This is a genomic window from Trichococcus sp. (assembly GCF_055118575.1).
The window spans coordinates 1-57,671 of sequence record NZ_JBSQPW010000023.1 but is presented as its reverse complement, the minus strand read 5'-3'; the positions used below and the strand labels follow the sequence as shown (position 1 = coordinate 57,671).

Genomic DNA, 57,671 nt, shown 5'->3' with positions numbered 1-57,671 from the left:
GGAAGAAATGAGTAACGGGGCAAAAGTATTGGGGTTAGCCACCGGCAGCACGCCAGTGAGACTGTACCGGATCATGCGGGAAAGCGAGCTTGATTTCTCGGGGATGACATCGATCAATCTGGATGAATACATGGGATTGTCCGAGGACAGTCCGCACAGCTACCATCATTTTATGCATGAACAATTATTCGATGCAAAACCATTCAAGAAAAACTATCTGCTGGATGGAATGGCGGATGAAGTGGAAGAGTGCGCGCAATTCGAAGCAATCATCGCAGCGAATCCGATCGATGTGCAGATTCTTGGCATCGGCACGAACGGGCACATCGGTTTCAATGAGCCCGGCACATCCTTTGATTCCCGCACGCAGAAAGTGGCGCTGTGGCAATCCACTATCGATTCCAACAAACGTTACTTTGCGGATGAAAAAGATGTCCCGCGCTTTGCCTATTCGATGGGGATCCAATCAATCCTCTCGTCAAGACAGATCATCCTGATGGCATTCGGAAAAGAAAAAGCTGCTGCCGTCAAAGCTGCACTGGAAGGTCCTGTTACGGAAGATCTGCCGGCAAGTGTCCTGCAGACACACAAACATGTGACCGTGATACTGGATGAAGACGCTGCACAAATGCTCACGAAAAAACAGTGAGCCGGACCAACTGCATGATAGTCACTTTTCTGCTCATTAGTAGTCCGTGCAAGGTAAAAAACAGTTGACAGTTTAGTATATGCGTAGTACTTTAAAAGTAACTGAATATTTCCGGTAGGTAAGGCTACTACAGGGATACGGATTGCTGCCGCGAAATGGTGGAGACACCATGAGAAGGTTTGAACAGGCGATATCGAAACCAAGGTATCATCTAATGCAATTTCATCGCCCTGCAGAGTTAAAGCTCAAACGGTGGCGTCAGTGCAATGAAAAATTTGTGCTGTGTATTTTTATGGATATATCATCCCATACCATTGTTTGCGCTTTGGTATGGGATTTTTTATTGTGGAAATATTAAGTGTAATCGAAATAGCGAGGTGAGAAGAATGGATGCGGGAAGTAGTACGGACATAGGACCGAAAGGGCGAAGTAGAAAAGAAGACATTCGCAGACAAACTGCATCTGTTCTTCTGACTAAAAAACTGAATAGTTAACTGGCTTTGCTCTTTCAACCATGTCTTATCATCCCTAATTGTCTAATCGACAAACAAATATAGGAGGTAAAGACCGTGTTGAAAATGAGAGAACGTGTATCAAACAAAATGTCGGCCAACAAAACGGCAGAAGTAGATAAGAAGTACCTTTTCAAAAGAATTACAGAACCATCCTATTCTTTTGTGCAGACATAAATCAATAATAAGCTAGATCTTATGTTATTGAAAATACTGCTAAGAAGGTGCTACACTATGATAAAAATTATTGGAATTACGGATGAAAATAAAGTAGATACAGATATTGCTATAAATAATGCGAATTTTGCACAATACAAATGGTTTTGGGTTGACTTTAATGAACCAACGGCTGAAGAAGTGAAACATTTGACCGATACTTTTCACTTTCATCCTCTGGCTGTTGAAGACTGTGTTCAGACACTTCAGCGGCCGAAACTTGATTATTACGATGATTATACATTTTATGTTACTCACAAAATAAGTGAAACAGCAGATGAGGTCATTAAAGAAGAATTGGATTCTTTTGTTGGGGATAATTTTATCGTAACTTTCCATCTTTCCGCCTCAAAGGAAGTGGATCAAATCCGGAATAGGTTATTGTACTGTAAGAACATTGAAGAATGGGATAGTTATTATATACTCTATGAAATTTTAGACAAAATCGTAGATAATTACTTCCCGCTCATCAATAAAATTGAGGATGAGCTATTGGAAATTGAAGATGTTATACAGAACGATTCAACGGATGATGTCATCGATCATTTATTTGATATAAGACATCGGTTGTTGCTCTTCAGGCAAACAGTTAATCCGATGCGGGATTTGCTTTATCGGATGTTGAATTCCCGACATTTGGGTGGCATAAAAAGCAGAAGAGAATATTTTTCCGATATTCATGACAACTTATTGAAGGTAACGGAGTTGATCACGTCTAATCGAGAAGTTACCACCGATATGCGGGACAGTTATCTTTCGATGGTTTCGCATCAATCAAACAATTTGATGAAAACTCTCACGATCATGACTTCTATTTTTTCTCCCTTAACATTGATTTCCGGGATATATGGAATGAATTTTAAGCATATGGCGATATTGCAATGGGAATATGGGTATTATGCTGTGATGGGATTGATGCTGATTATTGGCGTATTGATGTTTCTTTGGATAAAGAGGAAAGATTAAGGTAATAATAAACGCCTATATGAAAGATATATAACCTATTTGCAGTGCAAAATAAAAAACTTTCAAATTGATGCATAGTATCAGCATCAATTTGAAAGTTTTTTTGTGGTCGATTTTTCCGAATAAGTGGGTGCAACAAGTTTTATACGCTACTTGATTTATTGATACTCGAAAGTCTCCGGATTGTCGTTTCATGTTAAAACGTTTACAATGGAGGCAAAGGTAGCATGGAAAACATGTGATCCAGGAATCCAAGGCGGTGATGGAAATGTTGACTGTCGAGACGGCCAGAACATGGTTGAGTCTGTTCATCGAAAAGTTGGAAACAAACGAGAAGTATCTGAATACTCTGGATGAATCCATCGGTGACGGTGATCACGGGGCCAATATGCTTCGTGGCGCCAACGACCTGAAGGCAAAATTAGCGGAAGGGCTTCAGGCAGGATTATCAGATCTGTTCAAAATGGCGGGGATGTCTTTCATCCAGAAAACGGGAGGGGCAGCCGGACTCCTGTATGGCCAAGCCTTCCTGCAAATGTCGCAGGCTATGCAAGTGGGTAACGATTTGCTGGACAGTCTGACAAGCGGAATTGAAGGGATTCAAAAAGTCGGTCAAACGGAACTGAAGGACAAGACATTGGTGGACGTTTGGATTCCGGTCATGGAAGACATCCGGAATAAGCGCTTAACGTTGGAAAAAATCAATGAATATGTCATAAGCACGAAGGATTTTCAGGCGAAAAAGGGACGCGCGGCCTATGTGTCAGAACAACTGAATGGCCATATCGATCCGGGAGCTGCCTCCTGCGGGTATTTCTTCGAGGCTATGCTGGAAGCGGGGGTGTACGATGAGTGAACAGTACGGCATCTTATTGGTTTCGCATGTTGCGGAGCTCGCTGACGGGCTGGCCCGTTTGCTGAAACAGGTAGCGAAGGACGTTACCGTGAAAGCAGTCGGCGGAGTGGAAGACGGCATCGGCACGAGTTTTGATAAAGTCATGGCGGCGCTCAATGAAATGGGTGAACCAGAAATATTGGCCTTTTATGATTTGGGCAGCGCCAAAATGAATCTTGAGTTGGTAAGTGAAATGACCGAAAAAAAGCTGATTATTTGCGATGCGGCGTTTGTGGAGGGAGCCTATCTGACTGCAGCTTTGCTGCAGGCGGATACTCCCTATGAAAAAATCCGTGAACAGTTGCAGGAATTGTATGTAAAATAAAACACTGAGCAAAATTGGGATGACAAAATGCTCTTCAGAAAAAGACTGCCAAGATGCGGTTTTTTTTTTCGCTTTTTCATCAATATTGAAGGTAGATTGTTTCTATATTCTTTCTCTTATTTTTTATCTACAGATTGAATTATTGGTCAATTTAGTGTAAGCTAATATTATGGAAAACGCTTACAAAGTCGTATCTTTCAACAGAGTTTTTGCAGCAACAGGAGCGAAGTATATAATTAATAAAATCACAAAAAGATTTTTTCAAAGCTAGTTCCAAAGAAAAGAATGGATGTGATCGGATTGGAAAAAGGAAAGAAAGTGCTTTTTACTGAGACCGTTCTGCGCGATGCGCATCAAAGCTTGATGGCGACACGCATGTCTACGGCCGACATGCTCCCTATCGTGGAGAAAATGGATGAAGCCGGGTATTACGCGCTCGAGTGCTGGGGCGGCGCCACCTATGATGCTGCGATTCGCTTTTTGCATGAAGATCCGTGGGAAAGACTGCGGCAAATCCGCAAGCGTGCTCCGCATGCAAAGCTGCAGATGCTGCTTAGGGGACAGAACTTGATTGGGTACCGCCACTATGCGGATGATATCGTGGATCGTTTTGTCGGAAAAGCTGTCGAGAACGGTATCGATATTTTTCGAATTTTTGATGCCTTGAATGACACGAGAAACTTGAAGGCATCACTTGAAGCCGTCAAAAAATACGGCGCCCATGCGCAACTGACGATTTGTTACACCATCAGCGATGTCCACACGATCCCATTTTACACCGACTTGGCAAAGGAATTGACTGAAATGGGTGCGGACTCGATCTGCATCAAGGATATGGCTGGTATATTGACGCCGAAAGTAGCCAAAGAGTTGATTCCGGCCATCAAAGCCGTTATCGATGTGCCGCTGAATATCCACACGCATGCCACCAGCGGCGTTTCACAGATGACCTACATGGCTGCCATCGAAGCGGGTGCGGACATCATTGACTGTGCCATTTCGCCTTTTGCGGAAGGAACAAGTCAACCGCCTACCGAATCGATGGCGCTTGTGTTGGAGGAACTGGGTTACAGTACAGGATTGGACATCGCCAAATTGGAAGAAATTGCTGATTATTTCAAACCGATCCGCGATAAGTACATCGCTTCGGGCGTGCTCGATCCGAAAATGCTGTCGGTCGATCCCAAAGCCCTCATCTATCAGGTGCCGGGTGGGATGCTGTCGAACTTGAACTCGCAACTCAAACAGGCCAAGGCCAGTGATAAGTACGAGGCAGTGCTGCGGGAAGTGCCCCGTGTCAGATCGGACTTAGGCTTTCCGCCGTTGGTCACTCCAATGAGCCAAATGGTCGGGACGCAGGCCGTTTTCAATGTCTTGACGGGAGAACGCTACAAGATGGTCCCGAATGAAGTGAAGGATTACCTGCACGGAAAATACGGGAAAACGCCGGTACCGGTGGATGACGCGTTCAGACGCAGCATTATCGGGGATGATGCCGTCATCACGGATCGCCCGGCAGACCATCTGGAGTCGGAGTTCGAAAGATTGAAGGCGGAGCTGGGTGACCTGGCGCGCACGGACGAGGACGTATTGACTTATGCATTGTTCCCTCAGGTCGGTAAAGCTTATTTGCAAGAAGTCTACTATCCAACCATTCCGAAAGAACAAGAAGAAATAAAAACGCCATCTCCAGGTGAGACGACGGAAACAGTGATTCGGATCCAAGCCCGCTATCGCAGTTAAGAGGAAGAGGTGAAGGAAATGGAAACATTCAATTTAAGTGATGGTCTGATTGTCACGGTAGTTGCGATGATCGTCGTGTTTTCCGTATTGGCAAGTCTTTGGTTCTTGGTTGAGCTGGTCCATAAGCTGGTCGGGGAACCTGCCGTGGCGGTTTCGGAACCGATTCGCCAGAAGGATGATTCACAGTCCGGTCTGCTGGATCCGGGCGTGGATGAACAACGAGCCAAAGCAGCGGCGATAATGGCTTTGGTAGCCGCCTATGAGGCACATCCGGCCAAAAAATTTGAAATCATCGATGTAACGCGTATTAAATAAATTCCATCTGCTGATTGTAAAGGGAGGATTTTTTATGAAGAAGTACGAAATCGAAATTGACGGACAAGTTTATCATGTCAAGGTGAGGGAGTTGCCGGATGATGCAGTCATGACGGAGCAACCCAAGGCCGACAGCGGCAAAAGCACTGCTGATGTCGCCCCCCAAACGGAAGGGAAAGCAATGTTGGCGCCGATGGCCGGAACCGTATTGCGCATCCTCGTCAAAGAGGGGCAACGAGTCAAAAAAGGGGAAAATCTCATCGTCCTCGAAGCCATGAAGATGGAAAATGAAATCGTTGCGGATGAAGATGGCGTCGTCAGACGTATTTTGGTGAAAGAGAATGACAGTGTCGAATCCGATCAAGCATTGCTGATTCTCTAGAAGGGGAGGGATTCCTATGGTACAAGCTTTGACTGATCTGATCCGGATGTCCGGATTGGTTCATCTTACGTATAAAGAAATCATTATGATCATCATCGCCTGCATTTTCCTTTATCTGGCCATCAAGAAGGGCTATGAACCATACTTGCTGATTCCGATTGCGTTCGGCATCCTGTTGGTGAATCTTCCGTTGGCCGGATTGATGACGCCGCCCGCCGACAGCGAATCCGGAGGGTTGCTTTATTATCTCTATCAGGGAACCAATCTGGGCATCTATCCACCATTGATTTTTCTTTGCCTAGGTGCATCCACCGATTTTGGGCCACTCATCGCCAATCCGAAGACGCTGTTGTTGGGCGGGGCTGCACAGTTCGGTATCTTCGCGGCATTTTTTGGAGCTTTGGCATTGGGGATGACGCCTGAAGAAGCGGCCTCCATCGGCATCATCGGTGGCGCTGATGGTCCGACTGCCATCTATTTAACGACGAAATTAGCCAGTCATCTTTTGTCGGTCATCGCCTTGGCGGCCTATTCCTATATGGCATTGGTTCCGATCATCCAGCCGCCGATCATGCGCTTGTTGACTACCCAGAAAGAACGGCAGACCGTCATGAAGCAGATGCGCGTAGTATCCAAAAATGAGCGCATTCTGTTTCCGATCGTGACCACGATCTTTGTCAGTCTGGTTGTCCCATCGGCGACTGCGCTTGTGGGTATGCTGATGTTGGGCAATCTGATCCGCGAGAGCGGGCAGGTTCCGAAGCTGACGGAAACTTTGCAGAATGCCATGATGTACACCATCACCATCATTCTGGGTGTAACCGTCGGAGCAAAGGCGAACGGAGAGTTGTTCTTATCGATGACAACCATAAAAATCATCGTTCTTGGCCTTTTTGCTTTCTCGATTGGGACCGCTGCCGGCGTCCTGATGGGAAAATTGATGTACAAACTGACGAACGGAAAAGTGAATCCTTTGATCGGTGCCGCCGGTGTATCGGCCGTTCCGATGGCTGCACGGGTCGTTCAGAAGGAAGGCATCAAGTACAATCCTTCCAATTACTTGCTGATGCATGCGATGGGTCCGAATGTGGCAGGGGTCATCGGATCGGCTGTAGCGGCCGGTGTCCTGCTGGCTTTCTTCGGCTGAGTGCGGACTATTAATCTCATCTCCTTCTGATTTCATGTCAGAGGGGGATTTTTTTATTGAATCAAGGCCGTCCGATTGCTAAATCCATCTGTTCTACACATGGAGGATGTATAATGAAGGCAACAAAAGAGTCAGAAATGGAGGGTGAATTATAATGAGTAGAAGAACATCACTGATTGTCGCTTTGGTTGCTTCGCTCGCACTGTTGCTGTTTGTTTCAGCCAATCTTTTTTCGACGTTCTTCAATAGCGGGAACAGCCGGACATCTGTTACAACTATTGATACAGATTCGAGAAACACAGGGGATTTCAGCGGGATGGGGAATATGATGGGTACGGACCGGGCTACCGTCCTGGATGAAAGCGGGCAGGAAATGACAGCACTGCGGTTGCCGGAACTGGCGGAGCCGGATTCCGAATCCGCTAGTGAAATCACCTATACGGTCACAGCACAGGCGGGAGAGACCGCCTTTTTGGAAGGGGAAGCGACGCAAACGCTCGGCTACAACGGGTCCTATCTTGGCCCGGTTTTGGTCGTGCGCGAAGGCCAAGAGGTGCACATCAAGACCGAAAACCAGCTGTCAGAAGCCACCTCTTTCCATTGGCACGGATTGAAGCTGCCTTCTGACATGGATGGCGGGCCGCACCATCCGGTAGGAGCGAACGAAAAGATGCAAGTGGATTTCACGGTCAACCAGGAGGCGGCGACATTGTGGTTCCACCCGCATGCCTTGGGGACGACTGCTGAACAAGTCTATGCCGGTCTGGCCGGATTGATCTTTGTCGAGGACGACAATTCCGACCAGCTTGACTTGCCGAAGGACTATGGAGTGAATGACTTCCCTTTGATTATCCAGGACCGGAGCTTCGATGCGGACAACCAATTCGATTACGCAGGCGCTTATGATCCCGATGGCACTTATGGTGACACGTTATTGGTGAATGGGACCATCAATCCCTTTGTGGAAGTCAAAAATGAACAGATCCGTCTGCGTTTGGTGAATGGTTCGAATGCCCGCAATTACACGTTCGGATTGGAAAATGGCGCGGAGTTCCACCAGATTGCCAGCGACGGCGGGTTCCTTGAGCAGCCCGTTGCGTTGACATCCGTGACCTTGACACCGGGAGAACGGGCGGAAATCATCGTGGACCTGAGCGGATACGCTGAAGGAGACACCGTGAAACTGATGGACGGGGACGTAACCGTCCTTTCCCTGAATGTCACGGAGGAGACGGAAGTACAGACCACGCTTCCGGAAACTTTGAATGAAATTCCTGAATTGACGACAGAGGGAGCGGCTGTCCAACAGTTCACGCTAAGCGGCATGTCCTTCATGGTCAACATCAACGGCAATCAGTTCGACATGGATCGGATCGACGTCGAACAGAGCCTGAATGAAACAGTCATCTGGGAAGTCCGCAATGCGCAGGATATGATGGGCAGCATGGTTCATCCTTTCCATATCCATGGCGTCCAATTCCAGGTTCTCTCGCGTGATGGGGCGGAGCCGCCGCAGAACGAGCAAGGCTGGAAGGACACTATCGCCGTTTATCCCGGCGAAACGGTCCGGCTGGCGGTGACTTTTTCTGAGAAGGGAGTCTTCATGTATCATTGCCACATTTTGGAGCATGAGGATAATGGCATGATGGGTCAGGTCAGTGTACAATAAAATCTGGGAAATATGATGGAGGTGGATGCCGATGAAGGTTTTGATCGTCGATGATGAACCAAATATTTTGGATATCGTGGAGGCCTATCTGGCCGCCAAAAAATATCAGGTATACCGTGCCGAGTCCGGAGCGGAGGCGTTGGAGAAATTTCATGCTTTCCATCCGGATCTGATCGTGTTGGATCTGATGCTGCCGGATATGACAGGCGGAGATGTCTGCGCCAAAATCCGCGAAGAATCCAACGTGCCCATCATCATGCTGACGGCAAGGTCATCCGAAAAGGATATCCTGAGCGGTTTGCGGATCGGTGCGGATGATTACATGGTCAAACCATTCAGCCCCAAGGAACTGGTGGCGCGGGTCGAGACAGTTCTGAGGCGCGCTGCACCAGCCGATGCCGAGGAGAAATGGAGCTTCGATGGCAGCGAATTGGTCATTCTCCCAAAAACGAAGCAGGTTTTCGCGCGGCAGCAGGAAGTCGCATTGACGGCTACCGAATATGAACTGTTGACTTTGTTGGCCAAGAACCCGAGCCGGCTCTTCACGAGGGAAGAATTGCTGGAGAGCGTAAAAGGGCTGGACTTCGAAGGATTGGACAGAGTCATCGATACGCATATCAAGAACATCCGGCAAAAGATAGAGCCGGAACCGAAACAGCCTATCTATATATTGACTGTCCGGGGTAGCGGCTACCGGTTTGGTGGAAAACGATGAGGAGGACGATCAGTTGGCAGCTGATTTTTTCCTTCCTGCTCTTTTCGATCGTCATCATCGGGCTATTCGGATGGTTCAGCGTACGTTTATTGGACAGCCACTTCTCGGAATATGTCAGCGAACGGCGCACGGAAGAAATAACCGGTTTTACTGATGAAATCGAGGCGGTCTATGCACAAGAAGGCGGTTGGGACGAGGATGCCATAGCGGTCATCGGCAGGCAGGCATTGCAGGCCGACATCATCCTGAAAGTTTATGATAACCAAGGAGCGCTGATCTGGACCCCCACTGCGATGGAGGAACAGGACAACCGCCAGATGATGTCCAACCATATGTCGCAGATGAACGAGATGATGGGCGGGACAGAGAGCGAATATACAGTGACCACTGTTGAGCTCAGTGATGGTACCCGGACAATCGGCAGCTTGGCAATCGGAACGATGGGGACGTACTTCTATACGGAACATGATGTCTCATTCATGAGCGACATCCGCAACAACCTGCTGATCGTGGCGCTGCTGGCTTTCGCCTTATCGCTTTTCTTCGCGGTCTGGATCGCCAGAAAGTTGAGCGTGCCGGTCTTTGCGGTGAGCCGTTTCACAGGAGAAATCGCTAAAGGGAACTACACGGAGCAGGCACCGAAGGAAACCAACATCGTCGAAATCGATGCGCTGATCCGTTCGGTGGACAGCCTTTCCCGTCAACTGGACAGCCAACAAGAAATCCGGAACCGCCTTTCTTCCGACATCGCCCATGAAATCCGGACCCCGCTTACGACATTGAAGGGCAATCTGGAAGCGATGCTGGACGGCATCTGGGAGCCGAGCAACGAGCGGTTGAAGATCTGTTATGATGAGGTGAACCGGATTTCACGCCTGATCGGGAACATCGACAAAATCAACGAAATGGAAAGCCATCACGAAAAATTGGAATTCAGCCGTTTTGACCTGCAGGCTTTGAGCAAAAAAGTCGCGACGAACTTTACGGCTGCAGCCGCCAAAAAGAACATCATCTTGGCGGTAACCGGGGAGCCGCTGATGATAACGGCGGATCAGGACAAAATCAGTCAAGTGCTGACGAACCTTTTGGCCAATGCGATCAAGTTCACTCCGAAGCAAGGGAATATCCATATCGAAACTCATCTGGAGGGTAACCGGGCGGTACTGAAAGTGTCCGATAACGGCATCGGCATCGATCCGGAAGATCAGGAGAAAATTTTTGAGCGTTTCTATATGACGGAGCCGTCGCGCAACAGCAAATCCGGTGGGCAAGGACTCGGTTTGGCCATCGTCAAAAGCATCATCAAGAAGCACAACGGGACCGTGCGGGTTGTCAGCGAAATCGGCAAGGGAGCCGCGTTCACGGTTACACTTCCATTGGAACACATCAGAACATGAACGAAAAAGACCCGGATACCAATCATTTGCGATTGGTATCCAGGCCTTTTTTGTTTTTTTTTCAGGATCACAGAAGTTTCTTCTTGCGATCGAACTCTTCCTCGGTAATGTTCCCTTTAGCCAGTTCTTTTTTCAGGATATCCAAAGCGGACTCGTCCGTTGAAGAAACTTTGCCTGATCTATCGTTCAAAAGCCTGGTTGCCAAGTAAATGACGAGTATGATCAAAGCAATCCAGAAAATCCCCATAAACATCATGCCGCCCATGCCAAAACCTCCAAAATATTGTAAGCATCTGCCAAACATGCAAAGGCCTCCTTTTTTTCTCTTATGCAATCATTGTACAGTCATAGTGTGTAGATTGGATGTAGTTTTTTTGTCGGTTGAGGTGATTAATTGAAGTAGATGCTCAGTCTATCTTCAACAGTCGGGCATTGACCGCGCAGATGATGGTGCTGATCGACATGACGGCTGCCCCGATGGCAGGTGTGATAAGCAATCCCTGATTAGCCAACACGCCTGCAGCCAGCGGGATGGCGATCACGTTATAGCCGACAGCCCAAATCAGATTCTCGACCATCTTGCGGTAAGTGGCTTTCGAAAGGGCAATAATCGTCAACACGTCTTTCGGATTGCTGTCCACCAGAATGACGTCGGCTGTTTCGATGGCGACATCCGTTCCGGCGCCGATGGCAATACCAAGATCAGCTTCCGCCAGAGCGGGCGCATCATTGACGCCATCCCCGACCATCGCGACTTTTTTGTTTCCGGATTTCAGTGCGGCGATGTGTTTCGATTTCTCGGCAGGCAGCACCTCCGCAAATACTTGATCCAGCCCTAACTGATCGCCCACGTATTGCGCTGCGCGGCTATTGTCGCCAGTCAGCATGATAGCTTCGATGCCTTGCTCTTTCAAGGCAGCCACGACTTCTTGCGATGACGAACGGATGATATCAGCGTTGGCGATCATCCCCTGCAGGCTCCCTTCCTTCAGGACGAAGACAACGGTTTTTCCTTGCTGGGCCAAACTGGCGAATGTCTCCTTGTCGTATGCAATGCCGCGCTCGTCCATGGTGCCGGGGCTGACGACAGCGACCTGCATGCCGTCCACAGTGACCTGCAGACCTTGGCCGGTAAGGTTTTGATAATCGGTTGCCGGCAAAAGGGTGACGACTTCTGCTTCTCCTTTGCGGACGATTCCTTTTGCGATCGGGTGTTCAGATTGGCTTTCGGCAGAATAGGCCAGCGTCAGTAATTCCTTCTCGGAGACCCCGGCAGCGGGAAGGATGTCGGTTACTCCGAAGTTGCCTTCCGTCAGGGTCCCGGTCTTGTCGAAGACGATCCGATCCACTTTGCGCGCCTCTTCGAATTGCGTCCGGTTGCGGATCAGCAAGCCGTTTCGAGCTGCGATTGAAGTGGACACCGCATTCACCAAAGGGACAGCCAGTCCGAGTGCATGGGGACAAGCGATGACGAGTACCGTCACCATCCGCTCCAAAGCGAAGGCCAAGTTCGCTGCAAAAATCCAATAAAGGAAAGTCAGGAGTCCGGCTGTGACGGCGATATAGAAAAGCCAACCGGCCGCTTTGTCGGCCAATCCCTGCGACTTGGATTTTTGTTGCTGGGCCGCCTGGACCATATTGATCACTTGGGCCAAGTAGGTTTCATTCCCGACTTTTTCCACGGTCAGCTTGAGGACGCCTGACCCGTTGATGGAGCCGCCGATGGCCTGCATGCCCGGATTTTTTTCGACAGGCACAGATTCGCCCGTCAGCATCGATTCATCAACCGTTGAGAGGCCTTCGTAGATTTTTCCGTCCAAAGGGATCTTTTCACCGGGCTTGACGAGAATGCGCTCACCCGGAACAAGGGCTTCGATCGACACTTCTTCAATATTGCCGGCCGCATCCAAACGATGGGCAACTTTAGGCATCAGTTTGATGAGTTCTTCCAGCGCTTTGGATGCCCCCATCTGGGATTTCATCTCGATCCAGTGACCCAGCAACATGATCAGGATCAAGGTTGCCAGTTCGAAATAAAAGTCCGATCCTTCTATGAAGAAGGCCGTGAAGCTGCTGTAGATATAGGCCGAAACGATCGCCAAGGAAATCAGCATCATCATACCGAGCGACCGGTTCTTCCATTCCTCCCAAGCGCCCTCCAGAAACGGTTTGCCGCCGTAGAAGAAAATGACGGTGGATAACCCAAAGACGACAAAATTTGCTCCCGGAAATTCGAAATGGTAACCGAAGAGCATCATGATCATGGGGGATAGCACGGTGACGGGAATGGTCAGCAGCAAGACGATCCAAAAACGTTTCCGGTAATCGGCCACCATCTGCTCGTGGTGGTCGGCATGCCCAGTCGAACCGTGTGCCATGTGCTTTTCATGTTGTTCGTGACCATCGGAAGCAGTCTGTTTCGGTTCGGGTGGGGGCATATGATGACCGGAATGGTCGTGCCCGGCGTGCGGATCGCTGGTCTTTGGGGCTTCCAGAGTGTGGTCTGTGTGCGCGTGCTGCGTATGTTTGTGTTCATCCATCTGAGTATTCCTCCTTGCTTCAAAACGTCCAAACAATAAGGTTTATAAAAATGACTGCAGCTTCTCATGCTTATCATAGCAGAATTCAGCGCTGTAGTGGTAACGGTTTCGCCTCCCCGCTTGGGTCTGCACCGATTTAGTCATCGCAACCAACGGCGGAAGCTTGCAGGCGTAACCGGGAACCAAAGATTGACTTGCCAGACTTCTTATCAATTGCAGGACCAGGGCGCACCGAAAAGCGCAACTGGTCTTGTATTTTTTTCTGCTTTAGGTAAAATGGAAGGGATAGGAAAACCATTCAAAGACACTTGGAATTTGGAAGTTTGGTGAAAATCCAACGCGGTCCCGCCACTGTGATGACGTCCCGGAACGTCTAAGTCAGGTCTTCATTCCAAGCTGCTATTTATTGCAAACGCGCTGTTTCGAGGTAAAACGGTCCCGTTACTTGTCTATGCGATGGCGCATGGACTTTTTTTGCATTATCCCGGCCGTTGGCGAGGGAGCTTCTATCAAATACAGATTAGAGGTGGAAAGAAAGATGAAAAAATTATTGTTGGCCTTATCATTGAGTTTGGTATTATTCGGGTGCGCTCCGACGGAAGAGGCGGAAACAAGTTCCGTTTTACAGGAGTCGACTGTTACGGTCAGTTCAGAAGCAGCGGATACAGTCAGCGTAACGATCTCTTTGACGGATGGCGGCACGGTCATCGCGGGTTCTGAAAAAACGGTTGATGTCGAAGCGGGCGCCAACTTGTTGGATGTCATGAAGGAAAACTATACAATCGAAGAAACAGACGGCTTCATCACAGCTATTGACGGACAATCACAAGTCGAAGAGACTGCCGAAACGAAAGCGAAATATTGGTTATTTGATGTGAACGGCGAGCCTTCGATGGTCGGAGCCGCTGATGTGGCGCTCCAAGAAGGAGACGTAATCGTGTGGAACCTGACAGAAATGTAAAGAAGGCTGTCGGCTTCGGGGTGAGGCGACTGGCAATGCTGTCGATCTTGACGGCATTGTGCTATGTCGGGAGAATGATGTTCCAGTTCATCCCGAATGTCCAACCGGTGACAGCCGTGCTGATCATCCTGACGCTGACGTTGGGTATGGCGGACGGCTTCATCGTTGCCATCCTGTCGATAGTTCTGACCAACTTCCTGCTGGGAATGGGACCGTGGACGATCGCGCAGATCGCCAGTTTCGGCGTTCTGATTGTGGTCACTGGATTGATCATAAAGCCGTTCTACAGCACGAGCAAAAAAAGGAACCGCAGAATCCTGTTTGCGCTCTTCGCCTTTTTCGGGGGGCTGCTTTACGGGTTCGTCATTTCCCTGCTCACCGTGAAAATGATGGGCATCACCAGTTTTTGGGCCTATTACATTGCCGGGATCCCTTTCGATTTCATGCATGGCATGGGGAATGCTGGGTTCTATCTGATTCTGGAACCGATCCTAGCGCCCTTATTGCTGGCACAACAGAAGAAAGCATAGAAAATAAGAAGACTGTAACGGACTCCCGGCATGGGTATCCGCTATAGTTTTTTTCTGTTTTGACGCCATTTGTGATATAGTAGGACACGATAATCGAGAGATAAGGGAGCAAATATAAATTATGGGTAAGAGTGTAGTTTTAGCAGAAAAACCATCGGTGGCGCGCGATATCGCCCGCGTGCTGCAGTGTGAGAAAAAGGGCCAGGGATACCTGGAAGGGAAAGATTATATCGTCACTTGGGCATTGGGCCATCTGGTGACGCTGGCCGATCCGGAAGCCTACGATGTGAAATACAAAAACTGGAACTTGGCGGATCTGCCGATGCTGCCGGAAAATCTGAAGCTGACGGTCATCAAGCAGTCCGGCAAACAGTTCAACGCCGTCAAATCGCAGCTGGTGCGCAATGACGTTTCCGATATCATCATCGCGACCGATGCCGGCCGCGAAGGCGAACTGGTCGCCCGTTGGATCATCGAAAAGGCGAAAGTCACCAAACCGATCAAACGCCTCTGGATCTCCTCCGTGACGGACAAAGCCATCAAAGAAGGCTTCCGGAACCTGAAGCCGGGTAAGGACTACGAAAATTTATACCAGTCGGCTGTGGCCCGTTCGGAAGCGGATTGGTACATCGGCCTGAATGCGACCCGCGCGCTGACGACGAAATTCAACGCCCAGTTGAACTGCGGACGCGTCCAGACGCCGGTCGTTGCCATCATCGCGAGACGCGAAGAGGAAATCAAAAAGTTCCAGCCGAAGACGTATTACGGCGTCGAAGCCCAGACCGACACGAAGCTGAAACTGATTTGGCAGGACGAGAAAACGAACGACACGAAGAGTTTCGAGCGCGACAAGGTTACAGTCCTCGTCAAAAAGTTGGATAAACAGCAGGCAACGGTTGTGGCTGTTGAACGCAAACCGAAAAAAGCCTATGCACCCGGCTTGTACGACCTGACGGAACTGCAACGCGATGCCAATAAGCTCTTTGGCTATTCAGCCAAAGAGACATTGAATATCATGCAGAAACTCTATGAACAGCATAAATTATTGACTTATCCGCGTACGGATTCCCGCTACCTGTCGAACGACATCATAGCCACGCTGCCGGACAGACTGAAAGCCTGCGCCATCAAGGAATACCGGCCGCTCGTGAACAAGGTATTGGCGAAACCGATCAAGGTGAATAAGTCATTCGTCGACGACAGCAAAGTCTCCGATCACCACGCCATCATCCCGACAGAACAGGTTGTCCAGATCGGCAAACTGTCGGCTCAAGAAGTCAAAATCTATGACTTGGTCGTGAAACGCTTCTTGGCTGTGCTATTCCCGGCTTACGAATACGAGCAGCTGACTCTGCGTGCAGAAATCGGAGGCGAGCGCTTCGTGGCCCGCGGCAAGACCGTCATTGCTGCCGGCTGGAAAGAAGTCTACAGCAACCGCACCGCGGAGGATGAGGAGACGGAGGACGGTCTCCAGGAGCAACTATTGCCGAAAATCGAAGCAGGCGATGTGCTGGCTGTCCGTTACGTGAGTGAGACATCCGGCCAGACGAAACCGCCTGCCTACTTCAACGAAGCGACCTTGTTGACGGCGATGGAAAATCCGGCAAAATACATGGAGACGACCGACAAGGCTTTGGCGCAGACGCTGAAGGAAACGGGCGGATTGGGAACCGTGGCTACACGTGCCGACATCATCGAGAAGCTGTTCAATTCCTTCCTGATCGAAAGACGCGGACAGGAAATCCATATCACTTCAAAAGGTAAACAACTGCTTGAGTTGGTTCCGGAAGAACTTAAATCTCCGGCCTTGACAGCCGATTGGGAGCGGAAGCTCGAACAGATCGCTGCCGGCAAGCTGAAGAAGGACGTATTCATTAACGAAATGAAGGCCTACACGAAAGAAATCGTTTCGGAAATCAAGACGAGCGAAGGCAAGTTCAAGCACGAGAACATCTCCACCAAGACCTGCCCTGACTGCGGCAAACCGATGTTGGAAGTGAACGGAAAAAAAGGCAAAATGCTTGTGTGCCAGGACCGCGATTGCGGGTACCGCAAGAATGTGGCGCGTGTCACCAACGCTCGCTGTCCGCAATGCATGAAGAAAATGGAACTGCATGGTGAGGGCGACGTACAGATTTTTACCTGCAAATGCGGTTACCGCGAAAAGCTCTCGGCCTTCAACGAACGACGCAAAAAAGGCTCCGGCGGAAAAGCCGCGAAGCAGGACGTCCAAAAGTATCTGAAGAAACAAAATAAAGATGAAGAGCCAGTAAACAATGCCTTGTTCGAGGCGCTTAAGAAACTCAAGCTGGACGATTAAGAACAACACTGTCGGAAAGGACTGCGCGGGCGCATGAAGTTGCCCACTGCAGTCCTTTTATTCGAGCACTTTCGGGATCTGTGCGTATGTTATAATCGTAAGGTATCGATTGCCTTAAAGTCTCAGCCGGCAATCCTGTCAGGGAGGGAATTTCAGAATGAAAACAGTCATTTTAGCCGAAAAATCATCGCAGGCGGCCGCCTACGCGAGCTCTTTCCAAAAAAAGGCGACGGTTGCCGGGAATTACGTGATCCAGGACAGCCTGTTCGATGGCGAAACGGTCATCGTGCATGCATCCGGGCACCTTTTGGGGCTGCTGCAGCCGGAGGAATATGATCCGAAATGGAAAAAATGGAGCCTGGATCACTTGCCGATTTTCCCGGAAAGCTACAAATACAAGATCCAATACGGAAAAGGGAAGCAGATGGCGAACATCAAACAGCAGCTCAAGGAGGCCGACCGCATCATCATCGCCACCGATTCGGACCGTGAAGGGGAAAATATCGCCCGTTCGATCATCCGTCACGCCGGTGCCGAAAAAAAGGAAATGAAGCGCCTTTGGATCAACAGCTTGGAATCCAATGAAATCCGCCGCGGGTTCAGTGAATTGCTGGACGGGAAGGACACGTATCCGTCCTACATCGAGGCCCAAAGCCGGGAAATCGCCGACTGGCTGGTGGGGATGAACCTGAGCCGGCTGTACACAATCGCGCTGCAGAAAGCCGGCATCAAGGAAGGCGCCTTTTCGGTCGGCCGCGTGCAGACGCCGACGCTCTTCATGATTTACAAGCGCATGAAGGAAATCACGGCCTTCAAGGAAGAGACGCATTACGAGTGTCTGGCCCGGATCACCGTCACGAACGGGACCTTCGAAGCCAAATATCAGCATGAATTCGAATCGAAACAGGCGATGAAGGAATTCATTACGGGTAATCAACTGGCGGCGGAGATGCCCGCCACCATCAAGCGCTATGAAGCCAACGAAAACAAGAGGGAACTGGCACCGCGCCTGTATTCCTTGAGCGATCTTCAACGGGCGGCCAATGCCAGATTCAAGATGGGCGCAAAGGACACGTTGGCTACCGTCCAGTCGCTGTATGAGGCAAAGCTGCTCTCCTATCCGCGGACGGATTCGACTTTCATCACCAAAAATGAATTCGCCTATCTGAAGGATAATCTTTCCGGTTATTTGGATATATTGGGCCACAGCATCGACAAGCCGAATCTGACCCCGCGCAAAAAATACGTCGATGATGCCAAAGTGCAGGAGCATTACGCCATCATCCCGACGAAAAAGGTGCCGGATCAGGCCCGGATCGCGAAATTGAATGCGAACCAGCAGAAAATCTATGATCTTGTCCTGCGCCGGACCTTGGCGATGTTTGAAGAAGACTTCATTTACGATGAACCGACCATCACAACGGATATAGGCGGCCTGGACTTCGTCGCATCCGGCAAGATCATCAAGAATCTGGGCTGGAAGAAGCTGGAAGGCAATGTCAAGAAAAAAGGCGAGCCGGAGGACAAAATCCTGCCGATGGTCACGGTAGGGGAAACCGGAACAGCCGTCTTGGCCACGAAAGAGAAGAAGACCACTCCGCCGAAACCTTACACAGAAGGTACGCTGATTGCAGCCATGAAAAACGCCGGAAAGGAAGTGGATGACGCCGAAGATAAGGCGATCCTGAAGGAAACGCACGGGATCGGAACGGAAGCGACCCGCGCCGGTGTCATCGAAAACCTGAAGGATAGAGGCTACATAACGGCTTCGAAGAATCAGTTGGTGATCACCGAAAAGGGCACGTTGCTTTGTGAGGCCGTGGCCGGTAACAAGATGAGCGATGTCGCTTTCACGGCCGAGTGGGAAAAGTATTTGGCAAAAATCCACAAAGGCGAGGGTGACCAAGACTATTTCCTGGAGAATATCAAGCACTTCGTTATGGAAATCCTCGGCACGAAGAACGAGATGCTGCAGTCGAAAGGAATAGTAGAGCGCATCGATGCGGCCGGCGACGGGGCGGTGGTCGGTGTTTGCCCGGTCTGCGGCAAAGAAGCGATCATCAAAGGGAGTTATCTCCAATGTCAGGACTACGGCGAGCCGTGCTCGTTCCGGATTTCCCGCTATATCGCCCGACGCTACCTGTCTCCCGAGGAAGCCAAAGAACTGTTAGCCCGAAAGGAAACGAAGCGCTTGTCCGGTTTTAAGAAAAAGGACGGCAAGAGCTTTTCGACGGCTTTGCTGTTGGGAAAAAATGAAGCGGGTGATTATGCCGTCTCCTTCAAACCGTTCGCTCCGAGCAAAAAAAAGCCGGTACGCAAAAAAACACAATGAACAGAAAAAGCTGTCTCGTTTTCCGAGGCAGCTTTTTCTGTTCATCGTGGTTCGCGTGCCCAGATTTGGAGGAGCACGCCGGAAAAAAGTGCGCTCCTCCGATGAAAGAGCTGGTTGCCGGAGAAGGGCGTTTAAAATCGCGCTCAACTTCTGGGGAGGCCCGCTCATCGGAGTTGAACAAGCAGAATGAAGGGCGAACTCCTGCGAACCCTCCGTTCACCGGAGATGAACATCGCCTAACCCCTAGCAAAGAAATGTGGTTTCATAGGACATTACCGGAGAACGGAGAACGGGGTTGCCTCGCAATGAGACAGCCCCGTTTTTTCTTATACAGCTTTAGCCTAGATATTCTGATTCATCCGTCAGCTTAACGGCGGTACCGCTGCATGTGACCATCAACATGCCGTTATCGGCTCCAAGTACTTCGTAGTCCATTTTCATGCCGATGATGGCAGTTGCGCCGATTGCAATTGCGCGGCTTTCCATTTCTGCCAAGGCATTTTCGCGCGCTATAGTCAATTCATCCTCATAGCTCTTTGAGCGTCCGCCAACGATGTTGCGGATGCCGGCTCCTAGATCCTTGAATACGTTGATGCCTGTGATGACTTCTCCGAAAACGATTCCTTCATAGGAAGTGACTTTTTTGTCTTCGACATGGCTAGTTGTTGTGATAATCATGTGACTTACCATCCTTTCTCCTAACGGTGAAACAATCAGTGCAACAAATCGATTATAATTTTCTGTTGATGGTTTCATTATATCAAAAATTCAGCTGGAAAAGATACAGAAAGCTACCATCCAGTTGGCCGTTTGGCAGAAAAATGTTTCGGGCAAAAGTGTAAAGATTATCTCTTAGTGGTAAAATTAGAGAAGACTCGAAACAGAAGGGACTGTTATCATGAAATTTGAAAAAATTCACCATGTGGCGATCATCGCCTCCGACTACGAGGCTTCCAAAGCTTTTTACACAGAAGTGCTGGAATTGCCGATCATACGCGAAAATTACCGGGCGGACAGAGATTCTTATAAATTAGATCTCAAACTCGGGGAGAGCGAAATCGAACTGTTCTCGTTTCCGAATCCTCCTGAGCGCCAGAGCGGTCCAGAATCAGTCGGTCTTCGCCATCTCTGTTTTTATGTGGAGGATGTCGAAGCAACTGTGGCTGAATTGAACCGTAAAGGCGTGGAAACCGAGCCGATCCGGCTGGATGACTACACAAACAAGAAATTCACTTTTTTCAAAGATCCGGACGGCTTGCCGCTCGAATTGCATGAATGAAGCTTAGCTGAAACGGGGAGCGTCTCTTTTGAGATGCTCCCCGTTTTTCGGCCGTCCCAAAAAACATCTCTGGCTGGGGATTTCAGGTAATCTTCATCCAGTTCCGGTGAGGAGTCATTCGCCGGAGTGCAACGTCGACGAGCGACATCAACTTCGGCGAAGCCGATCTCATCGGAGAACGCATAGAAATTGACAGTCCGAACTCCGGGGAAGCATGCGTTCACCGGAGTACAGAACCGAATCAGCAGGTCCATAAGAGGTATTCATCCACCCAAATCAATAATTTGTAAACACAAATATAAAATAGGTATTTACAACGAAGGGGAAAGGGATTACAATATGGAAAAGAGAGTTGGAGGAGGCAACTCTCTTAACAGTCAGAATAAACAAGAACAAACAGTCTAGGAGGAAAAAGAATGGAGAACGCGAAGTGGATTGAACGTTTGAACATGGTCGCCTATAAGATCAATGAGTTGAAGTACATCATCGCAATCAAAAATGCCTTTTCAATGTTGTTGCCCGTCATCATCACCGGAGCTTTTGCCACTTTATTTTCGAACATGGTTTTCGATGCCACGAATGGGTTGGCCCAGTTTGAGGCTTTACGATTCTTGGAACAAATGAAACCGATTACACAGGCGATCAACTACGCTACCATGAACCTGATGACGATCAGTGCGGTCTTTCTGATCGGGATCGAAGTCGCCAAACTGAACAAAATATCCGATCATTTCGCCGGGCTGTTGGCAGTCATCAGTTACATCGCTACCATCCCGACGGCCATCGAAGTCCTCTTTGAAGAGACGCCGGTTCCGGTGACGAATGTCCTTTCCAGCAATTATACGGGATCTCGCGGCTTGTTCCTGGGCATGTTCATCGCCATCGTGTCCGTTGAACTCTATACCTGGTTGAGCAAACAGGAAAGATTGAAGATCACCATGCCGGATACGGTACCTACGAATGTGTCCCGCGGTTTTTCTGCGTTGATTCCGACCATTCTGACGGTTTCGCTGATTGGGGCAGGTGCGCACCTCATCTTCCTGATTTCGGGATTGACATTGTATGATATCATCTATACCACCATCCAAGCGCCGCTTGCGAAAGTCGTACAAGGTTTGCCGGGCATCCTGTTGCTGATGTTCGTCTCACAGATCTTTTGGGTGATCGGGATCCACGGCAACCAAATGATCAAACCGATCCGTGAGCCGATTTTGTTGGCCGCCATCGCTGAAAACACAGCCGCCTTCGAAGCCGGCAAGGAAGCGCCGAACATCATCAATATGCCGTTCTGGGACATGTACATGAGCATGGGCGGTTCCGGTGTCACGATCGGACTGTTGATCGCTGTCTTCATGGTCTCGAAACGCGCCGACTTCAAGGAAATCGGCAAGCTGTCCGTAGGTCCTGGCCTCTTCAACATCAATGAACCGCTCATTTTCGGTCTGCCGATCATGCTGAACCCAATCATGGCGATTCCATTCATCTTGACGCCGCTGGTCACGGGCACAATCGGCTACTTCGCGACAGCGATCGGATTCGCCGGCAAAGCGGTCGTGATGGTTCCGTGGACGACACCGCCGTTGATCAGCGGTTACTTGGCGACAGCCGGAAGTCTCGGTGCAGTCGCAACGCAATTGATCTGCATCGTCGTTTCCGCACTGATATATCTGCCGTTCGTGAAGGCCAGCAATCGTGCTCTTGCAGTTGAACCAGAAACTGAAAGCAAATCAGAAGTGGCGGCAGCCATCGAATAATGAAAGATAGGAACAGAAAGGGGAATGAGGATGATCAAGAATATACCTGAAGGCTTCATCTTGGGGGCATCTTCTTCTGCATGGCAGACGGAAGGTTGGAAGGGGAAAAAAGAAGGGCAGGATTCCTACCTGGATATGTGGTACAAAGAGGAGCCTTTCGTATGGCATGAAGGCTATGGACCGGCTGGAGCGACCTCATTCTATGACCGCTACCACGAGGATGTCGCTTTAATGAAAGAAATCGGGCTGACACATTACCGGACGTCGATCAACTGGGCGCGATTCTTCACGGATTATGAAAATGCGGTGGTCGATGAAGACTATGCTCAACACATCGACGATGTCGTGGACGCCCTACTCGAGGCCGGAGTTGAACCGATGCTTTGCCTCGAGCATTACGAAGTCCCTGCCTATTTGATGGAGAAATACGAGGGGTGGAGCTCGAAGCATGTCGTCGATCTCTATGCGAAATATGCCGAAATAGTCTTCGAACGCTATGCCGACCGCGTCCAGCATTGGTTCTCCTTCAACGAGCCGGTCGTGATTCAGACACGCATTTACCTCGACGCCATCCGATATCCGCACGAGCAGAACACTTCAAAATGGATGCAATGGAACTTCAACAAGGTGATCGCTACGGCTCGGGCAGTCCAAATTTTCCATGAAAAAGGCTACAGCGGCCAGATCGGAGCCATCCTGAATCCTGAGGTGACCTATGCGCGTTCCTCGTCTCCTGCTGACCAGAATGCTGCTCGGATGTACGATCTGCTCTATAACCGGATTTTCCTGGATCCATTGGTGAAGGGGGAGTATCCCGCGGAGTTGTTCGATGTGCTGGCTGAGCATGCCATCCCATTTGAATATTCCGAAGAGGAACTGCTCATCATCAAAGAAAATACGGTGGACTACCTCGGGATCAATCTGTATTTCCCGAAACGGGTCCGGGCCCCGCGTTACGAGTGGAACAAGGAGACACCGTTCCATCCGGAATACTATTACGAAGAGTTTTCCTTGCCCGGCAGAAGGATGAACACTTCGCGCGGCTGGGAAATCTATCCGCAGATCATGTACGATATGGCCATGCGCTTGAAATCCGAATACGGTAATATCCCGTGGTTCGTTGCGGAGAGCGGCATGGGCATCGAGCAGGAGGAGCGCTTTGCGGACAGCGAGGGAACCATCCAGGATGACTACCGCATCGCTTACATCTCGGAACACCTGAGTTCCTTGTTGGATGCCGTCAAAGATGGAGCGAATTGCCACGGATACATGCTGTGGGCTTTCACCGATTGCGTATCGCCGATGAATGCCTTCAAGAACCGTTACGGACTCGTGCGCATCGATCTGGAGGATGACAAGCAGCGCTCACTGAAGCAATCGGCTTATTGGTACCGGGACCTGATCCAAAGCAACCGACTCGAAGTGGGTGAACACGAATACAAGTGACCATTGTTTTTCCTGTTGCATAAGGGCCAGTTGTCTATGTTATAATCAACAATGAGAGATTTGTAAATACAAATTTTCATATCACATAGATAAGTGGTGAAGGGCATGGCAAAATACAAGGAAGTCGCAAATGAAATCAGAAAACGGATCAAAAGCGGGATCTATCATTCTGAAGAAAAAATTCCCGATCAGGAATCGTTGGCGAAGGAGTTCGGTACCAGCCGGGTCACGGTAAAAAAAGCGCTCGATATGCTGAGTGTCGCCGGGTTGGTGTACACGATCCAAGGTTCGGGGACCTATGTGAAAAAAAACGCGGTCAATCTGGCTGAACGCAACATCCAAATCGGTCAGAACGTCGGCCTGACTGCTGCGGCCGGCGAACGGCTGGAGCTGAAGACAAAAGTGCTGGACTTCAACGTCCGCTTCCCGGATGAGGAAGAATGCAATCAACTAAGCATCATGAAGGAAGAGCCTGTCTATGATATCCGACGATTACGGATCCTGGATGAGAAACCGTATTCCTTGGAGCATACGATCATCCCGATTTCGCTGGCACCGAACATCACGAAAGAGATCCTGAACCGCTCCCTCTATGATTATTTGCAAGGAGACTTGGGCATCGTCTTCGGGGATAACCGGCAGACAGTCAGGGCGGTCAAACCGGATGCAAACGACAAGCAATATCTGCATTGCTCCAATGAGGACCCGGTTCTTGAAGTCAGCAAAGTCATGTTCCTGGAAAGAGGGACGCCCTTGGAATATTCAATCGTGCACCACCGCTATGACATGGTGGAGATGTCCTTCATCAACGTCAGCAGGGACGGGCTGTTTGGCTGATCCACCCTGTGATTTTATGTGGCAATTGAATATATGTGCAGAGATACCTCGCCAAAACTACTTTGGCAGGGAAGTTTGCTGTGAATTCGACCCAGGACCTAACGTGGAGACGGCTAAACCACAAAAGAACCGGTTCGTTGAATTATGAGTCGATCCGTTCAGTTTTCTCGTAAATGCTTTGCGTTGTAAGAATGAAAACGCTATACTATATATATTAACTTGTTGAGGTGATGACATGTATCAACCGGCACAAAACAGATATGACAAGATGATTTATAACCGCGTAGGCAACAGCGGTCTGAAACTGCCTGCCATTTCCCTGGGGCTTTGGCATAACTTCGGCGAGGTGGATCTATTCGACAATTCGCGCAAAATGGTCCAACGCGCTTTCGATTTGGGGATCACTCATTTCGATTTGGCTAACAACTACGGTCCGCCTCCAGGCAGTGCGGAAGAAACATTCGGTAAGATTTTGAAAAAGGACTTCCTGCCTTACCGGGATGAACTGATCATTTCTAGCAAGGCCGGCTATGATATGTGGCCCGGCCCGTATGGGGAGTGGGGCTCCAAAAAGTATTTGACGGCGAGTGTTGATCAAAGTCTGAAGCGGATGGGACTTGATTATGTGGATATTTTTTATTCGCACCGTCCGGATCCTGAAACACCGTTTGAAGAAACAGCGCAAGCCTTGGATCTGATGGTCCGTCAAGGGAAAGCCCTCTATATCGGCATTTCGAACTACTCGGCGGAGCAGACAGCTGAAATAGCAGCCATCTTCAAGGACTTGAAGACGCCATTCATCATCCACCAACCGGCCTACAACATGTACAACCGTTGGATCGAGGATGGGTTGCAGGATGTGCTGACAGACAATAAATTGGGCACAATCGCCTTCAGTCCGTTGGCGCAAGGCATGCTGACCGATCGTTATCTGCATGGCATTCCTGAAGATTCGCGTGCGGGGAGACCCTCTTCGCCATTCCTGAACGCTGAGCGGGTGCAGGAAACCATCGAAAAATCGCGTGCCCTGAACGAAATCGCGCAAAGACGCGGCCAGACATTGGCAGAAATGGCCGTGGCATGGATTCTCCGCGATGGAAAAGTCACAAGCGTGCTGATCGGCGCCAGCCGAGTGAGCCAAATCGATGACAACGTGAAAGCGTTGGAAAACCTGGACTTCAGCAATGAAGAATTGGACGAAATCGAAGCGGTATTGGCTAAATAACAAAACAGGAAAAGCTTCCCGAATGATGCATGGCATCTCTTCGGGAAGCTTTTTTGGTATACTAAGAAACTCAACTTTCGCAGCTCAAAATAGGTAAGTAAGCCTTGATATAATTGGGCAAACTTGCAAACCATTGCTGTAGTTGACATTTGATGAATTTTTTGAATATTTTTGATGATTTTTCTAAAGCTTCCTCCAAAATTTCGACTAACTGCTGTAATGCTACAGCCCAATCAAGTTCTTTCAATTCATCACACAGTTCGTAAAACATGCCACCCAATGTTCGCTCGTCCGTATTACATCGGTTCTGCCATGACAATACAATATACCTTGCAAAGACAATCGTAGTGTGGCTGATGAGAGAATCATAGGAACGACCTTGCATTTCTTTTTGCAGTTTCAAAAGCGACTTTGTCGCCTTGAAGAACACCTCAATATCCCAACGCATGCCATAAATACGGACAATTTCCTGTTCCGTGAGAGAACAGTCCGTGCTTAATATAGCCAGCCAACGGCTGTGGTTGTTTCGGTTTCTGATGAAGACAACCTTTACGGGAACCCCGTTTGCCATTGTTGTCTGAATGGAGCGCAAGATATCTTTACGACGGTTTGTCGGTGTAGCCAGTTTGTAAAGCTGCTTCAAATCCACCCGCTGGTTGTTAACTAAATAGCGCTGATTAGTAGCTTTAACCATTCCAATCACATCAATCCCTTGCTCTGTAATGGATTTGATCAATGGTTGCTGTGTGAACCATGTGTCCATAAGGACGTAGGAAGCCTCAACACCGGAATTTAGGGCGCGTTGAATCATACTAGGGATAGCGGATGGCGCAGTCTCAAGCGCTTCTTTCCGTCTTTTATACCCGCAGGTGCGCTTGTCAATTCTTTCATCTATCCCGTTAATATTGGATTTGGTTGAGCTTAACAGGGAAAAATCGATGGGCATAAAGGTGGCGCCATCGGACCAACCAAGTGTAAGCATCCGGAAGCCTTTGTAAAAGCGCATTTTCTGTGAAGAATGATCAAAACAGCGCGCAAGCAGTTCTACTTTTTTGCTGCGATTTCTCTCATAGGCAGAATCATCAATAATCAAGACCTTTGGTCGATTGTGATTGGTCAATACACTGACTTTAGAGGTTGTGGCTGCACTCAAGGACAGTAAAAAACGGCGCCAATTATAGGTTGGACTGTTCAAAAAACGATAGACAGCGTCCTTACAGGGCAATCCATCGGATTTCTTGCTTTCAAGCATTCTGAACCAATTCTTGCCTTCAAAGATTAGGCAGAAAATTAACTGGAATAAATACCCACAGGAAAATCCGGAACCTTTCTTGATCCCAGCATTTCTCAAATGTTTTAGGATTTCAAGTTCTTCGAATACAGCTTGTAATGAATTTGGTAGTTGATTATTTAGGCCATTATTGGTTATCATAGTGATAAGCACCTCGCTATTGGTAGTTTTTTTGTGGTAATTAAACTATACCAAATAGCGAGGTGTTTTTCTTATACTTTCAAATGTCAAGGCACCTAATCAATATCTGACTAAAGCAACACACGTAAAGGTTAACTCAACTTTTTCTACTGCGAATTCGGAAATTAGATAAATCTGTCCTATTGCGCTCTTCGATGCTCAGTCGGACAGATTTCCTAAATTTCTTTCAGGGCTGAACGAACCCGTTCAGCTTTTTTGCTGATCTGGGTGATAACGCGACTCAGCGCACAGAATTATCGAAAAGAAAATAGTATTATTATTTTGCACAAATCTGCTTGCAGACAATCAGAATATTGGGTAAAGTGGATAAGTACGCCCGTATTGTTCATCGGTAATGATGCAATCGGGCAAGTGTTTTTATCAACAGAAAGGGGAAGTGATATGACGGACAGAAGAAAGGGGCAAATTGGACTTATTTTTGTGACGATGATATGGGGTTCAGGATTTGTTGTGAGTGCCATAGCGCTGGATTATTTTTCCCCATATCAAATATTGACCATGCGTTTTTTATTGGCATTTATTCTAATGGGGGCAATCTTTTTCGGCCAGCTGAAGCATGCGACCAAAAAGACCTATCTGAAAGGTATCGGTCTAGGGACCATCCTTTACTTGGCATTCCTGTTTCAGACGGTGGGTTTGGTCTACACGACGCCCTCGAAGAACGCCTTCCTTACCGCCTTCAACGTCGTGCTGGTGCCGTTCATAGGCGCACTCTTTTTCAGAAGGAAAGTGACGGCTCCTGCCATTATTGGTGCGCTGTTGTCGATCAGCGGCATCGCCGTCATTTCTCTGACCGACTTCCACAACATAAACTACGGGGATATGCTGACGCTGGTCTGCGCCCTATTGTTCGCCTTGCAGATCATCTTCACCAACCGGTTCGTGCTGGGTGAAAATATCTACGCCTTGACCACCATCCAGATGGGCACCGCCACTGTCTTGGGATTGATCGTTTCGTTCGTAAGTGGAGAATTTGTGTTGCCGGCTGCCGGGGAAGGCTACTTTTCCATCTTTTATTTGGGAACGGTCAGCACGATGCTGGGCTTTCTGATTCAAACGGCCTCGCAGCAATACACAAAAGAGACGGAAACTGCCATCATCCTGTCACTGGAGGCCGTCTTCGGGATGGTCGCTTCCGCGCTTTTCCTGAAGGAAGCGATCACGCTGCGAATGCTTATCGGAGCGGCGCTGATTCTGGCAGGGGTGTTGGTGGTGGAACTAAAGCCGAAGCCAGGTAAAGTGAATACGCCATTCGGAGATTTGGATCTGTGAGAATGAAGGGATAGCATGTTGACTGAATAGGAAAACACAGGAACGTAAATCCAGCTAGGGTTTACGTTCCTGTGTTTCTATTTGTGTTTGACGAGCCCAAATATTACGGGTATGATGAAGGTGAAAGTTTTTACTGAAAAAGAGGTGGATACATGGCAACGTTAAGGGATATCGCTAAAAGGACAGGTTTTTCCATCACAACTGTTTCGCGTGTGTTGAATAATGATCCGACTTTGTCTGTTCCAGAGGAGACACGTGATCGAATATATGAAGTAGCTTCAGATTTGGAATACCGTAAAAAAGTTTCTCGGCCACTTGTCAAAAATGTTGCGCTGTTGTACTGGGTTTCCGATATGGAAGAATTGCAGGATGTCTATTTTAAGACCATGCGCACAGAACTGATCAGGCAAGCTGATAAACAAAATGTATCGTTGACGGTGTACAAAAAAGCCCAAGGTATGGATACGATTCCGCAAGACATTAATGGTTTTATAGCTGTAGGCTCATTCAGCAGCGAGGAGATCGCTTATCTTGAAACCCTGACGCAAAACGGAGTATTTTTGGATAGTTCGCCGTATTCGGACATTTATGATGCCGTTCGTCCGGACTTAGATTATATTACCCGGAAAGCAGTCCGTTTTTTCAAGGAGAAAGGCCATAAGGAAATCGGATTTGTGGGCGGTACCTATGTGAATCCAGATACTCATTTAGATGAAATGGATATACGGGAACGGTCTTTCCGTGATGAGATGCAACAAATCGACAAGCTAGAAGAAGCACATATCTATATCCGGCGGGGGTTTTCGCTGGAAACTGGTTATCAGCTGATGGATGCAGCTTTGAAGGCTGGCGAAAAACTGCCCAGTGCCATTTTTGCAGCTTCGGATCCCATTGCCGTGGGTGTACTGCAAGCTCTAAACGAGCATCATGTCCGTATTCCGCAGGATGTCAGTGTCCTGAGCATCAATAATATCTCAGTTGCAAATTATGTTTCTCCGCCGTTGAGCACGTATGCCATCGATATGAAGGAGCTTTGCCATACTGCAGTTTCCTTGCTGTTGGAGCAGCTGATAGACAAAAGAGGCATCACAAAAAAAGTCCTGTTGAATGCTTTTCTCATCGAAAGGAAAAGTACATAGTTTAGAAAGCTAGAGGCATTTCTGATCATCTGAACAGATGGGAGGAAGTGCCTTTTACTTTTGTATAAACAAGTAAAAAGTTTTACCAAATAATCAGTGAAATTTTGTTTACTTTATTTCTCTGCTTTGGTATTATATTTTTAGTAAAGCGATTACATTTAATGAAGGAGTGTTTCGGATATGAAGAAGAAAGCCTTATTGTTATCACTCAGCAGTGTAGTTTTATTATCATTGGCAGCCTGTGGTCCAGCCGAGAGTAGTTCGGAATCCAGCGCCGCAACCGATTCGGTCACTAGTCAAGAAGGCGGCTTTGAGGGTCAAACCTTGGTCGTGTGGGAAGACATCGACAAATCAGTGGGCATCGAGGAGGCCATTGCCGAGTTTGAAAGTGAATACGGTGTCACTGTGGAAGTGACTGAAAAGGCGTATGGAGGTCAATTGGAGGATATACGCTTGGACGGACCTGCCGGAACGGGACCCGATGTATTCACGATACCAGGAGATCAAGTCGGAACTGCTGTAGTTGAAGGGTTGCTTAAAGAGCTAACAGTAGAAGAGGATGTTCAGAATCTCTATACAGATGTAGCTTTGGAATCACAGATGGTGGACGGAAAACTTTACGGATTACCGAAAGTCGTCGAAACGACCATCCTGTATTACAACAAAGAGCTTGTTTCCGAAGAGGAAGTGCCGACGACTGTCGAAGGTTGGTATGAGCTTTCAAAAGCAACGACAAAGGATGGCCAATACGGTTTGTTGGCTTTATGGGATCAGATTTATTATGCGCAAAGCGTAATCGGCGGGTATGACGGCTATATTTTTGCTAAAGATACAGACGGGAAATATGACACTGCCGATATCGGTTTGAATACGGATGGTGCGATCGAAGCGGCCACCTATATCCAGAAATGGTATGAAGAAGGGCTCTTCCCATCCGGTATGATCGGGGAGCAAGCCATCAATGTGTTGGATTCCTTATTCAGTGAAGGGAAAGCGGCAGCTGTGATTTCAGGGCCATGGAATTTGGAGCCATTCTCAAGTGCCGGTATTGACTACGGCATCCTGCCTTTGCCGGTATTGCCGAACGGAAACCCTATGAGTGCCTTCGTTGGCGTGAAAAGTTACAACGTGAGCAGTTATTCAAAAAATTCCGAATTGGCAGAATTGTTCATCGAATTCATCACAAATGAAGAAAATTCGCTTCGTCGTTACCAAACAACAAAAGAAGTACCAGCCGTGAAAGCTTTGGCTGAAGGGGATGCCTTGGCGGATGATCCTGCAGCCCAAGCGGTCGCACAGCAAAGTCTGCACTCGGAATTGACACCGAACGTGCCTGAGATGAATGAAGTTTGGTCTCCTGCGGATGCAGCATTGCAAACCATTGCTACCGGAAAGGCCACGCCGAAGGAAGCTTTGAGTCAAGCCGTAGAAACGATCGAAAATCAAATCGAAGCGAATCATGGCGGACAATAAGGAATCCGGCACATAAAGAAAATGAGGTGAGAAATATTGAAACATAGTAAAACGGCAGCTGTCCTCTCTCTCTTACCGGGAGGGGGGCAGTTTTATAATAAACAGTGGCTGAAAGGGTTACTCTATCTGATTGTGACAGTAAGTTTCGCATTTGCTTTTGGAGATCTTTTGAATATGGGCTTATGGGGCATCGTCACATTAGGAGAACAAATCCCGCGCGATAACTCGGTATTTTTATTGGCGGAGGGTATTTTGGCAATCATCATTCTTTTCTTTGGCCTGACTCTTTACCTTCTGAACATACGTGATGCCTACAAGAATGGCGAAAGAAGAGATCGTCAACTGCCGGTCACCTCTTTAAGGGAGAGCTATCTCAATCTGGTTGAGCAAGGATATCCCTATGTCATCAGCGGTCCGGCAATCCTGTTGCTTATTTTTGCAGTCATCTTCCCGATCATGTTCAGTTTTGCGTTGGCTTTCACCAATTACGACCTATACCATAGTCCGCCGGCGCATTTGTTTGATTGGGTGGGATTCAAGACGTTCGCGAATATTTTCACTGTCGATATTTGGCGTTCCACCTTCTTTGATGTCTTGGGTTGGACCGTTGTCTGGACATTGTTGGCTTCGACTTTACAGATTACTATTGGAGTATTTTTGGCTATATTGGTGAATCAAAAGGATTTGAAGTTGAAACGCTTCGTTCGGACTATGTTCGTTTTGCCTTGGGCTGTCCCCGGGTTTGTGACGATCTTGGTGTTTGCCGGCATGTTCAATGATAGTTTTGGAGCCATCAACAATGATATTTTGGCTTTCTTCAGTATCAGTCCGATCCCTTGGATGACCGATGCGTTGTGGACAAGGGTAGCTCTGATCCTTATTCAAGGCTGGTTAGGTTTTCCTTATATATTCATCGTCACGACCGGCATTCTGCAGTCGATTCCGGAGGATCTTTATGAAGCAGCAGTCATTGATGGGGCAACATCTTGGGATAAATTCATGAACATCACGCTGCCTGTGATACTGACTTCGATGGCACCGACGTTGATTACGCAGTACACCTTCAACTTTAATAACTTTAATATCATCTATTTGTTCAATGGCGGAGGACCAGCGACTCCCGGCTCTACGGCAGGGGGGACAGATATTCTTGTGTCTTGGATCTACAAATTAACGATGCAGTCCAGCCAATATGCATTGGCTGCAGCGCTCACGATCCTGTTGTCTGTTTTTGTCATCGCGATTGCCATGTGGCAGTTCAGAAAATCCAATTCGTTTAACCAAGAGAGGAGATAAGTATGAAGACGACAAAAAATCGCAGATATGCACGCTTATTCTTTTCCTACCTGATTATTGCATTCTTTGTTGGGATCATTGCCTACCCTCTTTTGTGGACGGTGGGCGCCAGTTTTAATCCTGGGAATAGCCTGATCAGCACAAGTATGTTTCCGGAAAATCCAACATTGGACCATTATCGGGAACTCTTCGCAGGGAAGAAAAGCTTGCCTTATGGGACCTGGTATTTGAATTCCCTTAAGATCAGTCTTTTCACGATGATCGGAACAGTCATCAGTGTGAGTCTGACGGGGTACGCATTCTCAAGATTCCGTTTCAAAGGAAGAAAAAATGGGCTGACGCTGTTTCTGTTGCTGCAGATGATTCCGCAATTTTCGGCTTTAGTGGCTATATTCGTGTTGGCGCAGTTGTTGGGGCTTGTCAACAGTCATGTGCTGTTGATCCTGTTGTACATCGGCGGACAGATTCCCATGAATACCTATCTGATGAAGGGCTACATGGATACGATCCCGTATGATCTGGACGAAAGTGCACGAATCGATGGCGCGAGTCACACAAAAATATTCATCGACATCATTCTGCCGCTTTCCAAACCGATGATCGCGGTGGCGGCCATGAACGGATTTACGGGACCGTTGGGGGATTTCGTCATTTCCTCGACGATATTAAGAAAGACGGAGGCGTATACGTTGCCGATCGGACTCTATAATTTAGTCAATGACGTGATGGGAGCCAGTTACACAACGTTTGCGGCGGGTGCCATTTTGATCAGCTTACCTGTAGCAATCATCTTCATACTGTTGCAAAAGAACTTTGTATCCGGTCTGACCGCAGGCGGTACGAAAGGTTAATCTTATTAAAGGAGTTTTCGACTATGACAATGAGAAAATACGTCACCAAGAAGAAACAATTTCTTCATGGTGGTGATTACAATCCGGATCAATGGCTGAATCGACCGGATATACTGGCGGAAGATTTGGAGTTTATGCGTCTCTCCAAAACAAACACCTTTTCATTAGGGATATTTGCATGGAGCGCATTGGAGCCGCGTGAAGGCGAATATGATTTTGCTTGGCTGGATGATCTTTTTGAAAAAATCCATAACAATGGCGGCAACATCATTTTGGCCACCCCAAGCGGGGCAAAACCAAGCTGGATGGCAAAAAAATATCCGGAAATCCGCCGGGTCACAAGCAAACGGGAGCAGGAACTTCAGGGAAGGCGGCACAATCATTGTTTCACAGCACCTATCTACCGTGAAAAGACGGCCCAAATGAACCGGAAATTGGCTGAACGATATGGGCATCATCCGGCTTTATTGATGTGGCATGTTTCGAACGAGTACGGTGGGGAATGCCATTGCGACCTATGCCAAACTGCATTCCGCGGCTGGCTGAAAGAGAAATACGGAAATGATTTGGAAAAACTGAACCAAGCTTGGTGGACCAGCTTCTGGAGCCATCGTTACCAAGCGTGGGATGAAATCGAATCGCCTTCGCCTTTAGGAGAGCATGAGATGCACGGCTTGGTTCTCGATTGGCGACGTTTTGTCACGGACCAGACGATCGATTTCTACGAAAATGAAGCGAGACCCTTACGAGAATTGACTCCTGATGTGCCGATCACGGTCAATTTTATGGCGGATACCGACGAGCTGATTCCATTCCAAGCCTTGGATTACAGCAAATTTGCTGAACATGTCGACGTCATCAGTTGGGATGCCTATCCGGCTTGGCATAAAGAGGGCGTCACGACAGCCGATTTGGCGATGCGGGTCGGGTTTGTCGATGACTTGTATCGGTCGTTGAAACAACAGCCCTTCCTCTTGATGGAATCAACCCCCAGCGGAGTAAATTGGCATGGCGTAAACAAAACGAAGCGTCCGGGGATGCATCTCTTGTCATCCGTGCAGATGCTTGCGCACGGATCGGACAGCATTCTATATTTCCAATGGCGAAAATCACGTGGGTCATCAGAAAAATTACATGGTGCGGTAGTGGATCATGACCGTGATCCAAACAATCGTGTCTTCCAGGATGTGACGGAGGTAGGGAACGTGCTGGAACGACTCCAACCTGTTGCCGGCAGCTTCCGTGAGGCAGAAGTGGCTGTCCTTTATGATTGGGACAATCATTGGGCTCTTCAAGAAATTCAGGGCTTCAGCAAGGAAACCCTGCGCTATCCGCAAACGGCGCAAGAACATTACCGCTATTTCTGGGAACAGGATATTCCTGTGGACGTGATCACCGAGAAACAAGATTTTTCGAACTATAAAGTGCTGGTGGCACCGATGCTGTATATGTTGCCTATAGCTTTGCAGGAACGTTTGAAAGACTTCGTGGCTAAAGGCGGAACGTTGGTGACCACATACATCACAGGTATTGTGGATGAAAATGATTTGACTTATTTAGGCGGCTGGCCGGAAATCATGCAGGAAATTTGCGGAGTGAAATTGGGAGAAACGGACACTCTTTATCCATCCGATAGCAATCGGATAACTTATGACGGGCAGACTTTTGAAGTCAAAGATTACGCTGCTTTGATTAAAGTAACGGATGGCGAAGTGCTTGCGACCTATCAGGATGATTTTTATAAGGATACGCCAGCTGTGACGAGACATAGCTTTGGAAAAGGCCGAACCTACGTGATAGGCGCCCGCACAGAACAAGCGTTTCATGAAATGCTTTACAGGGAAATTACCGAAGAAGCAGGAATCGGGGCACCTTTTGCGATTGAACATGAGAAGGGCGTTTCTGTGCAAGTACGGACTGCTGATGAGGAAGTATACGTATTCGTGATGAACTTTACGGAAGAGGAACAGACGATCCTTTTGCCTTTCGGACTCGAAGACATGCTTACGCAGCGGAAAGAAGATGGACAAGTCAGATTGGAAAAGTATGCGGTAAGGGTATACGTCCATAAGGGAATATAAAATGAAAAAGCCTGAGATACGTTGATTCTGGCGGGTGTTGTGATTGTGGAACTGAAGCCGAAGACAACGTTGACAGGCCGAAAATCCATTACGGATGTTCAGAACTAAAAAGATGCCGGAGACAGCACAGGGCATGCGAAAGGCTAAAATTTCCCGGTGAGGGGACTCTCGCCGGGAAATCGGACTCCAATCTTCTGCGATTTCCCGATAAGGCAACCTCCACCGGAAAATCGGATCCTCTCAGGCTAAAATTTCCCGGTGAACCCGCCCTCGCCGGGTTTTATGCCACTATCACATGAGAAAAAGAAGGTGGACCGTAAATCATCCGGATGATTTACGGTCCACCTTCTTTTTTCAACAATCACTCCTACACTTCAAACTTGTAGATCGTTTCAGCCGAATAGACTTCACCCGGTCGGAGTACAATATCGCCGAAGCCTTCTTGGTTGATGGCATCAGGCAAGGCCTGCGTCTCCAAGGTGATGCCTGCGTACTGGATGACCGGGCTGCCTGCGATTGTGTACTTATCGATGGCAGCGTTGTGCATAAAGATCACGACGCAATCCTGATCCGTATACATTTTGACGCTTCGGCCGGATTCTGCATCGCTGAGGATCGCATCAGGTTTTCCAGCATCATGCTGCAGCAAGAATGGATGATCGAAACCGGCGACTTTTTGGGTCTGTGGGTGGCTCTGTTCAGCGGCAACCGCAAGTTTTCCCCCATTGCGGAAATCAAAAGGGGTCCCTTCCGCCGGCAGCAAGGCCCCGGTAGGAAGATTTTCATCACCCAATTCGGCAAAAACCGCGCTGTTCAGTTGCAGATCGTGCTGCAGAATCGGTTTGTTGATGTCCCCGCTCAGGTTGAAATAGACATGATTGGTCGGGTTGAATAAAGTCGGCTGGTCGGTTGTCGCCCGATAATTGATTTTCCATTCGTTCTCGGCAGTGAGCGTGTAGCTGACCGTTACCGAAAGTGTCCCTGGATATCCGTTTGTGCCGTCCGCATCGGTAGTCGTGAAATGGATGCTGGCTTCATCGGCGGATGCCTCGATTTCCGCATCCCAAACATGTGTGTCCAAGCCTGTGGGGCCACCGTGGAGTTGATTGGCGCCCTCATTCACGACCAATTGATGCGGTGTTCCGTCCAAAGTGAAGGAGCCTCTGGTGATGCGTCCGGCAATCCGGCCGATAGTGGCTCCGTAATACGGGCGATGCGTCACATAATCGTCCAAGGAATCCATCGCCAAAATCACATTCTCAATCTTTCCGTTTTTGTCCGGCATCAAAAGTTCCGTTATGGTAGCGCCGAAGGTCATTGCCGTAAGGGAGACGCCGTTGGGATTCGTCAAGGTGTAGGCTACGACATCCTTTCCGTAGGCTTGCCCGATTATTGCTTCAGATACTTTCATTTTGTTTCCCCTCTCGTGTTCGCTTTTTTGAGCAGATACAACAATCCGCTATATTTTAATTGGTATTTTATTTACGGTCACTTTTTATTGTAAGCGTTTGAATATATTAAATCAACAGAAATGGTAAAATATTCTGATAATTAAGTAAAAATTTACTTAACCCCGAGGTTCACTACTGGAGAAGTACATAATTTCGTCAAAAAATTGCCGGAAAAACAAGATTCTGGCGCCTGAAAACGGTATAATGAGAGGAGGTGCGGGATAGCTGTTTCAGGACAAATCGGACGGGCAGGAAGCCGAATCCGGTGGTAGCGACGCACGCGAAAACTAATCAATTGGAGTGATAAATTTATGCTAGTAGGTGGAATTGAGGCAGGCGGAACAAAATTTGTATGCGCTGTCGGAAATGAAAGAAATGAGTTGTTGGAGCGGATCGCTTTCCCGACGACTACGCCGGAAGAAACACTGGAGCAGGTATTTGCTTTTTTTGATCGTTTTGATTTAGCTGCAATCGGAATCGGTTCCTTTGGGCCGATCGACGTCAACAAAGACTCGGAAACGTATGGCCACATCCTTTCTACACCAAAGTTAGCCTGGAAAGATTTTGACTTCTTGGGTGCCATGAAGGCGCGTTACGATGTGCCGATGGGCTGGACTACTGACGTGAACGGTGCTGCCCTGGGTGAATCCGCTTTGGGTGCTGCAAAAGGGATGAAGAATATCATGTACATCACGATCGGTACGGGTGTGGGTGCCGGCGCAATCGTCGATGGAAAAATACTGGAAGGCATCGGGCATCCGGAGATGGGTCATATTCTGGTGCGTCCGCACGAACATGATCATTATGAAGGTTTCTGCCCATACCACGGCAATTGCCTGGAGGGCATGGCTGCCGGGCCTTCAATCGATGGCCGTCTGGGGAAAGCCGGTAAGGACGTTGAGCCTACCGATGCGGTCTGGGATTACATCGCTTACTACATCGGGCAAGCCTTGGAAGCTTACACGGTCATTCTGCGTCCGGAGCGCATCGTGTTGGGTGGCGGCGTTATGAAGGTGCCTGGTATGCTTGATAACATCAAAGCGAAATTTACGGAACTGCTTGCCGATTATGTGCCGGTCCCTGCTGTCGATGATTACCTCGTCTTGCCAGGTTTGGGCGATGATGCCGGCATCACAGGTGCAATCATCTTAGCTAATGAGATGAAAGAGTAAACACCAATCGAACAGGCCGAAAAAGAAGGGGAGAGTGTATCGTATGAAAATCAGATGGGCAATACTTGGAACAGGGACTATCGCAACGGAATTCGCTTCTCATTTCCAAGCGGACAATGCAGAATTGATCGCGGTGGCTTCCCGATCGAAGGAAAAGGCACAGGGATTTGCGGAACAGTATGGCATTCCCACCTACTATGACGATTATATGGAGCTATTGGCGGATGATGCAGTCGATGTCATTTATATCGCCTTGCCGCACAGTCATCATCATCAATGGATCAAGGCAAGTCTGGAAGCCGGCAAGCATGTCCTTTGCGAGAAAGTCATCACAGTAAACAAAGTGCAGTTGGATGAACTTGTCCAATTGGCTGAAGAAAAGGGGCTCTATTTGGCTGAAGCCATGACCATTTATCATATGCCGCTTTACCGCAAGTTGAAAGAGTGGATAGCAGAGAGCGACTTAGGTCCATTGAAGATGATTCAAGCCTCTTTCGGCAGTTTCAAGGACACCGATCCATCCGTTTATTATTTCAATAAAGACTTGGCGGGTGGGGCTTTGTTCGACATCGGCACATACGCCTTATCATTCGTGCGTAATTTCATGACCAGCAAGCCAACTGAAATCATGACGATGGGTAAACTGCACGAATCCGGCGTGGATGAGTCTTCGGCCATCATTTTGCGCAACGATGAAACGGAACTTGCGACGGTATCCTTGACCTTCCGGGCGAAAATGCCGAAACAAGGCGTTGTTGCCTTCGAGAAGGGATTCTTGACGATCATGGACTATCCAAGGCCGACAAAAGCCGTATTCACTTCTTTTGACGGCGAAGAAACAATCATTGAAGCCGGAGAGTCTGCTCAAGCATTGAATTATGAAGTTGCTGATTTCAGCGAGCTCATCCTCAAGGGAGCAACAAACGAAACACTCACTTACACTTTGGATGTTCTGGAAGTCATGGATAAGGTCCGTGAAGACTGGGGCCTTGTGTATCCATTTGAGTAACTAACAGACACGGGGGCTGTCTCGAAATAAGAGGCAGCCTTTTTGGTGCGCCCGCTGACCGGATGCGTGCGTATAATCGCATTTTTTCCCAGCTCCCGTTAAAGTTTGCTTCGCCGGAGGAGAAAGTTACAGATAGCCGTATTTGATAGACGACCAGCTGTTGAGAGGGCTTCAAAAACAAACAAAAGAGGCCGGCTCATTGGATGATGAGCCGGCCTCGCGTTTTTTAGCTGTTTTTCGGGCCGGGTGTCGAGGCAATCAGTTCCATGCTGCCGGACAGCGACCAAGCTGTAACCGTCGCAGGCAGGATGAAGTGGTCGCCTTTGTGCAACGGATAGACTTTTCCGGCGACAGTCAGGCTGCCGCTGCCTTCGATGACGCTTGCCAACGTGTAGGGAGCGGTTTTCTTGAAGACCATTTCCGATAGGATCTCCCATTTATGGACAGTAAAATAATCGCTTTCGATGAAAGTCGTGACAGTATTGCCGTCGAATGTGTTGGTTTCGAAGTGGTTCGATGGGTCCTTGTGTGGGATCATCGACACATCAATCGATTGCTGGATGTGCAGGTCGCGCGTGTTGCCCTGATCGTCCTTGCGGTCGAAGTCGTAGACGCGGTACGTCGTGTTGCTGCTCTGCTGCGTTTCCAGGATTGTGATGCCGCCACCGATCGCATGGATGGTGCCGCTCGGAACGAAGAAGAAGTCGCCATTTTTTACCTTGACGTGGCGCAGCAGCCCCTCCCAGTTGCCTTCCGCAATCATTTCGGAAAACTGCTCTTTTGTGTGGGCGTTGTGTCCGTAGATGATTTCGGCATCTTCATCAGCATCGATGATGTACCAACATTCGGTTTTCCCGAGCTCGCCTTCATGCTTCAGTCCATAAGCATCATCGGGATGCACTTGGACGGATAAAGCCTCAGCAGCATCGATGATTTTTGTCAGCAACGGGAAGACGGGCGAAGTCGGATTTTCGAACAGTTCAGGATGCTCCACGTAGAGGACATCCAGTTTGGTGCCGGCGTAGGTGCCGTTTTCCACAGCTCCGGTTCCGTCGGGATGGGCACTGATTGCCCAGCATTCCCCGGTATGTTCGCTGGGGATGTCGTACCCGTAGATGTCGCGCAGTTTGGTGCCGCCCCAGATTTTTTCTTGCAGGACAGGTTGGATGAACAATGGCTCTTGCATGTTTTCCCTCTTTTCTTATTGTTTGATGATGTCGGTGATGGTGTAGGAACGTGTATCGAAGCGACTGCGGGATGTCGAGTACTCGAATGGCGTTCCGTTAGTCAAGTAGACGACCTGCTCCACTTCCAGGATCGGAGTATGTTGATCGCACTCGAGTTCTTCCCAATCCAGTTCTTTGGAGCGGTCGGCATGGATTTTCCTGTAGGCACCGCCGATTTTCAGCTTTAAGGTGTCGCGGATATGGTCGTAGATGGAACGATGGATAATGTCTTCCGTCAGGTCCTTCACCAGTCCGGCCACAAAGTAGGTGTTTTCCAGTATATAGGGTTTGTCATCGATGATCCTCAGACGCCGCAGATGGTAGACAGGCTGATTATCCTCCAACATCAACACGGATTGGATGTTTTTTGGAGGGAACAGGATGTCAAAAAGGATGATTTTGCTTTTTACGGTTTTATTCGGAAACTGTTTGGATAGACCAGCGTACTCATCCGCTTTGGAATCTCCGCTATTCCACAGAGCGCTCTTGATGACAAAGGTGCCGACACCCCGTTTGCGGAAGATCAGTCCCTCCATTGCGATCATATCGATGGCTTTTTTTAAGGTCATGCGGCTGACGCCGAACTCTTCCGCCAGAGCGATTTGGTCGGGGAGCATTTCATCTTCCGCATACTCGCCTTCAGCGATGCGGCGGCGCAGTTCATCCGCGATTTCTTCGTATTTTTTCATGACTGCTGAACCTCCCAAAATTAAACGATTTCAACATCCATTATACCGTAATGGCTAGACTTGAAACAAGGCAACCTTTACATTCGATCAATCAAGGTAAGGAAAAGGCCCGAAGCGCACTGCTTCGGGCCATCTCATTAATAAGCCAGAAACGGCTTATGCAGTTTCCTCAACAGTCATTGCCAAATTCGCTTTATCGACAACTTTCAGGAATGGATACCACAGCACTCCGACGATTGCGACGTCAATCAATTGCAGTACGCCGCCCATGATAGAGTTTGTGGCCATCATGCCGCTGAAGAACAACGGAACAGTCCAAGGAACCGTCACGCCGGTTGGAGTAGGGAACAAACCGGATGCCATCGACAAGTAGTTGACAGTCGTTACGATCAGTGGTGTCAAAATCCAAGGGATAGCGATGGATGCGTTCAATACAATCGGCAAACCAAAGATGACGGGTTCGTTTACGTTGAACAAGCCAGGTCCGATAGCCAGACGACCGATATCCTTCATTTGTCTGCTCTTCATGACGAAAGCCATCAAGATGACTACCATCAGTGTCATGCCGGAACCGCCGAGGCCGACAGTGAATGTCTCCATGAAAGGTTTTGTGATGATGTGCGGTAAGGCTTCGCCGGCTTTAAAAGCATCCAGATTTTCCAAAGCCAAAGTGTTCCAGATTGGATCCATGACGGAGTTGACGATGATTTGACCGTGTAGTCCGAAGAACCATAGGATTTGGATAAAGAACAAAGAAATCAGAGTTGCAGGCAAACTGCTTCCCAATCCGACAAGTGGTTTTTGGATGACAGTGTAGACCACATCATGCAAGTTTGTCGTGAACACGCCAGAAACCAATGCACTAAGCAGCAGGAAAACGGTAAGCGTAGAAATTGCCGGAATCAGGGCAGCGAATGAGCGGGCAACGGCATCAGGAACACCTTCAGGCATTTTGATGACGATGCCTTTTTTGGTGATGCGGACATAGACCTCAGCTGCGATAAAAGCAGCCAACATGCCGATGAACATCCCTTTGGCACCTAAGCGATCCAAAGAAAGGGCACCGCTGACTTCAACACCTTCTGCTGTTGTGAAGTTGAATGGTGTCAAAATCAAGTAAGAAGCTAGTGAAACAGCCCCTCCGAAGATACCGTCCTCGTCATAGGAGCGAGTCAGGTAATACCCGATCCCAAACGTGATGAAGATGGTCATGATGGACATCGTAGCATTTTGACCATTGCCGAATAAGCCGCCGAGTGTTCCTTTCATGTCGTCACTCCAGAACGGTAGGTTGTTCAACACCACTACGATGGACCCGAACATCGTCAGCGGGAAAGAAAGCATAAAAGCGTCACGCAATACTGACAAATATCTGTTTGAGCCGAGCTTGCCGGCAAGTGGAGTCAATTTTTCGGCTAAATTATCAATAAAATTATTCATTAGTCATATTCCTCTCTTAGAAAACTTATGCGTCAAAACCATTATTATCTGAAATTTCTTTGAACCAGTAACCACTTTTCTTGATTGTGCGTTTTCCTTCTTCCGCCAGATCCACCGCAATGAACCCGTAACGGTTTTTGTAAGCGTTGGTCCAGGACCAGTTATCCATGCACGTCCACATGTGGTAGCCTTTCACGTTGCATCCTTCCTGCAGCGCTTGATGGACATATTTGAGATGATCTTGGACAAATTCAATACGGTAATCATCTTCGATCATACCATCCGCGTTGACGAAGCGCTCTTCGCCTTCCACGCCCATTCCGTTTTCGGAAATGAAACAGGGCAGGTTTCCGTAATTGTCACGGACGTTGATCAGGCAATCGTAAATGCCTTTCTCATAGATTTCCCACCCGCGGTACGGATTCATTTTGCGTTCCGGCCAAATGTAATTATCGAAATAATCATCCGGCATCGGTTTATCCGACAGGCGCGTCGTACTTTCTTTTTTCATGATGCGTCTTGGCTGATAGTAATTGATCCCCAAAATATCGATGGTATTATGTTTGATGAGTTCCAATTCTTCTTGCGTATATTCCGGTAAGTAGTCCAATTCCTTCAGCAATTCGACCAAATCTTCAGGGAAGGTGCCTTTGATGGCAGGATCCAAGAAGGAGCGGTTGAAGAAGGCATCAGCGAGACGGGCTGCCTTGACGTCTTCAGGATCATTCTCGTTGCGCGGATAACTTGGCGTCAGATTGAGGATGATGCCGATTTGTCCGTCAAGGTTCATTTCATGATAAATTTTGATGGCCTTCGCGCTTGCCAAGGTTTCGTGGTAAGCGACTTGAACGGCTTTTTTCATATCCACGACACTAGGGTAATGGAATTGGTAGAGATAACCGCCTTCGACCGGAACAATCGGTTCATTATGAGTGAACCATTTTTTCACGCGGTCGCCGAACAGTTCGAAGCAGGTGCGTGCGTAATCCGCGTAGGCGTCCACGACCTCTTTGCTTTCCCAGCCTCCTTTCTGTTGTAATGACAACGGCATATCAAAGTGATAAAGATTCATGAAAGGCTCGATGCCATTAGCCAACAGCTCATCGATATAGCTGTTGTAGAACGCCACTGCTTCCTGATTCACTGCGCCGACTCCGTCCGGAATCAAACGACTCCATTGGATGGAGGTACGGAAGCTGGTGTGTCCCGTTTTTTTCATGAGTGCGATATCTTCTTTGTAGCGATTGTATACGTAGGATGTATCTTCGGGCCCATCCTGATTGAAGAACAGCTCAGGATTCTGCTTGTACCAATGATCCCAGATGTTTTCTCCCTTGCCGTCTCCAGGGATCGTGCCCTCAGTCTGCGGTCCGCTTGCTGCCGATCCCCACCAAAAACCTGCAGGAAATTCATATTTCATCTAAACAACCTCTTTTCTATGTCTATACATAACTTATAATGAGATTATACAAAACAAGGAACAGGAATGCAATCGATTTCAATGAAAAATATATATTTTTATTATTTCGTGATTATTTCCGCTATTTAGCGAGAATTTGCAACGGTATTATGGTATAAAAAGAACAAACAGGTTTGGAGGCGATTATTTATGAAGATTGGAATCATCGGTTTAGGGAACATTGCGCAAAAAGCATATTTGCCGGTTATGGTCGGGATGCAGGATCAGGTGGAATGGCATCTGTGTTCCAGAAATAAGGAGACACTGAATGCTGTGGGGAAAAAATTTGGCTTCCAACATTTATATACTTCTATTGAGGAATGGTTGGACAGCGGAATCGAGGCTGCCTTTGTGCATGTGGCTACCGTTGCCCACGCGCAAATCATCCGCCAGTTACTGGAGCGTGGCATTTCGGTCTATGTGGACAAGCCCATCAGTGATGATCTGGAAGAAACAAAGGAATTGATTGAGCTGGCGGACGCCAAAGGTCTGTTGCTTACAACCGGGTTCAATCGCCGATTTGCTCCGATGGTGGAACGACTGAAAGAGATTCCTGACAAAAAGATGATCCTGATTCAGAAGGATCGCGTGAAGAATGTTGAAGCCGTCCGCTTCGCCGTCTACGATCTGTTCATCCATATCGCGGATACCGCTTTGTATCTGTTGGATGATGAAATTGTTTCGACGCAATCGCATCTGGTCGAAAACGAAGGGGAATTGAAACGGCTCTGGCTGATGCTCGAGACAAAAAGCACCACCTGTTTCGTCTCTATGAACTATGAAGCCGGGGCCAATCAGGAAGTCATGGAAGTACAAAGTCCTGAAGGGATTGTGCGCGTCCTGAATTTGACCGATATGACCATCGAACAAAAAAATGGCAAGCAGCAAGTTACTTTTGGCGATTGGGAAGGAACACTCCGCAAGCGAGGATTCGAACCGTTGATTGCTTCATTTGTCGCTGGAATCAAGGAACATACAAACCCCGTTTCGACAGAGTCAAGTTATCTGAGCCACTCGCTGTGCGAAAAAATACTCACCGACAGTGGATTCGTAAACAAGCCAAATGTGTAAAAAATAATTTTTGTAGGTACAATTTATACATTTTTGTTAATTTGTTCGTACATCTCTGGTATACTATAAACCAGTAAGACATGCAAGCGACAGAGGGAGGTGGAGGATGACGAAAGATATGACGGCCGGAAGTCCTGCCAAGCTGCTTGTGCTGTTCTCGGTTCCGATGCTGATAGGGAATATATTCCAACAAATGTACAGTTTGGCGGATACGATCATCATCGGCAGAACATTGGGTGTGGACGGACTGGCGGCCATCGGATCAGTCGGTGGGGTGCTCTTTTTTATCCATGGGTTCGGGATCGGGGTCACTTCGGGTTTGGGGATTGTCATAGCGCAACGTTTTGGCACGAAAAATGAGGAACGGATCCGCAAGAGCATCACGATAAGCGTTTGGATTACGCTTTTCATGACTGTCCTGATAACCATCCTGAGCGTTTGGCTCGCTGAAGACATCCTGCTGTTCATGGATACGCCGGCAGAAATAAGCAAGGAAGCCGAAGCCTACTTTTTGACCTTGATGTGGGGTTCGGTGGCGATCATGGTATTCAATTTGTTGAGTAATATCCTGCGTTCGTTGGGTGACAGCAAACTGCCTCTGGTCATCCTGGTGATATCTTCCATTTTGAATGTGGCATTGGATTATGTTTTCATTGTCTGGTTTTCAATGGGGGTTGCAGGAGCAGCGCTAGCAACAGTTGCTGCACAATTGTTCGCCAGTTTTCTCTGTTTCGTTTACATTCGCAAGAAAATGGCGATTCTGCGCTTTTCCAGAGAAGATTGGCGCATGCAGACTGGGGAATTCGCCTTACCGTTGAAAATTTCGCTCCCGATCGGTCTACAGGCATCCATCATTGCAATCGGTTCGATTGTATTGCAGAAAAGTCTGAATGGCTTTGGTCCGGATGCGGTAGGCGGGTACGCCATCGCCCAAAAACTGGACATCATGGCGACACTGCCGATAGCTTCCATAGGTATCGCGATGGCAACCTTTGCAGCCCAAAACTACGGAGCTGGGTTGTATTCGCGGATTTGGGCAGGCGCACGTATCAGTCTGATGCTGTCTTTTGCCTACAGCATACTGTTGGGAGCAGTGCTTTTGTTGTACGGCACGGATCTGATTAGGCTGTTATTCGGCCAAAATGATCCGTCCGTATTGGCATATGCGCAAACCTATTTTATTGCCACGGCCAGTTTCTATCTTGTGCTGACGACCTTGATTATTTTGCGTTATACGCTGCAAGGTGTTGGGGACAATGCGGCGCCTACTTTTGGGGGTGTTATGGAAATGGTGGCACGCGTCATCGTTCCGTTAGGATTGTCCGGTCTCTTAGGATATCAGGCAGTCGCCTTTGCCAATCCTGTAGCCTGGTTCGGGGCGGCTGTTCCTATGATGTACGCTTATCGTCAGTTGAAAAGGAAATTGACAGTATTGGAAGAGAACAGACGCAAGGAAGCCGACATTGAGCGATTGGTTAAACTGTCGGATTGATAATCCATTATTGATGCATATCTAAGTTAATAAACAGATATAAACCGACCCGAAATATGTTATAATAAGATTAAATCTTGATTATAACGGTTGGCCGACCATCGAACGGAATCGTTCAAGGGAAGCCGGCATAGTTCAGGTTGTGTGTTCGTTTAGGAGTTCAATACTAGATTCACTATCTTGAGGAGGAAAAAAATGTTTGATCAAATTGATGAGTTAGCAGTTAATGCAGTACGTACACTTAGCATAGACGCAGTACAGAAGGCCAATTCAGGACATCCAGGCTTGCCTATGGGAGCCGCTCCGATGGCCTACGCGCTTTGGACAAAACATTTGAAAGTCAACCCTAAGAACAGTTTATGGGCAGACCGCGACCGTTTCGTATTATCCGCGGGACATGGTTCTTCCATGTTGTACAGCTTGTTGCACCTGTCCGGGTTCAACGTAAGCTTGGATGACGTGAAAAACTTCCGTCAATTCGGCAGCAAGACACCTGGACACCCGGAAGTGCATGACACGGACGGCGTGGAAGCGACGACGGGTCCTTTAGGGCAAGGGATCGCGAATGCGGTCGGTTTCGCGATGGCTGAAGCACATTTGGCTGCTACCTACAACAAAGAAAACTTCCCGGTTGTGGATCACTACACGTACTTCCTGAACGGTGACGGCGATCTGATGGAAGGCATCTCCCATGAAGCAGCCAGTTTGGCTGGCCACCTGAAATTGGGCAAACTGATCGGTTTGTATGACTCCAACGATATCTCATTGGATGGACCGACTTCCAAATCCTTCACGGAAGATGTCGCTGCCCGTTTCGAAGCCTACGGTTGGCAACATATCTTGGTGAAGGACGGCAACGATCTGGAAGCCATCTCGAAAGCCATCGAAGAAGCGAAAGCCGAAACCGAAAAACCGACTTTGATCGAAATCAAAACCATCATCGGCTTTGGGGCCCCGGATGCTGGAACACATAAAGTGCATGGCGCTCCATTGGGAGCTGAAGGCGTTGCCTTCGCGAAAGCGGCATACGGTTCATCTGCTGAAGCATTCTCTGTACCGGCTGAAGTGACGGCACGTTTCAATGAAAAAATGGTCGAAGAAGGCCAACAGGCTGAAGCTGCATGGACAGCAATGTTCAGTGAGTACAAAGCGGCTTATCCGGAATTAGCACAACAATTCGAAGACGCCATGGCTAACAAATTGCCTGAAGGCTGGCAAGATAAGTTGCCGACTTATGAAGTAGGCAGCGCAGCCAAAGCAAGCCGTGTGACCAGTGCTGAAGCTATCCAAGCATTGGGTGAAGCCGTACCTTATTTCTGGGGCGGATCAGCTGACTTGTCGTCTTCAAACAATACAATGATCAAGTCTGCAACTGACTTTGAGCCGGGCAACTATGCCGGCCGCAACATCTGGTACGGTGTGCGCGAATTCGCGATGGCTGCCATCATGAACGGGATCGTGCTGCACGGCGGCACAAGAACCTATGTCGGAACCTTCTTCGTCTTCACGGATTACCTGCGTCCAGCGATGCGTTTGGCTGCCATTTCGCATCTTCCAGGCACTTACGTGATGACGCACGATTCAATCGCGGTCGGCGAAGATGGCCCGACGCATGAACCTGTTGAACACTTGTCCAGCTACCGCGGCATGCCGAACTTGACGGTGCTGCGTCCGGCCGACGGCAACGAAGTCAGCGCTGCGTGGGAAATCGCCGTATCTTCAGCTGACAAACCAACGATGTTGGTTTTGACACGCCAAAACTTGCCTGTTTTGGAAGGTACCAAAGAGATGGCCCGCGAAGGTGTGAAGAAAGGCGCTTACGTGCTTTCTCCGCAACAAGGCGAAACACCTGCAGGTATCCTGATCGCGACCGGTTCGGAAGTGAACCTGGCTGTGGAAGCGCAAAAACAATTGCGTGAAGCCGGAGTGGACGTGTCTGTCGTTTCCATGCCGAGTTTCGATCTTTTCGAAGCCCAGGATGCAGCCTACAAAGAGACTGTCTTGCCTGGCGCAGTCCGCAACCGCATGTCCATCGAAATGGGCGCGACCTTCGGTTGGGAACGTTATGTCGGTCTGGACGGACTGGCTTACGGCATCGACACGTACGGCGCAAGCGGCAACGGCAACACGGTGATGGCTGAGTATGGCTTCACTACTGAAAAAGTGGTTGCAGCCTACCAAGCTAAATTCGCAAAATAGATTTCTTAAATGGATGAACAAAAAAACGGTGGCCGTCTCGAAAATTGAGACGGCCACCGCTTTTTTGTCCGTATACTAGGAAAGTATAAAATTTTTGAAATTAGATAAATCTGTCCTATTGCGCTCTTCGATGCTCAGTCGGACAGATTTCCTAAATTTCTTTCAGGGCTGAACGAACCCGTTCAGCTTTTCTTACTGTCCAGACTAACTTGTATCGGAAATGTTGGTTGATCCGGTCAAACGGATCAGATAGAGGCAAATGATCCCCGAACGCCGGTGAACACATGCTTCACCGGCGTTCGGACTACATTCAGGGGTGCGTTCTCCGATGAACGGGGGCTCGACGGAGTTGCGGCCGCAAGTTACCGCCGTTCTCCGGCAAGCGCGGCTTCGCCAGAGCAGAGACCTTCCGCCACTGGCCATCCTCCGCTTGCCGCTGTGCGCCTCTGTGAATCGGGGGAAGCCAAAAAAGCTGCGATCCACTCAGAAGGAGTGGCTGCAGCTTTTCCTATGCTTGTCAGGAGTAGTAGGCTTTGAAATTGATGTCCTGGTCATGATTTCCGAATTTCTTGCCGAACAAAGTCACGCCTCCGACGTTTTTCGCATCAGGTTTCACTTCAATACGGATTTCCCATGTTTCGGATGACTTGTTCAGGTCGGAGATGCTGACTTGGGAAAGCGGATCTCCATCCATATAAGTGCCGTGATGGGTTACTCTTAGCGTTTTCAGCAAACCGTATTGGTTCAGATTCGAAGGCCACCAAGCTGGATTCAGCTTTCCGCGTGTGTCGGCAAAGTCACCGGGGCTTGTCCAAGTGCCCAATTCGGTACCGTTCAGGGTGAAAGTGATGTCGGACGGCCAAACGTCATTAGAGAAAGGAAATTCCGAACTGAGTTCCATACTGATATCGATCTGTTCCAACGTATCATCCGGTGTCAGGAAATTCGGCGTTTTGTATTCCACATAACCTGCTGTGAACCAAAGAATACTGGCATCCATCCTGCCGGAGTCCATGAAATATTTAGGTTCATCGACCTGTCCAATGAAGTCTTTTGAGTTAGCCAGCCCGCAAGTCGGCGTAACATGGTAATCGGTATAGTGCCCAATCGGAATGGCAGTATCAAAAGTTTCGAAGGAGTGATAGATTTTTTTAGGGAAATTGATGTCGATGTGATCAACCTTCAGGATGGACACTTTTTGCATGCCGGATACCCCAGGGATCTTTTCTGTTTTGATGATGCCTACAGCTTCAAGTTTTTTGATGTGTTTTGATATGATGGCACTGCTGAGATTAAGCTCAAGCGCTAAATCCTTCACATTCATTTTTTGCCTGGATAATATTTGGATGATCTTCAGGCGGACATCGCTGGCCAAAACCTCAAAAACAGCCAAAGATGATTCAGATATGTCCAATTGCATAAGCTCACCTCGTTTTTATTTTAGTTAATGATGGTGTTCATTACTCTATATGATTAATATAAAAGTTTATCACTCTTCTGTCAATAGAGGAGTTTACATTACTCTTGAAGTTAACAAAAAGAATTGTGTAAGGACATAAAATAAAAAAAAGAAAGCGTAACAACAGTCTTGATGACGATTTTGGACATGATTAACAAAAGTGTTAATTAAATAATGAATAATTTCGAAAAAGTAACACAAATAATGTTGACAACGTTTGCAAGGTTAGTTATTATTATCTCATAAGTTAATATTATTAATTTTAGTTAACTTTTATGTTAATTAAGTTGGTAAGGAGGACAAATGAAAGCGAAGCTGACGATTGATAGGCATAATACCATCAGTAGGGTAGACAAACGATTGTACGGATCATTCATTGAACATTTGGGAAGGGCCGTCTACGAGGGCATCTATGAGCCGGATCACGAAAGTGCTGACGCAGACGGGTTCCGGAAAGATGTGAAAGAAGTGGTGGCGGAATTGAACGTACCGCTGATCCGATACCCAGGCGGGAATTTTGTTTCGGGATACAAGTGGGAAGATGGCATCGGTCCGAAAGAAGAGCGTCCGAAAAAATTGGATTTGGCATGGCGCTCGCTGGAGACGAACCAGGTTGGTATCCACGAATTCGCCAAATGGGCAAAAGAAGTCAATGCTGAAGTCAACATGGCGGTCAATTTGGGAACGCGCGGTATTCAGGAAGCAGTGGAATGTTTGGAATACTGCAATTTTGAAAGTGGAACCTATTGGAGCGAGCTGCGCAAGCAAAATGGATCAGCGGAACCTTTTGGCATCAAAACGTGGTCGCTCGGAAATGAAATGGATGGTCCGTGGCAAATCGGACACAAGACTGCGGAAGAGTACGGACGATTGGCTGCGGAAACCGCCAAGGCGATGAAGTTGGTCGATGACAGCATTGAATTGGTTGTTTGTGGGAGTTCGACAAGCAAAATGCCGACTTTCGGTGATTGGGAACGGATCGTTCTGGAACATACTTATGACTATGTTGACTACCTTTCTCTGCATTGTTACTACGGAAACAAGGATAATGACATAGGTAATTATTTAGCGCAATCCTTGGACATGGATCGTTTCATCAAGACTGTGGTTTCCATCTGTGATTTCGTTAAGGTAAAAAAAGGCAGTGAGAAGCAGATCAATCTTTCGTTTGATGAATGGAACGTCTGGTATCACTCCAATGATCAGGACAAGGAATTGGAACCTTGGCAAATTGCACCGCCGCTTTTGGAAGATATCTACAATTTTGAAGATGCCCTTATGGTAGGTTGCTTGCTGATTACACTATTGAAAAATGCAGATCGCGTAAAAATCGCTTGCTTGGCCCAATTGGTGAATGTCATAGCTCCGATCATGACCGAGAAAAATGGAGACACTTGGAAACAAACCATCTTCTATCCTTTTATGCAAGTATCCAACTATGGAAGAGGAGTTGTGCTGAATCCACGCGTTGAATCGGAAACGTATCAATCGAAGGACTTCGCTGAAGTGCCTTATATAGAAACGATTGCGGTGCACAATGATGAAACAGGTGAACTGGTTATCTTTGCAGTAAACAGATCCGAAGACAGAGAAATTGCGTTTACTTTTGAAGAAGAAGGATTTGGACTGGAAAGCATTATAGAGGCAACGGAGCTGGCCGGATACGATAAAAAAGATACGAACGCAACCGATCATGATTTGGTCAAATTGCAAGAAAAGTCGGATGCAGTATTGAAAGATGGAACATTTTCGACTATTTTGAAACCGCTATCCTGGAATGTTGTCAGATTGAAAATCAAATAAATGGAGGAAATAAAATGAAAAACGCACACAGAAAATTCTTATCAGCAGCGACTTTAGCCGGAATCACCTTATTGGCAGGTTGCGGTAACGCAAATACGATTACATTCTGGAATCCCTTGACCGGGGACGATGGTGCCTACATGGACGCTTTGGTGGCAGAATACAACGAAACAGATCCTGAATTCCCTGTAGAAAGCGTCATCACTGCGGATATGTACACCAAAATTTATACAGTCATGAACTCAGGTAAAGATATCCCAGATTTGACGCTGATTCATGCCGACCGTGTTCCTCAATTTGCTGATTTGGATATGCTGGAGCCGGTCGAAGGCCTGATGGCAACAAATACCGATCTGTCTGCGGACAACTACCTGGAAGTTGCCTGGAATGCCGGGAATTATGAGGGGACCCAGTACACAGTTCCATTGGATATCCACGGAAATGCGATGTACTACAATACCGATTTATTGGATAAATATGATGTCAATACTTTCTTGGATGACGATGTGGTAACGATTGAGGAAATCCTATCATTGGATGGAAAATTGGATGAAGGCCAGTATGCAATCAACAACGCCTTGATCGAATGGGTAACATTGGCGAATGTCGTCAATGCGGGTGGTGATATTTCTGATGAAGCCGGAAATCCTACTATCAACACGGATGCGATGCGTTCAGTAGTGGAACAATTGAAATCTGTTGCGGATGCCGGCCTGATGTCACCTTACGGAGAAGATGGCTACGCAATGTTCCAAGCGGGCGATGTATTGTTCTCGACTGACGGAACCTGGACATCAACAGCACATGGTTCCGTTGAAGGTTTGAACTTCGGCGTGACCAACATCTATTCTGTTACACCTGACAAGTTCACGAACCGTTCTTCTGCCCACTTGTTCTCATTGTTGAACAACGAAGACAGAACAGATGAAAAAGAGCAGGGAATCGCTGATTTCTTGAGCTGGATGCGTGAAAACTCAATCGACTGGGCAGGTGCTGGTCAAATCGTAGCAAGTAAAGAAGTATTCGAGAGCGAAGAGTATCAGCAGTATCCGCAATCTTTCTTCACTAGCTCTGATGTTGAGAAGGAAGCTTCCTACATTTTTGACTACAAATATTACAGCTATGTTGAATCGGCCTTGGGAACTGTTCTATCCGATATGATCTACGGCAACATCACAATCGATGAGGGCCTAGATCAAGCGCAAAAAACAGTCGAAGACTTGATTGCTGAAAATGCCAGCTGATTTGCTGAACGCTAAAGTATGAGAAGGAAGTAATTAAAAAAATTCATACGGCGTTCTTAATCAGAATCGCTGTATGAATTTTTTTGAAAGGAAGATAATATGCAAACATCTGAAGCTGTATCAACAAACACCAACGCTAAAGGCAACAAGAAAAAAAGCTTTCAATTTCTGTACTTCATTGGTCCACACTTGATTTTGTTCTTTGTATTTGTACTTTTGCCGATCGTTTACGGTATTTATTCTTCATTCACACAGTGGAACTTGATTTCCGACCAGACTTGGGTAGGCTTGAACAATTATAAGACGATTCTGTTGGATCAGGATTCGACTTTCTACTTCCAATTCCGGAATGGTCTGAAAAACACCTTGCTCTTTGTGCTCTACACGATTCCGTTCCAAATTCTCTTCCCGTTGTTGATCGCGACCGTCATGCAGCACAAAGGCCTTAAATTCAAAGGTCTGTTCCAGGCTATCTTTTATGTTCCTGGGCTGGTTTCCGCTTCAGCGGGTGCTCTGATTTGGCTTTTGATCTTTAATCCGAGATTGGGTCCGATGAATAACTTGGTCAATTCCGATATCGTTTGGACAGCGCAACAGCCTTATGCTTGGATCGTCATTTTCGTGATGTCGATGTGGGGAGCGATAGGCGGCAATCTGATCATCTACCGTTCCGCGATGGCGGGCGTGTCGGAAGACCTCTATGAAGCCGCCGAAATCGATGGAGCGGGTGCAATCAGGAAATTCATCAGCATTACGCTTCCTTCCATCCGTTTTCCATTATTCTACACATTCGTCATGTCCACTGCCGGGGCTTTCAACGTGTACGTTCAACCTTTGATGGCAACGAACGGGGGACCGAATCAGTCCACCACGGTACTGATGATGTATATCCGCAATCTGGCATTTGGATCGGGTGAATCCGTTGCGGGTATGGCTTCAGCGATGGCCGTCTTATTGGGATTGGTCATTCTCGCAGTATCAGCCCTGCAATTCTATGTCATGACGAAAAGATCGAAGGGGTGAAATACATGAAAAAAAACAATGTTTCCAAATATTTGGCGTATGCTTTCCTGATTCTGTTGGCGCTTGTCTGGCTGTTCCCGGCACTTTTTGGGCTGTTCACTTCTTTCAAATCCCAAGGCGACATCATGGAAGTGGGTTTCCGGATGTTCCCAGCCAACTGGATTGTCACTAATTATCTGAAGCTTCTGCAGAATACATCCAGTGCACCAATCATCACCTGGTTCTTCAACTCCCTGTTCGTTTCGACAACGCACGCCTTGCTGGTTGTGGTGGTCGTCTCGCTGGCTGCATTCGGCTACACAAGGGTCAATTTCAAAGGGCGGGATGCTTTGTTCTATGGCGTACTTGCCATCTCGATGTTCCCGTCAGCTGTGAATATCATTCCTTCTTATAAAATAGTCGATTCGCTTGGTTGGGTGAATACCTACTTGGCAGTCATCATCCCTGGTTTGGGCGGAGTCGGCAATGTTTTCTTGGTCCGTCAATTCATGCAGAATATCCCGGCGGAATACGATGAATCCGCAAGAATGGATGGCGCTTCGGATTTCGTGATTTACAAAAACATCATCTTGCCTTTGGTCAAACCGGTTCTGATTGTTGCAGGGATGTTTTCTTTCGTCGGTTCCTGGAATGACTTCCTCTGGCCAACCATCGTCTTGAGTGACGTCAAAAAAATGACGATTACCGCAGGGCTACAATTGCTGCAGGACCTGTACGGCAATTACGTAATGATCGGACAATTGATGTCGGCTGCGGTAATCGCGATGATTCCGACCGTGCTGCTGTTCGTGTTTGCGCAAAAGTATTTCATTGATTCATTGAATCTGAATGTAGGTATTAAGTAACGGGGTGTTAAAAGATGAAAAGGACTTTGGAAAGAAATCTGTTAAGAGGCGGCGCCATCTGGAATCTCATCAACGGAATGGTAACGATACTCGGATATGCAACGTGGATCAAGACATCCGGAATCGGGGCACTGTCTTCCGGCATGTCAGCCGACATCAATTTCGATGGTTCTTTGATCGACTCCGTCTACACCATTGCAGTCGGGTATGGGATTCTGCAGTTGATCATAGGCGTATTCAATCTCATCATTGTGCGTCGCATGCGGAATAATCAGATCCAAAAAAGAGTGGTCTTTTGGTTGGGCGGATTATTGCTTTTCTCGGTAGTCACTCTAGATGTTATCGGCATCATCATCTATTCGGTGCTGTTCGTCATCTACCAATCACGCAATAAAGCGATCCGATTGGCAAATCAAATGTCACTCTAATAGAGAAAAGAAAGGTGGGGTTGTACTTTTGCGGAAAAAGATACTTTTTGGTTTGACAGCCGCGGTTTTGTTGGCCGGCTGCGGGGGTGAGATGGAAGATTCGAATAGTGAGTCGAACCAGAATGTCAGTCTGAATCAAGATTTTCAGGAAGCTGCAGTCCATGACCCGTCCATCATCTATGCAGACGATCACTATTATGTCATCGGTTCGCATCTGGCTTTTGCGAAGAGCCCTGACTTGATGAACTGGGAGCAATTGTCGACCAGTGTGTCTTCAAGCAACTTGTTTAAGGACGTCAATGTTTCATTGGCGGAAAGCTTCGACTATTCCAGAACGGATACACTCTGGGCGAGCGATATCACGCAACTGAAGGACGGAAAATATTATCTTTATTATTGCTCCTGTGAGGGCAGCAGCCCGCTGTCGACTTTGGGAGTGGCTGTAGCGGATTCGATTGAAGGGCCATATGAGGATAAAGGTATCTTTTTGACATCGGGCACCAAGAGTGTAACCGGGGAAACATTCGACGCGACAGAAGAGCCGAATGTCATTGATCCCCATGTCTTTTACGATGAGGAAGACAGGCTTTGGATGGTTTACGGCTCCTATTCAGGCGGGATTTTCATTCTTGAAATGGACTCCGCAACAGGCTTTCCCAAAGAAAATCAAGGTTATGGGAAAAAATTATTAGGCGGCAACCACAGTAGGATTGAAGCCCCATATATCCTTTACAACAAAGACACGGAATATTATTACTTGTTCTTGTCGTTCGGCGGTTTGGACGCAACCGGCGGCTATAACATACGGGTCGCGCGCTCCAAGAATCCCGATGGGCCGTATGAGGACGCAAATGGAAATGCGATGATCGATGCCAAAGGTGAAGAAGGCAGCTTCTTCGATGATGAGGCAATAGAAAATTACGGAACTAAACTTATCGGCAATTTTGAAATCATGAATGAACAGGATATCCCGGTCGGTGGCTATGTGTCGCCTGGACACAATTCAGCCTACTATGATGAAGCGGCAAACAAGTACTATATCATCTTTCATGCGCGTTTCCCCAACAAAGGGGAGCAAAACGAAGTGCGGGTGCATCAGTTGTTCTTCAATTCGGACGGATGGCCGCTTATCACGCCATTACGGTACGCTGGAGAGTCACTCCAGCCTCTGGAGTCAGAGGAAATAGCAGGAGATTACACTTTCTATAAAATGGATAACGCAATTGATGCCGAATACGAAGAAGAACTCGAGCTGACTTTGACAGCATCGCACCTGGCATACGGGCAAGGTGGCGGCTATTGGAAAGGTTCAGAACTGCCGAATGAATCCAGTCTGGTCCTGAATTTCAACGAATACAAGGGGTACTTCATCAGACAATGGGATGAAGTCAAGGGAGGCGAAACAACGACTTTTTCAGGGATGTCCGATGAAGGGGAAGTTCTGTTCGGTATCAAAACAACAGGAGATTAGAGTAAAAGAATAAAGAGGTGGATGCTTTGGTTAAGGCTATGACAACATACAAAAACCCGATCGTGATCGAAAGAGCGGATCCCTGGGTCTACAAACATACGGACGGGTACTATTATTTCACTGGCTCGGTGCCGGGCTATCAGGAAATTGAAGTGCGCCGGGCGAAAAGCCTGGACGGACTGGAAGACGGGGAGCGCGCCAGCGTCTGGCAGGCGCACGCAACAGGCCCGATGAGCAGCCTGATCTGGGCGCCGGAAATCCATTTCGTCCAAGGACGCTGGTATATCTATTTCGCCGCTGCCGGAACGGATAAGGTCGCCAAAGGTACTTTCCAGCACCGCATGTTCGTGCTGGAATGCGATAGCGAAAATCCCTTGACCGGTGAGTGGATCGAAAAGGGCCAGGTCAAAACGGCCTTCGAAAGCTTCAGT

The 57,671-nt window shown here is 48.1% G+C and carries 49 protein-coding genes and 2 riboswitches (1 of these 51 running past the window's edge); of the genes, 39 read left to right on the top strand and 10 right to left on the bottom strand.

What is annotated here, in order from left to right:
- The 11 genes from nagB to ACTCCX_RS07850 all read left to right on the top strand — a co-directional run.
- Positions 1 to 649: the 3' portion of a glucosamine-6-phosphate deaminase gene (gene nagB, locus ACTCCX_RS07900; protein WP_119092747.1), read on the top strand. It extends 62 nt beyond the left edge of the window; only the last 649 of its 711 coding nucleotides appear in the window; the start codon falls outside the window, past its left edge; the stop codon is at positions 647 to 649.
- Positions 650 to 752: 103 nt separating this feature from the next.
- Positions 753 to 913: riboswitch (M-box (ykoK) riboswitch) on the top strand.
- Between the two features lie 482 nt (positions 914 to 1,395).
- The gene (gene corA, locus ACTCCX_RS07895; RefSeq protein ID WP_119092746.1) at positions 1,396 to 2,343 is read left to right on the top strand and encodes a magnesium/cobalt transporter CorA; all 948 of its coding nucleotides are present in this window, start codon (positions 1,396 to 1,398) and stop codon (positions 2,341 to 2,343) included.
- 268 nt (positions 2,344 to 2,611) lie between these two features.
- The gene (dhaL, locus tag ACTCCX_RS07890) at positions 2,612 to 3,199 is read left to right on the top strand and encodes a dihydroxyacetone kinase subunit DhaL (protein WP_463275487.1); all 588 of its coding nucleotides are present in this window, start codon (positions 2,612 to 2,614) and stop codon (positions 3,197 to 3,199) included.
- On the top strand, positions 3,192 to 3,563 hold the full coding sequence (gene dhaM, locus ACTCCX_RS07885) for a dihydroxyacetone kinase phosphoryl donor subunit DhaM (RefSeq protein ID WP_463275486.1): 372 nt from the start codon (positions 3,192 to 3,194) through the stop codon (positions 3,561 to 3,563). The genes dhaL and dhaM overlap by 8 nt, the downstream gene beginning before the upstream one ends.
- A gap of 363 nt (positions 3,564 to 3,926) precedes the next feature.
- Complete coding sequence (locus ACTCCX_RS07880) at positions 3,927 to 5,306, top strand: oxaloacetate decarboxylase subunit alpha (protein WP_463275500.1); 1,380 nt, start codon at positions 3,927 to 3,929, stop codon at positions 5,304 to 5,306.
- Between the two features lie 18 nt (positions 5,307 to 5,324).
- Positions 5,325 to 5,621 carry an OadG family protein gene (locus tag ACTCCX_RS07875; RefSeq protein WP_463275485.1) on the top strand — a complete coding sequence of 99 codons (297 nt, stop codon included), beginning with the start codon at positions 5,325 to 5,327 and terminating at the stop codon, positions 5,619 to 5,621.
- 34 nt (positions 5,622 to 5,655) lie between these two features.
- Positions 5,656 to 6,003: a biotin/lipoyl-containing protein gene (locus tag ACTCCX_RS07870; RefSeq protein ID WP_086989717.1), complete on the top strand. Its 348-nt coding sequence runs from the start codon at positions 5,656 to 5,658 to the stop codon at positions 6,001 to 6,003.
- Between the two features lie 16 nt (positions 6,004 to 6,019).
- Positions 6,020 to 7,150: a sodium ion-translocating decarboxylase subunit beta gene (locus ACTCCX_RS07865; RefSeq protein ID WP_086989719.1), complete on the top strand. Its 1,131-nt coding sequence runs from the start codon at positions 6,020 to 6,022 to the stop codon at positions 7,148 to 7,150.
- A 154-nt stretch (positions 7,151 to 7,304) separates the two neighbouring features.
- Positions 7,305 to 8,819, top strand: a complete 1,515-nt coding sequence (locus ACTCCX_RS07860; protein ID WP_463275484.1) for a multicopper oxidase family protein — start codon at positions 7,305 to 7,307, stop codon at positions 8,817 to 8,819.
- 31 nt (positions 8,820 to 8,850) lie between these two features.
- Positions 8,851 to 9,534 carry a response regulator transcription factor gene (locus tag ACTCCX_RS07855; protein ID WP_463275483.1) on the top strand — a complete coding sequence of 228 codons (684 nt, stop codon included), beginning with the start codon at positions 8,851 to 8,853 and terminating at the stop codon, positions 9,532 to 9,534.
- Positions 9,531 to 10,931 carry a sensor histidine kinase gene (locus ACTCCX_RS07850; protein WP_463275482.1) on the top strand — a complete coding sequence of 467 codons (1,401 nt, stop codon included), beginning with the start codon at positions 9,531 to 9,533 and terminating at the stop codon, positions 10,929 to 10,931. The genes ACTCCX_RS07855 and ACTCCX_RS07850 overlap by 4 nt, the downstream gene beginning before the upstream one ends.
- Positions 10,932 to 10,998: 67 nt before the next feature.
- On the opposite strand, the gene ACTCCX_RS07845 is transcribed toward ACTCCX_RS07850, so the two are convergent.
- Complete coding sequence (locus tag ACTCCX_RS07845; protein WP_463275481.1) at positions 10,999 to 11,196, bottom strand: SHOCT domain-containing protein; 198 nt, start codon at positions 11,194 to 11,196, stop codon at positions 10,999 to 11,001.
- A gap of 142 nt (positions 11,197 to 11,338) precedes the next feature.
- A complete protein-coding gene (locus ACTCCX_RS07840; RefSeq protein ID WP_463275480.1) occupies positions 11,339 to 13,471 on the bottom strand; it encodes a copper-translocating P-type ATPase in 2,133 nt (710 codons plus the stop codon).
- Between the two features lie 66 nt (positions 13,472 to 13,537).
- Between ACTCCX_RS07840 and ACTCCX_RS07835 the strand changes: the two genes are divergently transcribed.
- From ACTCCX_RS07835 to ACTCCX_RS07815, 5 genes are all read left to right on the top strand, one after another.
- Positions 13,538 to 13,801, top strand: a complete 264-nt coding sequence (locus tag ACTCCX_RS07835; RefSeq protein WP_463275479.1) for a hypothetical protein — start codon at positions 13,538 to 13,540, stop codon at positions 13,799 to 13,801.
- A riboswitch (adenosylcobalamin (AdoCbl) riboswitch) is annotated at positions 13,762 to 13,918 on the top strand. Its footprint overlaps the gene before it by 40 nt.
- 91 nt (positions 13,919 to 14,009) lie before the next feature.
- Positions 14,010 to 14,432 carry a DUF4430 domain-containing protein gene (locus ACTCCX_RS07830; protein WP_463275478.1) on the top strand — a complete coding sequence of 141 codons (423 nt, stop codon included), beginning with the start codon at positions 14,010 to 14,012 and terminating at the stop codon, positions 14,430 to 14,432.
- The gene (locus ACTCCX_RS07825) at positions 14,411 to 14,962 is read left to right on the top strand and encodes an ECF transporter S component (protein WP_463275477.1); all 552 of its coding nucleotides are present in this window, start codon (positions 14,411 to 14,413) and stop codon (positions 14,960 to 14,962) included. Before ACTCCX_RS07830 ends, ACTCCX_RS07825 begins: the two co-directional genes overlap by 22 nt.
- A 121-nt stretch (positions 14,963 to 15,083) precedes the next feature.
- Positions 15,084 to 17,282 (top strand): DNA topoisomerase III, encoded by a 2,199-nt coding sequence (locus ACTCCX_RS07820; RefSeq protein ID WP_463275476.1) that lies wholly within the window; start codon positions 15,084 to 15,086, stop codon positions 17,280 to 17,282.
- A gap of 157 nt (positions 17,283 to 17,439) precedes the next feature.
- Positions 17,440 to 19,614, top strand: a complete 2,175-nt coding sequence (locus tag ACTCCX_RS07815) for a type IA DNA topoisomerase (protein WP_463275475.1) — start codon at positions 17,440 to 17,442, stop codon at positions 19,612 to 19,614.
- A 336-nt stretch (positions 19,615 to 19,950) separates the two neighbouring features.
- Here ACTCCX_RS07815 and ACTCCX_RS07810 read toward each other — a convergent pair whose 3' ends face one another.
- Positions 19,951 to 20,292 carry a heavy metal-binding domain-containing protein gene (locus tag ACTCCX_RS07810; RefSeq protein WP_463275474.1) on the bottom strand — a complete coding sequence of 114 codons (342 nt, stop codon included), beginning with the start codon at positions 20,290 to 20,292 and terminating at the stop codon, positions 19,951 to 19,953.
- Positions 20,293 to 20,512: 220 nt separating this feature from the next.
- Here ACTCCX_RS07810 and gloA2 point away from each other — a divergent pair, with 220 nt between their 5' ends.
- From gloA2 to mgrA, 5 genes are all read left to right on the top strand, one after another.
- Complete coding sequence (gene gloA2, locus ACTCCX_RS07805) at positions 20,513 to 20,893, top strand: SMU1112c/YaeR family gloxylase I-like metalloprotein (RefSeq protein WP_463275473.1); 381 nt, start codon at positions 20,513 to 20,515, stop codon at positions 20,891 to 20,893.
- Between the two features lie 416 nt (positions 20,894 to 21,309).
- Entirely contained in the window at positions 21,310 to 22,647 is a 1,338-nt protein-coding gene (locus ACTCCX_RS07800) for a PTS sugar transporter subunit IIC (RefSeq protein WP_463275472.1), read from the top strand.
- Positions 22,648 to 22,677: 30 nt separating this feature from the next.
- Positions 22,678 to 24,093 carry a glycoside hydrolase family 1 protein gene (locus ACTCCX_RS07795; protein WP_463275471.1) on the top strand — a complete coding sequence of 472 codons (1,416 nt, stop codon included), beginning with the start codon at positions 22,678 to 22,680 and terminating at the stop codon, positions 24,091 to 24,093.
- A gap of 105 nt (positions 24,094 to 24,198) precedes the next feature.
- Entirely contained in the window at positions 24,199 to 24,930 is a 732-nt protein-coding gene (locus ACTCCX_RS07790; protein ID WP_463275470.1) for a GntR family transcriptional regulator, read from the top strand.
- A 235-nt stretch (positions 24,931 to 25,165) separates the two neighbouring features.
- Entirely contained in the window at positions 25,166 to 26,155 is a 990-nt protein-coding gene (gene mgrA / locus ACTCCX_RS07785) for an L-glyceraldehyde 3-phosphate reductase (RefSeq protein ID WP_463275469.1), read from the top strand.
- A 70-nt stretch (positions 26,156 to 26,225) separates the two neighbouring features.
- Here mgrA and ACTCCX_RS07780 read toward each other — a convergent pair whose 3' ends face one another.
- Positions 26,226 to 27,587 carry an IS4 family transposase gene (locus ACTCCX_RS07780; RefSeq protein ID WP_463275468.1) on the bottom strand — a complete coding sequence of 454 codons (1,362 nt, stop codon included), beginning with the start codon at positions 27,585 to 27,587 and terminating at the stop codon, positions 26,226 to 26,228.
- 441 nt (positions 27,588 to 28,028) lie between these two features.
- On the opposite strand from ACTCCX_RS07780, the gene ACTCCX_RS07775 reads away from it, so the two are divergent.
- From ACTCCX_RS07775 to ACTCCX_RS07750, 6 genes are all read left to right on the top strand, one after another.
- A complete protein-coding gene (locus tag ACTCCX_RS07775) occupies positions 28,029 to 28,919 on the top strand; it encodes a DMT family transporter (RefSeq protein ID WP_463275467.1) in 891 nt (296 codons plus the stop codon).
- A gap of 152 nt (positions 28,920 to 29,071) precedes the next feature.
- A complete protein-coding gene (locus tag ACTCCX_RS07770; protein ID WP_463275466.1) occupies positions 29,072 to 30,058 on the top strand; it encodes a LacI family DNA-binding transcriptional regulator in 987 nt (328 codons plus the stop codon).
- Positions 30,059 to 30,238: 180 nt separating this feature from the next.
- Complete coding sequence (locus tag ACTCCX_RS07765; RefSeq protein ID WP_463275465.1) at positions 30,239 to 31,531, top strand: extracellular solute-binding protein; 1,293 nt, start codon at positions 30,239 to 30,241, stop codon at positions 31,529 to 31,531.
- Positions 31,532 to 31,564: 33 nt separating this feature from the next.
- The gene (locus tag ACTCCX_RS07760; RefSeq protein WP_463275499.1) at positions 31,565 to 32,827 is read left to right on the top strand and encodes an ABC transporter permease subunit; all 1,263 of its coding nucleotides are present in this window, start codon (positions 31,565 to 31,567) and stop codon (positions 32,825 to 32,827) included.
- 2 nt (positions 32,828 to 32,829) lie between these two features.
- Positions 32,830 to 33,678, top strand: a complete 849-nt coding sequence (locus ACTCCX_RS07755; RefSeq protein ID WP_068561638.1) for a sugar ABC transporter permease — start codon at positions 32,830 to 32,832, stop codon at positions 33,676 to 33,678.
- Between the two features lie 29 nt (positions 33,679 to 33,707).
- Positions 33,708 to 35,759 (top strand): beta-galactosidase, encoded by a 2,052-nt coding sequence (locus tag ACTCCX_RS07750; protein ID WP_463275498.1) that lies wholly within the window; start codon positions 33,708 to 33,710, stop codon positions 35,757 to 35,759.
- A gap of 367 nt (positions 35,760 to 36,126) precedes the next feature.
- On the opposite strand, the gene ACTCCX_RS07745 is transcribed toward ACTCCX_RS07750, so the two are convergent.
- The gene (locus tag ACTCCX_RS07745; RefSeq protein WP_463275464.1) at positions 36,127 to 37,170 is read right to left on the bottom strand and encodes an aldose epimerase family protein; all 1,044 of its coding nucleotides are present in this window, start codon (positions 37,168 to 37,170) and stop codon (positions 36,127 to 36,129) included.
- A 351-nt stretch (positions 37,171 to 37,521) separates the two neighbouring features.
- Between ACTCCX_RS07745 and ACTCCX_RS07740 the strand changes: the two genes are divergently transcribed.
- Both ACTCCX_RS07740 and ACTCCX_RS07735 read left to right on the top strand, forming a co-directional pair.
- A complete protein-coding gene (locus tag ACTCCX_RS07740) occupies positions 37,522 to 38,382 on the top strand; it encodes an ROK family protein (protein WP_463275463.1) in 861 nt (286 codons plus the stop codon).
- A gap of 43 nt (positions 38,383 to 38,425) precedes the next feature.
- A complete protein-coding gene (locus ACTCCX_RS07735; RefSeq protein ID WP_463275462.1) occupies positions 38,426 to 39,391 on the top strand; it encodes a Gfo/Idh/MocA family protein in 966 nt (321 codons plus the stop codon).
- A 226-nt stretch (positions 39,392 to 39,617) separates the two neighbouring features.
- Here ACTCCX_RS07735 and manA read toward each other — a convergent pair whose 3' ends face one another.
- From manA to ACTCCX_RS07715, 4 genes are all read right to left on the bottom strand, one after another.
- Positions 39,618 to 40,577 carry a mannose-6-phosphate isomerase, class I gene (gene manA, locus ACTCCX_RS07730; RefSeq protein WP_463275461.1) on the bottom strand — a complete coding sequence of 320 codons (960 nt, stop codon included), beginning with the start codon at positions 40,575 to 40,577 and terminating at the stop codon, positions 39,618 to 39,620.
- Positions 40,578 to 40,592: 15 nt separating this feature from the next.
- Entirely contained in the window at positions 40,593 to 41,306 is a 714-nt protein-coding gene (locus ACTCCX_RS07725; RefSeq protein WP_463275460.1) for a GntR family transcriptional regulator, read from the bottom strand.
- Between the two features lie 156 nt (positions 41,307 to 41,462).
- Entirely contained in the window at positions 41,463 to 42,746 is a 1,284-nt protein-coding gene (gene celB, locus ACTCCX_RS07720) for a PTS cellobiose transporter subunit IIC (protein ID WP_463275459.1), read from the bottom strand.
- 25 nt (positions 42,747 to 42,771) lie between these two features.
- On the bottom strand, positions 42,772 to 44,166 hold the full coding sequence (locus tag ACTCCX_RS07715; RefSeq protein ID WP_463275458.1) for a glycoside hydrolase family 1 protein: 1,395 nt from the start codon (positions 44,164 to 44,166) through the stop codon (positions 42,772 to 42,774).
- 189 nt (positions 44,167 to 44,355) lie between these two features.
- Between ACTCCX_RS07715 and ACTCCX_RS07710 the strand changes: the two genes are divergently transcribed.
- The 3 genes from ACTCCX_RS07710 to tkt all read left to right on the top strand — a co-directional run bounded on the left by ACTCCX_RS07710 (position 44,356) and on the right by tkt (position 48,967).
- Positions 44,356 to 45,276: a Gfo/Idh/MocA family protein gene (locus tag ACTCCX_RS07710; protein ID WP_463275457.1), complete on the top strand. Its 921-nt coding sequence runs from the start codon at positions 44,356 to 44,358 to the stop codon at positions 45,274 to 45,276.
- 106 nt (positions 45,277 to 45,382) lie between these two features.
- Positions 45,383 to 46,768, top strand: a complete 1,386-nt coding sequence (locus tag ACTCCX_RS07705; RefSeq protein WP_463275456.1) for an MATE family efflux transporter — start codon at positions 45,383 to 45,385, stop codon at positions 46,766 to 46,768.
- 195 nt (positions 46,769 to 46,963) lie between these two features.
- Complete coding sequence (gene tkt / locus ACTCCX_RS07700; RefSeq protein WP_463275455.1) at positions 46,964 to 48,967, top strand: transketolase; 2,004 nt, start codon at positions 46,964 to 46,966, stop codon at positions 48,965 to 48,967.
- A gap of 517 nt (positions 48,968 to 49,484) precedes the next feature.
- Here the strand turns inward: tkt and ACTCCX_RS07695 are convergent.
- Positions 49,485 to 50,387 (bottom strand): ArsR/SmtB family transcription factor, encoded by a 903-nt coding sequence (locus ACTCCX_RS07695; RefSeq protein WP_463275454.1) that lies wholly within the window; start codon positions 50,385 to 50,387, stop codon positions 49,485 to 49,487.
- Between the two features lie 342 nt (positions 50,388 to 50,729).
- Between ACTCCX_RS07695 and arfA the strand changes: the two genes are divergently transcribed.
- The 7 genes from arfA to ACTCCX_RS07660 all read left to right on the top strand — a co-directional run.
- A complete protein-coding gene (arfA, locus tag ACTCCX_RS07690) occupies positions 50,730 to 52,229 on the top strand; it encodes an arabinosylfuranosidase ArfA (protein WP_463275453.1) in 1,500 nt (499 codons plus the stop codon).
- A 14-nt stretch (positions 52,230 to 52,243) separates the two neighbouring features.
- Positions 52,244 to 53,473 (top strand): extracellular solute-binding protein, encoded by a 1,230-nt coding sequence (locus tag ACTCCX_RS07685; RefSeq protein ID WP_463275452.1) that lies wholly within the window; start codon positions 52,244 to 52,246, stop codon positions 53,471 to 53,473.
- 99 nt (positions 53,474 to 53,572) lie between these two features.
- The gene (locus ACTCCX_RS07680) at positions 53,573 to 54,496 is read left to right on the top strand and encodes a carbohydrate ABC transporter permease (RefSeq protein ID WP_463275451.1); all 924 of its coding nucleotides are present in this window, start codon (positions 53,573 to 53,575) and stop codon (positions 54,494 to 54,496) included.
- Between the two features lie 5 nt (positions 54,497 to 54,501).
- Complete coding sequence (locus ACTCCX_RS07675; protein WP_463275450.1) at positions 54,502 to 55,341, top strand: carbohydrate ABC transporter permease; 840 nt, start codon at positions 54,502 to 54,504, stop codon at positions 55,339 to 55,341.
- A gap of 14 nt (positions 55,342 to 55,355) precedes the next feature.
- Positions 55,356 to 55,769 (top strand): hypothetical protein, encoded by a 414-nt coding sequence (locus ACTCCX_RS07670; protein ID WP_463275449.1) that lies wholly within the window; start codon positions 55,356 to 55,358, stop codon positions 55,767 to 55,769.
- Positions 55,770 to 55,797: 28 nt separating this feature from the next.
- Complete coding sequence (locus ACTCCX_RS07665; RefSeq protein WP_463275448.1) at positions 55,798 to 57,240, top strand: glycoside hydrolase family 43 protein; 1,443 nt, start codon at positions 55,798 to 55,800, stop codon at positions 57,238 to 57,240.
- 38 nt (positions 57,241 to 57,278) lie between these two features.
- Positions 57,279 to 57,671: family 43 glycosylhydrolase (locus tag ACTCCX_RS07660; RefSeq protein WP_463275497.1), on the top strand; the 393-nt coding region annotated here is incomplete at its 3' end.

Coding starts and splice junctions, on each gene's coding strand:
- corA (WP_119092746.1), top strand. CDS start 1,396: ATGATAAAAATTATTGGAATTACGGATGAAAATAAAGTAGATACAGAT.
- dhaL (WP_463275487.1), top strand. CDS start 2,612: ATGTTGACTGTCGAGACGGCCAGAACATGGTTGAGTCTGTTCATCGAA.
- dhaM (WP_463275486.1), top strand. CDS start 3,192: ATGAGTGAACAGTACGGCATCTTATTGGTTTCGCATGTTGCGGAGCTC.
- ACTCCX_RS07880 (WP_463275500.1), top strand. CDS start 3,927: ATGGCGACACGCATGTCTACGGCCGACATGCTCCCTATCGTGGAGAAA.
- ACTCCX_RS07875 (WP_463275485.1), top strand. CDS start 5,325: ATGGAAACATTCAATTTAAGTGATGGTCTGATTGTCACGGTAGTTGCG.
- ACTCCX_RS07870 (WP_086989717.1), top strand. CDS start 5,656: ATGAAGAAGTACGAAATCGAAATTGACGGACAAGTTTATCATGTCAAG.
- ACTCCX_RS07865 (WP_086989719.1), top strand. CDS start 6,020: ATGGTACAAGCTTTGACTGATCTGATCCGGATGTCCGGATTGGTTCAT.
- ACTCCX_RS07860 (WP_463275484.1), top strand. CDS start 7,305: ATGAGTAGAAGAACATCACTGATTGTCGCTTTGGTTGCTTCGCTCGCA.
- ACTCCX_RS07855 (WP_463275483.1), top strand. CDS start 8,851: ATGAAGGTTTTGATCGTCGATGATGAACCAAATATTTTGGATATCGTG.
- ACTCCX_RS07850 (WP_463275482.1), top strand. CDS start 9,531: ATGAGGAGGACGATCAGTTGGCAGCTGATTTTTTCCTTCCTGCTCTTT.
- ACTCCX_RS07845 (WP_463275481.1), bottom strand. CDS start 11,196: ATGGGCGGCATGATGTTTATGGGGATTTTCTGGATTGCTTTGATCATA.
- ACTCCX_RS07840 (WP_463275480.1), bottom strand. CDS start 13,471: ATGGATGAACACAAACATACGCAGCACGCGCACACAGACCACACTCTG.
- ACTCCX_RS07835 (WP_463275479.1), top strand. CDS start 13,538: ATGCTTATCATAGCAGAATTCAGCGCTGTAGTGGTAACGGTTTCGCCT.
- ACTCCX_RS07830 (WP_463275478.1), top strand. CDS start 14,010: ATGAAAAAATTATTGTTGGCCTTATCATTGAGTTTGGTATTATTCGGG.
- ACTCCX_RS07820 (WP_463275476.1), top strand. CDS start 15,084: ATGGGTAAGAGTGTAGTTTTAGCAGAAAAACCATCGGTGGCGCGCGAT.
- ACTCCX_RS07815 (WP_463275475.1), top strand. CDS start 17,440: ATGAAAACAGTCATTTTAGCCGAAAAATCATCGCAGGCGGCCGCCTAC.
- ACTCCX_RS07810 (WP_463275474.1), bottom strand. CDS start 20,292: ATGATTATCACAACAACTAGCCATGTCGAAGACAAAAAAGTCACTTCC.
- gloA2 (WP_463275473.1), top strand. CDS start 20,513: ATGAAATTTGAAAAAATTCACCATGTGGCGATCATCGCCTCCGACTAC.
- ACTCCX_RS07800 (WP_463275472.1), top strand. CDS start 21,310: ATGGAGAACGCGAAGTGGATTGAACGTTTGAACATGGTCGCCTATAAG.
- ACTCCX_RS07795 (WP_463275471.1), top strand. CDS start 22,678: ATGATCAAGAATATACCTGAAGGCTTCATCTTGGGGGCATCTTCTTCT.
- ACTCCX_RS07790 (WP_463275470.1), top strand. CDS start 24,199: ATGGCAAAATACAAGGAAGTCGCAAATGAAATCAGAAAACGGATCAAA.
- mgrA (WP_463275469.1), top strand. CDS start 25,166: ATGTATCAACCGGCACAAAACAGATATGACAAGATGATTTATAACCGC.
- ACTCCX_RS07780 (WP_463275468.1), bottom strand. CDS start 27,587: ATGATAACCAATAATGGCCTAAATAATCAACTACCAAATTCATTACAA.
- ACTCCX_RS07775 (WP_463275467.1), top strand. CDS start 28,029: ATGACGGACAGAAGAAAGGGGCAAATTGGACTTATTTTTGTGACGATG.
- ACTCCX_RS07770 (WP_463275466.1), top strand. CDS start 29,072: ATGGCAACGTTAAGGGATATCGCTAAAAGGACAGGTTTTTCCATCACA.
- ACTCCX_RS07765 (WP_463275465.1), top strand. CDS start 30,239: ATGAAGAAGAAAGCCTTATTGTTATCACTCAGCAGTGTAGTTTTATTA.
- ACTCCX_RS07755 (WP_068561638.1), top strand. CDS start 32,830: ATGAAGACGACAAAAAATCGCAGATATGCACGCTTATTCTTTTCCTAC.
- ACTCCX_RS07750 (WP_463275498.1), top strand. CDS start 33,708: ATGAGAAAATACGTCACCAAGAAGAAACAATTTCTTCATGGTGGTGAT.
- ACTCCX_RS07745 (WP_463275464.1), bottom strand. CDS start 37,170: ATGAAAGTATCTGAAGCAATAATCGGGCAAGCCTACGGAAAGGATGTC.
- ACTCCX_RS07740 (WP_463275463.1), top strand. CDS start 37,522: ATGCTAGTAGGTGGAATTGAGGCAGGCGGAACAAAATTTGTATGCGCT.
- ACTCCX_RS07735 (WP_463275462.1), top strand. CDS start 38,426: ATGAAAATCAGATGGGCAATACTTGGAACAGGGACTATCGCAACGGAA.
- manA (WP_463275461.1), bottom strand. CDS start 40,577: ATGCAAGAGCCATTGTTCATCCAACCTGTCCTGCAAGAAAAAATCTGG.
- ACTCCX_RS07725 (WP_463275460.1), bottom strand. CDS start 41,306: ATGAAAAAATACGAAGAAATCGCGGATGAACTGCGCCGCCGCATCGCT.
- celB (WP_463275459.1), bottom strand. CDS start 42,746: ATGAATAATTTTATTGATAATTTAGCCGAAAAATTGACTCCACTTGCC.
- ACTCCX_RS07715 (WP_463275458.1), bottom strand. CDS start 44,166: ATGAAATATGAATTTCCTGCAGGTTTTTGGTGGGGATCGGCAGCAAGC.
- ACTCCX_RS07710 (WP_463275457.1), top strand. CDS start 44,356: ATGAAGATTGGAATCATCGGTTTAGGGAACATTGCGCAAAAAGCATAT.
- ACTCCX_RS07705 (WP_463275456.1), top strand. CDS start 45,383: ATGACGAAAGATATGACGGCCGGAAGTCCTGCCAAGCTGCTTGTGCTG.
- tkt (WP_463275455.1), top strand. CDS start 46,964: ATGTTTGATCAAATTGATGAGTTAGCAGTTAATGCAGTACGTACACTT.
- ACTCCX_RS07695 (WP_463275454.1), bottom strand. CDS start 50,387: ATGCAATTGGACATATCTGAATCATCTTTGGCTGTTTTTGAGGTTTTG.
- arfA (WP_463275453.1), top strand. CDS start 50,730: ATGAAAGCGAAGCTGACGATTGATAGGCATAATACCATCAGTAGGGTA.
- ACTCCX_RS07685 (WP_463275452.1), top strand. CDS start 52,244: ATGAAAAACGCACACAGAAAATTCTTATCAGCAGCGACTTTAGCCGGA.
- ACTCCX_RS07680 (WP_463275451.1), top strand. CDS start 53,573: ATGCAAACATCTGAAGCTGTATCAACAAACACCAACGCTAAAGGCAAC.
- ACTCCX_RS07675 (WP_463275450.1), top strand. CDS start 54,502: ATGAAAAAAAACAATGTTTCCAAATATTTGGCGTATGCTTTCCTGATT.
- ACTCCX_RS07670 (WP_463275449.1), top strand. CDS start 55,356: ATGAAAAGGACTTTGGAAAGAAATCTGTTAAGAGGCGGCGCCATCTGG.